General features: G+C 60.9%; 56 protein-coding genes and 2 pseudogenes (2 of these 58 running past the window's edge). 29 read left to right on the plus strand and 29 right to left on the minus strand.

Annotation, left to right across the window (positions count from 1 at the left end):
• On the plus strand, positions 1–415 hold the end of the coding sequence (locus tag ACQ4W6_RS17475) for a hybrid sensor histidine kinase/response regulator (protein ID WP_436568442.1). 683 nt of this gene lie to the left of the window's left edge; only the last 415 of its 1,098 coding nucleotides appear in the window; its start codon lies off the left edge, out of view; it ends in the stop codon at positions 413–415.
• Positions 408–1,421, plus strand: a complete 1,014-nt coding sequence (locus tag ACQ4W6_RS17480; RefSeq protein ID WP_436568443.1) for a response regulator — start codon at positions 408–410, stop codon at positions 1,419–1,421. The genes ACQ4W6_RS17475 and ACQ4W6_RS17480 overlap by 8 nt, the downstream gene beginning before the upstream one ends.
• Positions 1,422–1,487: 66 nt before the next feature.
• Here ACQ4W6_RS17480 and ACQ4W6_RS17485 read toward each other — a convergent pair whose 3' ends face one another.
• Positions 1,488–2,015 (minus strand): SRPBCC family protein, encoded by a 528-nt coding sequence (locus tag ACQ4W6_RS17485; protein WP_436568444.1) that lies wholly within the window; start codon positions 2,013–2,015, stop codon positions 1,488–1,490.
• Positions 2,016–2,220: 205 nt separating this feature from the next.
• Between ACQ4W6_RS17485 and ACQ4W6_RS17490 the strand changes: the two genes are divergently transcribed.
• Both ACQ4W6_RS17490 and ACQ4W6_RS17495 read left to right on the plus strand, forming a co-directional pair.
• A complete protein-coding gene (locus ACQ4W6_RS17490) occupies positions 2,221–3,006 on the plus strand; it encodes a DNA/RNA non-specific endonuclease (protein WP_436568445.1) in 786 nt (261 codons plus the stop codon).
• Positions 3,007–3,027: 21 nt separating this feature from the next.
• A complete protein-coding gene (locus ACQ4W6_RS17495; protein ID WP_436568446.1) occupies positions 3,028–3,282 on the plus strand; it encodes a hypothetical protein in 255 nt (84 codons plus the stop codon).
• A 296-nt stretch (positions 3,283–3,578) separates the two neighbouring features.
• Here the strand turns inward: ACQ4W6_RS17495 and ACQ4W6_RS17500 are convergent, their stop codons facing one another.
• Positions 3,579–4,979, minus strand: coding sequence for an aminotransferase-like domain-containing protein (locus ACQ4W6_RS17500; RefSeq protein ID WP_436568447.1), 1,401 nt, complete (start codon positions 4,977–4,979; stop codon positions 3,579–3,581).
• A gap of 275 nt (positions 4,980–5,254) precedes the next feature.
• Between ACQ4W6_RS17500 and ACQ4W6_RS17505 the strand changes: the two genes are divergently transcribed.
• Together ACQ4W6_RS17505 and ACQ4W6_RS17510 are read left to right on the plus strand one after the other, a co-directional pair.
• Positions 5,255–5,500 carry a hypothetical protein gene (locus tag ACQ4W6_RS17505; RefSeq protein ID WP_436568448.1) on the plus strand — a complete coding sequence of 82 codons (246 nt, stop codon included), beginning with the start codon at positions 5,255–5,257 and terminating at the stop codon, positions 5,498–5,500.
• Between the two features lie 102 nt (positions 5,501–5,602).
• A pseudogene (locus ACQ4W6_RS17510) lies at positions 5,603–5,941 on the plus strand (Na+/H+ antiporter NhaA); the annotation flags it as partial.
• Positions 5,942–6,268: 327 nt separating this feature from the next.
• On the opposite strand, the gene ACQ4W6_RS17515 reads toward ACQ4W6_RS17510, so the two are convergent.
• The 5 genes and pseudogenes from ACQ4W6_RS17515 to ACQ4W6_RS17535 form a co-directional block, all read right to left on the minus strand.
• On the minus strand, positions 6,269–6,439 hold the full coding sequence (locus ACQ4W6_RS17515; RefSeq protein ID WP_436568449.1) for a hypothetical protein: 171 nt from the start codon (positions 6,437–6,439) through the stop codon (positions 6,269–6,271).
• A 116-nt stretch (positions 6,440–6,555) separates the two neighbouring features.
• A complete protein-coding gene (locus ACQ4W6_RS17520) occupies positions 6,556–9,435 on the minus strand; it encodes a M16 family metallopeptidase (RefSeq protein ID WP_436568450.1) in 2,880 nt (959 codons plus the stop codon).
• 117 nt (positions 9,436–9,552) lie between these two features.
• On the minus strand, positions 9,553–9,774 hold the full coding sequence (locus ACQ4W6_RS17525; RefSeq protein ID WP_436568518.1) for a hypothetical protein: 222 nt from the start codon (positions 9,772–9,774) through the stop codon (positions 9,553–9,555).
• Positions 9,775–9,889: 115 nt separating this feature from the next.
• Positions 9,890–10,138: pseudogene (locus ACQ4W6_RS17530) on the minus strand (diguanylate cyclase domain-containing protein); the annotation flags it as partial.
• Positions 10,038–10,916, minus strand: a complete 879-nt coding sequence (locus tag ACQ4W6_RS17535; RefSeq protein WP_436568451.1) for a sensor histidine kinase — start codon at positions 10,914–10,916, stop codon at positions 10,038–10,040. The pseudogene ACQ4W6_RS17530 and the gene ACQ4W6_RS17535, both read right to left, overlap by 101 nt.
• Positions 10,917–11,236: 320 nt before the next feature.
• Here ACQ4W6_RS17535 and queE point away from each other — a divergent pair, with 320 nt between their 5' ends.
• From queE to ACQ4W6_RS17575, 8 genes are all read left to right on the plus strand, one after another.
• The gene (gene queE / locus ACQ4W6_RS17540; RefSeq protein WP_436568452.1) at positions 11,237–11,872 is read left to right on the plus strand and encodes a 7-carboxy-7-deazaguanine synthase; all 636 of its coding nucleotides are present in this window, start codon (positions 11,237–11,239) and stop codon (positions 11,870–11,872) included.
• Between the two features lie 21 nt (positions 11,873–11,893).
• Positions 11,894–12,340: a 6-carboxytetrahydropterin synthase QueD gene (gene queD / locus ACQ4W6_RS17545; protein WP_436568453.1), complete on the plus strand. Its 447-nt coding sequence runs from the start codon at positions 11,894–11,896 to the stop codon at positions 12,338–12,340.
• Positions 12,333–12,860, plus strand: coding sequence for a tRNA adenosine(34) deaminase TadA (gene tadA, locus ACQ4W6_RS17550; protein WP_436568454.1), 528 nt, complete (start codon positions 12,333–12,335; stop codon positions 12,858–12,860). The genes queD and tadA overlap by 8 nt, the downstream gene beginning before the upstream one ends.
• A 236-nt stretch (positions 12,861–13,096) precedes the next feature.
• The gene (locus ACQ4W6_RS17555) at positions 13,097–15,457 is read left to right on the plus strand and encodes a TonB-dependent receptor domain-containing protein (RefSeq protein ID WP_436568455.1); all 2,361 of its coding nucleotides are present in this window, start codon (positions 13,097–13,099) and stop codon (positions 15,455–15,457) included.
• 61 nt (positions 15,458–15,518) lie between these two features.
• Positions 15,519–16,682, plus strand: coding sequence for a hemin-degrading factor (locus tag ACQ4W6_RS17560; protein WP_436568456.1), 1,164 nt, complete (start codon positions 15,519–15,521; stop codon positions 16,680–16,682).
• A 152-nt stretch (positions 16,683–16,834) separates the two neighbouring features.
• Positions 16,835–17,752: an alpha/beta fold hydrolase gene (locus ACQ4W6_RS17565; protein ID WP_436568457.1), complete on the plus strand. Its 918-nt coding sequence runs from the start codon at positions 16,835–16,837 to the stop codon at positions 17,750–17,752.
• A gap of 44 nt (positions 17,753–17,796) precedes the next feature.
• A complete protein-coding gene (gene ldcA, locus ACQ4W6_RS17570) occupies positions 17,797–18,714 on the plus strand; it encodes a muramoyltetrapeptide carboxypeptidase (RefSeq protein WP_436568458.1) in 918 nt (305 codons plus the stop codon).
• A gap of 5 nt (positions 18,715–18,719) precedes the next feature.
• Entirely contained in the window at positions 18,720–19,907 is a 1,188-nt protein-coding gene (locus tag ACQ4W6_RS17575) for a DUF418 domain-containing protein (RefSeq protein WP_436568459.1), read from the plus strand.
• A gap of 15 nt (positions 19,908–19,922) precedes the next feature.
• On the opposite strand, the gene ACQ4W6_RS17580 is transcribed toward ACQ4W6_RS17575, so the two are convergent.
• Positions 19,923–20,636 (minus strand): SOS response-associated peptidase, encoded by a 714-nt coding sequence (locus tag ACQ4W6_RS17580; RefSeq protein ID WP_436568460.1) that lies wholly within the window; start codon positions 20,634–20,636, stop codon positions 19,923–19,925.
• 143 nt (positions 20,637–20,779) lie between these two features.
• Here ACQ4W6_RS17580 and ACQ4W6_RS17585 point away from each other — a divergent pair, with 143 nt between their 5' ends.
• Positions 20,780–21,013: a hypothetical protein gene (locus ACQ4W6_RS17585; protein WP_436568461.1), complete on the plus strand. Its 234-nt coding sequence runs from the start codon at positions 20,780–20,782 to the stop codon at positions 21,011–21,013.
• Here the strand turns inward: ACQ4W6_RS17585 and ACQ4W6_RS17590 are convergent.
• The 5 genes from ACQ4W6_RS17590 to ACQ4W6_RS17610 form a co-directional block, all read right to left on the minus strand.
• A complete protein-coding gene (locus ACQ4W6_RS17590; RefSeq protein ID WP_436568462.1) occupies positions 21,010–21,255 on the minus strand; it encodes a hypothetical protein in 246 nt (81 codons plus the stop codon). The genes ACQ4W6_RS17585 and ACQ4W6_RS17590 overlap by 4 nt on opposite strands.
• 104 nt (positions 21,256–21,359) lie before the next feature.
• Positions 21,360–21,665, minus strand: coding sequence for a hypothetical protein (locus ACQ4W6_RS17595; protein WP_436568463.1), 306 nt, complete (start codon positions 21,663–21,665; stop codon positions 21,360–21,362).
• Positions 21,666–21,853: 188 nt separating this feature from the next.
• The gene (locus ACQ4W6_RS17600; protein WP_436568464.1) at positions 21,854–22,060 is read right to left on the minus strand and encodes a hypothetical protein; all 207 of its coding nucleotides are present in this window, start codon (positions 22,058–22,060) and stop codon (positions 21,854–21,856) included.
• Positions 22,061–22,214: 154 nt separating this feature from the next.
• Positions 22,215–22,787, minus strand: coding sequence for a manganese efflux pump MntP (mntP, locus tag ACQ4W6_RS17605; protein ID WP_436568465.1), 573 nt, complete (start codon positions 22,785–22,787; stop codon positions 22,215–22,217).
• Positions 22,788–22,843: 56 nt separating this feature from the next.
• Positions 22,844–23,698, minus strand: coding sequence for an undecaprenyl-diphosphate phosphatase (locus tag ACQ4W6_RS17610; RefSeq protein ID WP_436568466.1), 855 nt, complete (start codon positions 23,696–23,698; stop codon positions 22,844–22,846).
• Between the two features lie 576 nt (positions 23,699–24,274).
• Here ACQ4W6_RS17610 and ACQ4W6_RS17615 point away from each other — a divergent pair.
• The 3 genes from ACQ4W6_RS17615 (at position 24,275) to ACQ4W6_RS17625 (ending at position 26,718) form a co-directional block, all read left to right on the plus strand.
• A complete protein-coding gene (locus ACQ4W6_RS17615; protein WP_436568467.1) occupies positions 24,275–25,351 on the plus strand; it encodes a sensor histidine kinase in 1,077 nt (358 codons plus the stop codon).
• Between the two features lie 81 nt (positions 25,352–25,432).
• Positions 25,433–25,690: a DUF1488 family protein gene (locus ACQ4W6_RS17620; RefSeq protein WP_436568468.1), complete on the plus strand. Its 258-nt coding sequence runs from the start codon at positions 25,433–25,435 to the stop codon at positions 25,688–25,690.
• A gap of 332 nt (positions 25,691–26,022) precedes the next feature.
• The gene (locus ACQ4W6_RS17625) at positions 26,023–26,718 is read left to right on the plus strand and encodes a DUF3334 family protein (protein ID WP_436568469.1); all 696 of its coding nucleotides are present in this window, start codon (positions 26,023–26,025) and stop codon (positions 26,716–26,718) included.
• Positions 26,719–26,902: 184 nt separating this feature from the next.
• On the opposite strand, the gene ACQ4W6_RS17630 is transcribed toward ACQ4W6_RS17625, so the two are convergent.
• Entirely contained in the window at positions 26,903–27,445 is a 543-nt protein-coding gene (locus ACQ4W6_RS17630; protein ID WP_436568470.1) for a DUF2939 domain-containing protein, read from the minus strand.
• A gap of 247 nt (positions 27,446–27,692) precedes the next feature.
• Here ACQ4W6_RS17630 and ACQ4W6_RS17635 point away from each other — a divergent pair, with 247 nt between their 5' ends.
• From ACQ4W6_RS17635 to ACQ4W6_RS17655, 5 genes are all read left to right on the plus strand, one after another.
• Positions 27,693–29,291 (plus strand): ABC-F family ATPase, encoded by a 1,599-nt coding sequence (locus ACQ4W6_RS17635; protein ID WP_436568471.1) that lies wholly within the window; start codon positions 27,693–27,695, stop codon positions 29,289–29,291.
• A 129-nt stretch (positions 29,292–29,420) separates the two neighbouring features.
• The gene (gene nadA / locus ACQ4W6_RS17640; RefSeq protein ID WP_436568472.1) at positions 29,421–30,554 is read left to right on the plus strand and encodes a quinolinate synthase NadA; all 1,134 of its coding nucleotides are present in this window, start codon (positions 29,421–29,423) and stop codon (positions 30,552–30,554) included.
• Positions 30,551–31,417 carry a carboxylating nicotinate-nucleotide diphosphorylase gene (gene nadC, locus ACQ4W6_RS17645; protein ID WP_436568473.1) on the plus strand — a complete coding sequence of 289 codons (867 nt, stop codon included), beginning with the start codon at positions 30,551–30,553 and terminating at the stop codon, positions 31,415–31,417. Before nadA ends, nadC begins: the two co-directional genes overlap by 4 nt.
• A gap of 20 nt (positions 31,418–31,437) precedes the next feature.
• Positions 31,438–32,181, plus strand: coding sequence for a substrate-binding periplasmic protein (locus ACQ4W6_RS17650; RefSeq protein ID WP_436568474.1), 744 nt, complete (start codon positions 31,438–31,440; stop codon positions 32,179–32,181).
• A gap of 116 nt (positions 32,182–32,297) precedes the next feature.
• On the plus strand, positions 32,298–33,389 hold the full coding sequence (locus tag ACQ4W6_RS17655) for a TIGR03118 family protein (protein WP_436568475.1): 1,092 nt from the start codon (positions 32,298–32,300) through the stop codon (positions 33,387–33,389).
• A 63-nt stretch (positions 33,390–33,452) separates the two neighbouring features.
• Here ACQ4W6_RS17655 and ypfJ read toward each other — a convergent pair whose 3' ends face one another.
• Positions 33,453–34,343, minus strand: a complete 891-nt coding sequence (ypfJ, locus tag ACQ4W6_RS17660; protein ID WP_436568476.1) for a KPN_02809 family neutral zinc metallopeptidase — start codon at positions 34,341–34,343, stop codon at positions 33,453–33,455.
• Between the two features lie 147 nt (positions 34,344–34,490).
• On the opposite strand from ypfJ, the gene ACQ4W6_RS17665 reads away from it, so the two are divergent.
• Positions 34,491–34,874, plus strand: a complete 384-nt coding sequence (locus tag ACQ4W6_RS17665) for a nuclear transport factor 2 family protein (RefSeq protein ID WP_436568477.1) — start codon at positions 34,491–34,493, stop codon at positions 34,872–34,874.
• 84 nt (positions 34,875–34,958) lie between these two features.
• Here ACQ4W6_RS17665 and ACQ4W6_RS17670 read toward each other — a convergent pair whose 3' ends face one another.
• The 6 genes from ACQ4W6_RS17670 to ACQ4W6_RS17695 form a co-directional block, all read right to left on the minus strand.
• The gene (locus ACQ4W6_RS17670) at positions 34,959–35,735 is read right to left on the minus strand and encodes a peptidylprolyl isomerase (protein ID WP_436568478.1); all 777 of its coding nucleotides are present in this window, start codon (positions 35,733–35,735) and stop codon (positions 34,959–34,961) included.
• A gap of 115 nt (positions 35,736–35,850) precedes the next feature.
• Positions 35,851–36,630 carry a peptidylprolyl isomerase gene (locus tag ACQ4W6_RS17675; protein ID WP_436568479.1) on the minus strand — a complete coding sequence of 260 codons (780 nt, stop codon included), beginning with the start codon at positions 36,628–36,630 and terminating at the stop codon, positions 35,851–35,853.
• Positions 36,631–36,741: 111 nt separating this feature from the next.
• Entirely contained in the window at positions 36,742–37,041 is a 300-nt protein-coding gene (locus tag ACQ4W6_RS17680; protein ID WP_436568480.1) for a BolA family protein, read from the minus strand.
• A complete protein-coding gene (locus ACQ4W6_RS17685) occupies positions 37,038–37,667 on the minus strand; it encodes a septation protein A (RefSeq protein WP_436568481.1) in 630 nt (209 codons plus the stop codon). Before ACQ4W6_RS17685 ends, ACQ4W6_RS17680 begins: the two co-directional genes overlap by 4 nt.
• Positions 37,668–37,751: 84 nt before the next feature.
• Entirely contained in the window at positions 37,752–38,153 is a 402-nt protein-coding gene (gene msrB, locus ACQ4W6_RS17690) for a peptide-methionine (R)-S-oxide reductase MsrB (protein WP_436568482.1), read from the minus strand.
• 9 nt (positions 38,154–38,162) lie between these two features.
• The gene (locus ACQ4W6_RS17695) at positions 38,163–39,641 is read right to left on the minus strand and encodes a protein adenylyltransferase SelO (protein ID WP_436568483.1); all 1,479 of its coding nucleotides are present in this window, start codon (positions 39,639–39,641) and stop codon (positions 38,163–38,165) included.
• Between the two features lie 281 nt (positions 39,642–39,922).
• Here ACQ4W6_RS17695 and ACQ4W6_RS17700 point away from each other — a divergent pair, with 281 nt between their 5' ends.
• Positions 39,923–41,572, plus strand: a complete 1,650-nt coding sequence (locus ACQ4W6_RS17700; protein ID WP_436568484.1) for a 3-(methylthio)propionyl-CoA ligase — start codon at positions 39,923–39,925, stop codon at positions 41,570–41,572.
• A 17-nt stretch (positions 41,573–41,589) separates the two neighbouring features.
• Here ACQ4W6_RS17700 and ACQ4W6_RS17705 read toward each other — a convergent pair whose 3' ends face one another.
• Genes ACQ4W6_RS17705 through ACQ4W6_RS17720 form a run of 4 tightly spaced genes read right to left on the minus strand, consistent with a single transcriptional unit; the run spans position 41,590 to position 46,161 of the window.
• Positions 41,590–43,113 (minus strand): chemotaxis protein CheW, encoded by a 1,524-nt coding sequence (locus ACQ4W6_RS17705; protein ID WP_436568485.1) that lies wholly within the window; start codon positions 43,111–43,113, stop codon positions 41,590–41,592.
• Entirely contained in the window at positions 43,100–43,639 is a 540-nt protein-coding gene (locus ACQ4W6_RS17710; RefSeq protein ID WP_436568486.1) for a chemotaxis protein CheD, read from the minus strand. Before ACQ4W6_RS17710 ends, ACQ4W6_RS17705 begins: the two co-directional genes overlap by 14 nt.
• A complete protein-coding gene (locus ACQ4W6_RS17715; RefSeq protein ID WP_436568487.1) occupies positions 43,636–44,460 on the minus strand; it encodes a CheR family methyltransferase in 825 nt (274 codons plus the stop codon). Before ACQ4W6_RS17715 ends, ACQ4W6_RS17710 begins: the two co-directional genes overlap by 4 nt.
• Before the next feature lie 3 nt (positions 44,461–44,463).
• Entirely contained in the window at positions 44,464–46,161 is a 1,698-nt protein-coding gene (locus tag ACQ4W6_RS17720) for a methyl-accepting chemotaxis protein (RefSeq protein ID WP_436568488.1), read from the minus strand.
• A 561-nt stretch (positions 46,162–46,722) separates the two neighbouring features.
• Between ACQ4W6_RS17720 and ACQ4W6_RS17725 the strand changes: the two genes are divergently transcribed.
• A complete protein-coding gene (locus ACQ4W6_RS17725; protein WP_436568489.1) occupies positions 46,723–48,810 on the plus strand; it encodes a 3-hydroxyacyl-CoA dehydrogenase NAD-binding domain-containing protein in 2,088 nt (695 codons plus the stop codon).
• A 48-nt stretch (positions 48,811–48,858) separates the two neighbouring features.
• Here ACQ4W6_RS17725 and ACQ4W6_RS17730 read toward each other — a convergent pair whose 3' ends face one another.
• The 3 genes from ACQ4W6_RS17730 to ACQ4W6_RS17740 all read right to left on the minus strand — a co-directional run bounded on the left by ACQ4W6_RS17730 (position 48,859) and on the right by ACQ4W6_RS17740 (position 50,639).
• Complete coding sequence (locus tag ACQ4W6_RS17730; protein WP_436568490.1) at positions 48,859–49,686, minus strand: alpha/beta fold hydrolase; 828 nt, start codon at positions 49,684–49,686, stop codon at positions 48,859–48,861.
• Between the two features lie 97 nt (positions 49,687–49,783).
• Positions 49,784–50,182 carry a VOC family protein gene (locus ACQ4W6_RS17735; protein WP_436568491.1) on the minus strand — a complete coding sequence of 133 codons (399 nt, stop codon included), beginning with the start codon at positions 50,180–50,182 and terminating at the stop codon, positions 49,784–49,786.
• A 130-nt stretch (positions 50,183–50,312) separates the two neighbouring features.
• Complete coding sequence (locus tag ACQ4W6_RS17740; protein ID WP_436568492.1) at positions 50,313–50,639, minus strand: DUF2798 domain-containing protein; 327 nt, start codon at positions 50,637–50,639, stop codon at positions 50,313–50,315.
• A 111-nt stretch (positions 50,640–50,750) separates the two neighbouring features.
• On the opposite strand from ACQ4W6_RS17740, the gene ACQ4W6_RS17745 reads away from it, so the two are divergent.
• Together ACQ4W6_RS17745 and ACQ4W6_RS17750 are read left to right on the plus strand one after the other, a co-directional pair.
• A complete protein-coding gene (locus ACQ4W6_RS17745; protein ID WP_436568493.1) occupies positions 50,751–51,701 on the plus strand; it encodes a LysR family transcriptional regulator in 951 nt (316 codons plus the stop codon).
• Positions 51,702–51,813: 112 nt separating this feature from the next.
• Complete coding sequence (locus ACQ4W6_RS17750) at positions 51,814–52,017, plus strand: hypothetical protein (RefSeq protein WP_436568494.1); 204 nt, start codon at positions 51,814–51,816, stop codon at positions 52,015–52,017.
• 106 nt (positions 52,018–52,123) lie between these two features.
• Here ACQ4W6_RS17750 and ACQ4W6_RS17755 read toward each other — a convergent pair whose 3' ends face one another.
• Positions 52,124–53,824 (minus strand): MFS transporter, encoded by a 1,701-nt coding sequence (locus tag ACQ4W6_RS17755; RefSeq protein WP_436568495.1) that lies wholly within the window; start codon positions 53,822–53,824, stop codon positions 52,124–52,126.
• A 252-nt stretch (positions 53,825–54,076) separates the two neighbouring features.
• Between ACQ4W6_RS17755 and ACQ4W6_RS17760 the strand changes: the two genes are divergently transcribed.
• Positions 54,077–55,146 carry the 5' portion of an acetyl-CoA C-acyltransferase gene (locus tag ACQ4W6_RS17760; RefSeq protein ID WP_436568496.1) on the plus strand. Its footprint extends 109 nt past the window's final position, so the window shows 1,070 of its 1,179 coding nt (coding positions 1–1,070); the start codon lies at positions 54,077–54,079; its stop codon lies beyond the right edge, outside the window.

The raw sequence follows: 55,146 nt of genomic DNA on the forward strand, positions 1-55,146 counted from the left end.
CTTGCTCGACAGCTACCCTCTGAGCGCGGCCCAGCGCGCCGCCATCACGGTGGAAAGCGGTGCAGATTTTGCGATTGCCGAGTCGCTTAATTGCGTCGCGCTGATCCTGTCGTCGGTGCTAAGAAATGCCTTGCGCTCGGCCGGCGAGCAGGCCCATCCGGCCATCAGCATTTGCCTCGGCGCCGGCCACATCAAGGTGCGCGACAATGGTGCCGGCATCGCTGCCGACATTGTCGAGCGACTGTTGATCGACCCCGTCAGTGCCGCTAGCGGCGAAGGCAAGGGCTGGAGCATGGTATTTTGCCAGCGCATGATGCAATCGTTCGGCGGCAATCTCGATATCGCCACCGAGTTGGGCAGTTCCACCACAGTGACCCTGAATTTTCCAGTACATATAAGGAACGAGCATGATTGACGCCAATCTGCGTTTGCCGGCTCAGCGTGAGCCGGCGCAAGGCTTGCCGACGATACTCTATGTCGATGACGAGGCCAACGCCCTCAAATACTTCCAGCGCGCCCTCGCGCCGCTGGCCGACGTGCTGACGGCCACTTCGGTCGAGGAGGGCAAGCGCATCCTCGACGAGCAGTCCGAGCGCATCGCGGTGCTGGTGTCGGACCAGCGCATGCCTGGCGCCTACGGCAACGAGCTGCTGTCGTACGCCTGGGACCGCTATCCGCACATCGTGCGTATCCTGACCACCGCGTATTCCGAACTCGAACACACGGTGGAAGCCGTCAACCTGGGGCAGATCCACCGCTACATCCAGAAACCGTGGGATATCGCGGCACTGCGCATGGAACTGAAACAGGCTTTGGCGCTGGCGCAACTGCGCAAGGAACATGCGCAATTGCTGCGCGAAAAGCTGATGGTGCGCCAGCGGCAAGCCATCGCCAACCGCATCGGCAGCCTGTACACCTTGTGCGCCAGCCTGGCTGGCCCGCAGCAGCAATTGCCGGTAGAAGCGTATCTGTCGTCCGCCCTCACGGCCGGGGTCACGCCGCCCGAGCCGGACTGGCTGCTGATGGACTATGCCGACCTGATCAGCTCGGAAGCCTTCCGCAGCACGGCTTTTGGCGCCGCCGTGCGCCTGCAGCTCGAAGCGCTGGAACGCGAGCATCCGGGGCGCGGCGTGGAGCAAGCTATCGACATGCTCGCGCCCGTGTTTGGCGCGGCGCTGCAAAAGCAGGGCAGCACGGCGCTATTTCTCGATGGCCGCCTGCTGACGGAGTTCCTGGAAACGCCGACCACGACGCCCGTGTCGGCCGTTCATGCGTTCTGGCTAGCCAGCTTGCTGTGGCTGGCGCGGCGCGGCTGGTCCTTGCAGTTGAGCAAGGTAGAGCAGGGCTTGCAAGGCAAGCTGGTGCAGGCCGAAGCGGCCCTCACGCCGGATCACCTGGCGGCCTGGATCGAGCAGTTTTAAGCCAGGCGTGGGCGTGTCAAGAAAACAGGGCCGCGCGGGCCCTGTTGACGCTGGAGAAGCGAGGCGTTAGCGTTCCGCCGCCGCTTTCAGCTGATTCAAACCCTTTTCAAAATCCTTGCCGATCATCCGGTCCATGCTGACGAAGACCGTCATGACTTTGCTGACGTAAGGGCTGGGGCCCGTCATGGTCCAGTTGACCTTCGTGTTCCCGCCATCGGGCGCCATGGTAAAGGTCGTGGTGTTGCGGCTTTCGAACGGTTTCAGGAAATTGAGCTTGATGACGGTGCGCTCGGGCTGGGCCGCCTCGGTGATTTCCATGTTGCCGGCGCCCACCTTGTCGTTGCCTTGCCACGCATATTGCGCACCCACGCCGTTGGCGGGACCGGCATACGTACGGCGCATGGCCGGATCGAGCTTTTCCCACGGCGACCAGGCCGACCAGTAGTGGAAGTCCGTGATCAGGTGGGCGATTTTCTCAGGCGGGGCATTGATGGTGATTTCGCGCTGGACACTGAAGGTGTCAGGCTTGGTGGTGGCATAGCCGAGGATGGCGGCGACGACGACAACGATCAGCAGCAGGGTTTTTTTGATCATATGCTCTCCAAATCTTGAATGGTCATGCGAACAAATCAAGGCAATCTTAGCAGATATGAATGCCAATGCGCGACCTGTTGGCCTTTATTTGCGCCAGCGCGCCGCCGGCCCGCTGACAGCCTCGCACGGCAGCGCACGCCAGGTTTGTGATGCGGGGCCTTCGTCCGCTAGAATGCTGGCCTGCAAAGATTTCAATTAGGGAAATATGATTCAACGATTGATCGCCAGGCTGACCCTGGCGTGCGGCGTGCTGGCCACCGCCTTTGCCGCAAACCTGGCGCATGCCGATGCCTGTCCTGCCCATTATGTCGATGGGCGCAAGCCGGAAATCACCAACCCCAAGCTGGAGGCGGCGACGCAGGAGCTGTGCTACAGCGTATTTGGCGTGATGCATTCGGGCATCACCCGCACGCCGTTGTGGTCGGCCGAGCACTTGACGGCGAACAAGCTGGAAGCGGCGCAGGACCTGTCGCGCGAAAACTCATTCCATGCGGAACGCAAGCTGCCCGCCGCCCAGCGCGCCGAACTGGCCGATTATGCGCGCAGCGGCTTCGACCGTGGCCACATGGCACCCAACGGCGACATGCCGGACCGCCAGAGCCAGCGCGACAGCTTTACCCTGGCCAATATGGTGCCGCAAGATGCACGCAACAACCGCTACGTGTGGGCCGGCATCGAAGGCGCCGTGCGTAAGATGGCCAAGAAAGAGGGCGACCTGTACGTGATCACGGGGCCGGCCTTCATTGGCGGCAACCTGCGCAAGGTGGGCCGCGTGATCGTGCCCAGCCACCTGTATAAAGTCGTCTACAGCCCGCGCCAGCGCGCCGGCGCCGCCTACTTCATTGAAAATGTCGATACCAAAGATTACGCAGTGCTGAGCATTGCGCAACTGGAAGACAGGATCGGCATCAATCTGTTACCGTCGCTGACACGGCAGCAAAAGCTGCGCATGCTGAGTTTGCCGAAGATCAATAGCAAGTCCAGAAAATAAGATCATTGAAAAGGAAATCCCATGTGCGCAAAGAAATTCGTCCCCTACGCCAATGAAAGCGATGTGCTGGAGATTGGCGGCCTGAGCATCGAAAACCGCATCGACCGCATCAGCATCAGCGGCGACATCGACTTGACGCGGGACAAGCCGGGCCTGGCGCTGGCCAAACAGCTGCAAAAACTGCTGGGCGACGTGGTGGCGCAGCTGGAACAGCAGGCGCTGCCCGATGCATTGCCGCCGCCGATGGTGACGTCGGTGGACAATCCGTTCGAATAAGACCTGCGTCAACGCAAGGGGAAAACCTGGCAGGATGCGCGTCGCTGACGCGTTTCCCGCATGCAAAGGGATTGTCTCCGATAAAATAATGAGGGTTCTGGCGAAACGGGAAGTTGGCGTCAGATGAGTGGCGGCTTGCGCCCCAAAGCGGACGTTGTGTTGCACGGCTAACGTAGCTTTCTTCCAGTCTGTTCACTTTCGCGCGTGATCTCACGATAAATAAACACTGAGGCAGCAAACCAATGTGCGACCGCATTGAGAGAACTCCCGGATGAAGCACAGTGTTTCCTGGACAGTTAAACCACAGCAGCGCTGAACGACTCGGGCCGCCGCGCAAGCAGACGAGACAGCCGTTGAAGACCCGCCTGTAAGCGTCCACGGTCCCTGATGCTACCCAAAGAGATCCGAATTGCATTCACGGATCCGCTGCCAGTTGCGAATGCCTCTGCCGGCGTGACTGCGATGCCCTCGCTGCCGGCTGCACGCGCAAGCTGTGAGGAGTTCCAATACGCTGGCAACTCGATCCATACATGCAGGCCGTCTTCCGCGCCGCTGTACCGCCCCGCCAGAATATCCCGAGCCATCCGGTGGCGCAGGCGCGCCTCTTTGCGTACGCCTTCCATCAATTTGTCAGCCGAACCGTCGAAGATCCACTGAGTGGCCAGTGCGGCCGTCAGAGGAGCGACCATCAGCGCAAATGATCTTAGCGCGACCAGGAAACGTTCGCGTTCGTGCGGGTCGCGTATTAGCACGAAGGCGACACGCAAGCCGGGCGTCAGGCATTTCGACAGGGTTGAAATGTAGACCACCTGTTCCGGGGCAAACGTGGCAATAGGTGGTGGTGGGGCATCGGCAAGGAGCCAGTAGGGATCGTCCTCGACGATGCGTACATTGCAGCGCTTCGCGATGCTGGCGAGCTCCTTGCGCCGGCGTTCCGGAATGGTGATGGCGGTCGGGTTCTGTAAAGTCGGATTGAGGTAGACCAGCCCAGGCTTGTGCTGGCGGCACGCTTCCTCAAGCATCTCAGGCACCATCCCGTGCTTGTCCGCTTCCACCGCAATGATGTGCCGGCCGAATTGGGTCGCTGCGGCACGCAAGCCGGGATAACTCGTTGGCTCTGCCAGGATAACATCGCCAGGCTCCGTCAGCGCAAGGATCAATGCGGCGATCGCCGCTTGCGCACCCGGACAGACAACAACCTGCCTGGAATCCAGATGTCCAAACATCGGTGCTAGCCATTTGGCTCCAGCCTTACGGTCGGAGTCGCTTCCCCCGCCCAAGTGGTAAGTCATCAGCAATTCATTATCTGCCCTCATCAGTACTTGAGACAAACCTTGTTTCAACATGTCGTCGAAGTCCACGCCATCCGGCGGTGGTGGGGTATTCATGCTCAGATCGAGGATAGCGGTCAATTCGACTTTCGGCGCCGCGACATAAGTGCCTCGAGCGCCGCGGCCCTCCAACAAGTTGCGGCGTCTGGCTTCGTCGTATGCGCGCGTGATCGTCGTCAGGTCAACGTCCAGCTGTGCTGCCAACTGGCGCTGCGGTGGTAGACGGTCACCCGGGGTCAAAGACCCGTCTACCACCGCCGCCTGCAACGCATCCGCAATCTGCAAAAAACGTGGCCCTTTGTTCCCGGTCAACCGCGGCAACCAGATAGTCAAATTTTCATCTTGTATGGTTTTCAACTGGGACATTTTGTCTCAATGTATGGAAATTGTTTTAAAGTAGTATGCATCAGAACGTGCAGCAACACCATCCTTGCATGGCAGTCGCTGACGTTTTCTCCTATCTCATCTGCATTCGGCAAATCACTGCGCTTGATGCCATCGTTATTTCATAGGTAGATATAATGAAAGATTCAAACAGGATGCCTGGGGGGATGGTTTGAACAGAAATCTGCTGAAGCAGCATTTTGAGGTAGTGCTCCTCACGATAGATAGCGTCAAGTAATAGACTGGAAATACTCAAAATGATAGATTGGACCCCTATAGTCTTCGTTACGTTCAAGGCTCTCGTGCTCGGCACGGGCATGTTCTTCGCCATCAAGTGGCATTACGATCAAGGGAAGAAGGATAAGGATAAGGCGAAGCAGAATCGCGCGGTGCTACGCGCGGGCGGCAAGGTGGCCGCAGCCTTCGTGCTATTGCTGCTGGGCCTGGGGCTCGTCACCTTCGTCCTTGTCAGGATGGTCGGTTTGGACTTGACCTTCCCATGATGGCAAAGAATAGTCGGCCGATATCCAGTGATACGGCAGCAATTCCCCGATGCGGCTCGGGCAGCATCGGCAGGCGGGTCATAGCTCGCTTCGGCAAATAGCACCGGCATCGCTGGGGGACTATTAATCGGCAAGCCATTAGGCATTACATTGATGTGCTTCATAGCCGTTGCTCTAGGCATTTGCAAATTGCCGCTGGATTTGAGTTAGCGTCATATTTTCGGAGCGGGTCTGTTCGGTGGCATTGGATTTACGATGTCTATCTTCACTACGAACCTTGCGTTCGTCGGACAACCCGAACTTGTCACTTCATCGAAGATGGCAATCTTCCTCGCGTCGCTGACAGCAGGTGTTGCAGGCTACCTGTGGCTCCAGGCATTCGGGAAACCACTTGCTTCAGATGACGATGTCGAAACCATGGATTTCGAACAGCAACCTTGACGTGGGGTCGCTGTCCGCTTTTGGCCGACAACTGCCTGTCAATTCGGAAGCCGTCGAATCGTTACCAACACGCCGAGTCAGCCTTTGCTGGATCGTAAGAATCGTCCTTCACTTCCAAAACAAGTTCGTAAGGTGAAAGCGGTGCGAACTCGGCGCGAAGATAAATGCAATCACCTACTGGCACAGCATCAAGTCGAGAAATTACAGTAAGTGCGAGCCTTTGAATGTCCTTCAGCGGACCGGCGATCCAATGGTCGGTGATCTCCGAGGTTGTCCAAATGCCGACCTCAAGGTAACTGTAGGGGCCAAAGTGTTCGTGTTCCGAAATTAAATCGTTGCAGGTTTCGCTGCATATTTTTGCATTGTATGTGCGAACTGTCGAAGCCCTGCCTTGGACCCAATCAATCGCCATTCCTTGGCGTCATCGTCGCGGTCATAGAAGAAGCCAAGCTCGCGCCACTCACGCTGAGTCATTTCATTGATTTCGGTACTCGGCATGTCTTTTCCCATCGTGTTCTAAACGTCCGCTTCTGGCCGATAGCTGACCTCATCACGAAACTCAACCTCATCCGACAGCCTGTGTCAGATGAGGTTTGAGGCAGTCCAACTAATTATTACTTCGCAAATGCCTGCACCGCTGGCGTCACCGTCACCGCTGCCGGCGCGATGCCCAGCTTCATCGCGCCGATGACCTTGTCTTCATCAAGCAGGGCTTGCGGCTTGTTGCCGTCGTACTTGATGGGCGAGAAAGCATCGCTGACCAGCTTTTCCTTCAGGCCGGACGCATCCTTGGCGACGATCACCACAGACAGGTTCTTTGCCGACAAATGCTGCTTGATGGCGCGGTTGACGTCCGCCAGCGTCAGTTTCGACAAGCCGTCACGCATCAGCTTGGTGAACTCGGGCGTGCCATACCATTGCGAATCGAGCGCGTAACCGAGTTGCTGGTCTTGCGTCGAGGTCATCACGAAGACGTTTTTCATCAGGTAGTCGCGCGTGGTGGCGAAATCGTCCTGCGTCAGGCCATTGTCGACCAGCTTGCCCAGTTCCGTCAGGGCCACGCGCAGGGCGAAATGGGCGTTTTCCGGTGCCACGGGGCGTATCCAGATCTCGAACAGCTGCGCCTTGCGGCCCAGGTTCGGGTTCGGGAAGAACTGGTACATGCCGCGCGGAAACGCCTCGATGTAGGCGTAATCGCCATAGTTCATGCCGCGAATTTCGCGGATGCGCTGGTACAGGTAGGAATTCGAGGCACGGTGCTCGCCGAGCCAGGTTTTCGCCAGCCACAGGGCGGGGAAGTCCGGGTGCGTGCGCGTCACGTCGAGCGGCAAGCCAAACGAGATGGCGGTGGCGCGCGTGTTTTTCTCGATGATTTCCACTTCCAGGCCCTTCGCCTTGCGGCCCACGGGCTTGAGCGTGGCCGGCAAGCCGGTGCCGGCCGGCAATGCGGCCAGCGCCTGCGTCAGCGAGGCCGTCATGGCGTCGCTGACGTCGCCGGAAATACCCACCTTGACGGCGCCTTGCGCGTACGCGCTCTTCCAGAACTGTTTCACGTCGTCAAGCGTGATGGCGTCGATGCCGGCCACCGTACCCAGCACAGGGTGGCCGTAGGGCGTGCCCGCATACACATTCGTCTGCAGGCGCTCCTTGGCGAACTCTTCTTCGTTATTGTCCTTCAGGTCCAGCAGCAGCGCGTTCTTTTGCGCATCCTTCAGGCGGCGGAAATCGTCTTCGCGAAAACCGGGCGAAAGCAGCAGCGGCAGGGCGATGGCGTTGAACTGGCCCCAGTTATCCTTGTGGATGGAGCCGGTAAAGGTGGTCATTTCCTTGTCCGTCTGCTGGCTGAAACTACCAGCGAGCGGGAACAGGGCCTGGTTGACTTCATCGATCTTGCGCTCGGAAGAGCCGCCCGACGCCACCATAGCGGCCGTCAGCGCGGCCAGGCCTTCCTTGCCTTGCGGATCTTGCGCGGAGCCGGCGGTAAACAGCAGCTTGTAGCGGATTTGCGGCAGCGCAGATTTTTGCACCAGCACGTCGAACTTTGCCGTCGAGGCAGCCGGCAGCAGGCTGGCCAGCTTCGGCGTGCTTGCAATCGCTTCAGGCATGGCCTGGTGCGACAGGGTGGTCACCACCATGCCCGCGTCCGTCAGGTATTTGCGCGCTGCCGCTTGCAGGTCGGCCGGCGTGAGCGTGTCGATCAGGCGGTAATACTGGTTGATGGTGGCGTACGAGCGGTCGAAATGCACGAACGAGGCCAGGGTGCCGGCGATTTGCTCGGTGTTGTCCAGCGAGCGGATCAGGCCGTATTTTTCCGCCGACTTGGCGTCCGCCAGGTCCTTGTCGCTGACGGGCGTGTCGCGCAGTTGCGCCACGGTTTTCAGGATGGCATCGCGCACATACACGGCGTCGTCGATGTTTTTCACGCGCGCGCCGATCACGGCCAGGGTCGGGTCGACCCGGTCCGGCGTCATGTCAAACAATTGATCGACCTTTTGCTCGTTTTGCACCAGGCGCTTGTACAGCGGTGAAGTGCGGCCGAACGACAGCGACAGCAAGGTGGCCAGCGCCGCCTGGTCCTTGTCCTTCACGGAAAAGGCGGGCGCATGGAAGCCAACGGCCACCCATGGCAGGGTCGGCGTGGGCCAGGCCACGTGCTGGTAGACGGGGCCGTGTGGTGCGGGTTCCACCGGCACGGCCGCCTGCTGCTTGCCGCGCTGCCAGCCACTCCAGTATTTCTCCACCAGCGCGATGGCTTTTTGCGGTTCGACGTCGCCGGCGATGATGATGGTAGTGCGTTCCGGACGGTACCAGCGGTCAAAGAAGATCTTTGAATACGCGTACTGGTTCGGCATGTCTTCGATGTCCTGGATGAAGCCCATCGTCGTATGCTTGTAGGTATGCGTGGTATAGGCGCTGTCGCGCATCACTTCGAACAGTTTCGAGACGGGATTGGCGCTGTTCTTGTTGTATTCGCCCAGCACCGCCCGCGATTCGGTCTTGAACGCATCTTGCGCATAGTCCAGGTGCTGGAAGCGGTCTGCTTCCACCTTCAGCACGGTTTCCAGGTCATCCTTGGCGAACGTGGTGTGGTAATTGGTCAAATCGTCGCTGGTGTAGGCATTCTGGCGCGCGCCAGCCTTGGTGATGACTGTCTGGTATTTCTCGGGCGGATAGGCCTTGGTGCCACGGAACATCATGTGCTCGAAGAAATGCGCGAAACCGGACTTGCCCGGCTCGACTTCATTGCGCGAACCCGTCTGCACGGGAATCTGCAGCGAGACGATATTCGGGAAACCCGTCGGCACGATGATGATTTTCAAGCCATTGGCCAGGGTTTTTTCCGTCGCCTTGAACGGCAGCAGGTCAGCCTTGCTGGCGGCGGCGCTGTTGGCGACGGCTGGCTTGGCCGGCACGGTGCTGGCCGTTTGCTGGGCCAGGCTGGACGAGGCCATGGCCGACAGGGCCAGGGCGAAAGCGGGTAGTAATGTGGGCATGATTCTTGACACGAAGGCTCCTTCTTTTTTTGGGAATGTGGAAAGTGCAACGCCGCAGCATAGAATATTCGCGCCGCCGTGCATAGGGGGGCACGCCGGTACAGTGAATCTGGCGATTTAGAAATCGGGCCGCAGGATGCGTGCAGTCAGGTGGCTGAGGAAGTCGCGCCGGGTCGGCAGGAACATGCGGATATACACGATGTCGATGTCGTGCGCTTTGTCATGGTGATACACGGCGCGGATCTCTTCGCACAGGCGTTGCCGCACATCCATGCCGACTTTGCGGGCCGCCTCGATAGGCGCGCCGCTGTCGGGATAGCTTTTGAGATCGGCAAGCAATTGCCGGAACGAAGAGGTGAAATGCGCGCAGGCGGCCGCCGTATGGCGCGCCTTGTCGTCGCTGCGCAGTTCTTCGCGTCAGCGTCTTTTCCGGCAGGCTGATGCGGTTGCGGCGCAGGTGCTTGGCGCGGTACAGCGCACAGTCGGCCGTATGGATCAATTGCCCCAGTTGCGTGCCCGTTCCAGGCAGGGCAGTGGCGGCGCCAATGCTGACGGTGACGGTGACGCAGGTGGCGCCTGCGCGCTGGCTATTGAGTAATATTTCAGCGATGCTCAGGCAAGGGCAGGCGTACGCGCAAGGTGGTGCCGGCGCCGCTGTGGCTGTCGATGTGCAGGCTGCCGCCGGCCGCTGCCACGCGCTCATGCATGCCGGACAAGCCGCAGCCGAGGCGCGGCGGCGAGCCGGCCAGGCCGATGCCGTCGTCACTGATGCTGCATTCGAGCGTGGCGCCGCTCTGTTGCAGGTGCAGCTGAACGCGCGTGGCGTGCGCATGGCGGGCGATGTTCGCCAGCGCTTCTTGCAGCACGTGGTACAGCAGGGCGCCGTGCGCGCCGCCAGCAGCGGCGTCGAGCCGGTAGTGGCAACCGCAGGCGGTGCCGGTGCTGCGGCTAAAGTCCGCCAGCAAGGCGTCGCATGCCGCCTGCAGGCCGGCGTCGAGGGCGGGCGGGCGCAGGTCGTGGATGACGCAGCGCAGCGCCGCGATGCTGAGGTCCACATTGCGCACGATCAAGGCCAGTTTCTGTGCCAGCAGGGGCGCCGTACCGGACGAGCTGGTCTGCAGCATCGACAGGTCGATCTTCAGGGTCAGCAGATGCTGCCCCAGGTCGTCGTGGATGTCGCGCCCGATGCGCAGGCGTTCCTGCAGGCGCGCCTTGTGCTGCTCGCCGGCCAGGTGCCCTTGTTCGGCGTGCGCGCGCAGCTGCTCTTGCACGTGCAGGCGATGTGCCAGGCCGTGCTCGCGCCACAGCAGCAGCAGGGCCAGCGTACCCAGCAGGACGGAGCAGGCCGCCACCAGGTCGCATGGCATGCCGACCGGGCCCAGCGGTTCAGCGGCATAACCGGCATGCAGGGAAATGGCGGCGCAAGCACCGAGGCAAGTCAGAATTGCCAGGCTTAGCGGCAGCCGTGTGGTGCTTTGCATGATCTCCTTGCTCCCCAAAATATTTTCCAACAGGCAATGTCTGTACTGAAAATATATTAGCTTGAAAGTATTTATATTGTCTAAACGCAAAAGCTGAGCGGATAGCGTGATGCTGTTGCGCAACTGTCACTTTCTGCCAGGCGCGCGATGGGAACAGGTGGGGGCCAGGCGCGGCATTTTGCACGGGAAGTGGCGCGGCGGCATATAATAGAGGGTTGTCAATCGGCTTTTGCGGTCCCGGCGTTGCCTTATGCGCCGTGTGCGTCCGCATCGATGCGCCCGCCATACGCGGTGGCGCTGGCCAGCTCTGAGGAAATACTGTGACTTATAGCATCAAAGAGATTTTTTACACCCTGCAAGGCGAAGGTGCGCATGCAGGCCGTCCGGCCGTGTTTTGCCGCTTTTCCGGCTGCAATCTGTGGACGGGCCGTGAAAGCGACCGCGCCACGGCCGTGTGCCAGTTCTGCGACACGGATTTCGTCGGCACCGATGGCGAACTGGGCGGCAAGTTCAAGACGCCGCGGGAACTGGCCGCGCTGATCGACAGCCTGTGGCCGGCCACCTACGCGCCCAGCAAATACGTGGTATTTACGGGCGGCGAGCCGCTGCTGCAACTGGACACGGCCCTCATCGAGGCCATGCACGCGGTTGGCTTTACCATCGCCATCGAAACCAATGGCACCTTGCCCGTGCCGCCAGGCGTGGACTGGATCTGTGTCAGCCCGAAGATGGGCTCTACCTTGGTGGTGCACAAGGGCAATGAAATCAAGGTGGTCATTCCCCAGTTCCAGCAAGACCTGGCCGCCTACGAACAACTCGATTTCGAAAACTTCTTCGTGCAGGCGATGGACGGCCCGCTGGCCGCGCAGAACCTGAAGCTGGCCATCGAGACATGCAAAAGCATGCCGAAGTGGAAGCTGAGCCTGCAAACCCATAAACTCCTGCAAATTCCTTAATTAGGTAATATTCACAATAACATGCTGACTATCACACGCAAGCTTGAATTCGACGCGGGCCACCGCATTCCCGACCACAAAAGCCAGTGCCGCAACCTGCACGGCCATCGCTACACGGTGGAAATTACCCTGGTGGGCAAGGTCATCGAAGCGGAAGGCAATTCCGACAATGGCATGATCATGGATTTTTCCGACGTGAAGACCCTGGCCAAGCAGCACCTGGTCGATGTCTGGGACCACGCTTTCCTCGTCTACGAGAAAGACGCGGCCGTGCGCGACTTCCTGGCCAGCCTGCCGGACCATAAAACCGTCGTCATCGACCGCATCCCGACGGTGGAAAACCTGGCCCGCATCGCCTTCGAGATCCTGAAAGCGGCGTTTACCGACCATTTCGGCACGGGGCTGCACCTGCACAAGCTGGTGCTGCACGAAACGCCAAACTGCTGGGCAGAAGTGACCGATGACTGAAACGCCGGACAGCGCCGTGCCTGCCGTGCATGCGGCTGACGAGCGCTACATGCAGCTGGCCTTGGAGCAGGCCCAGCACGCGTGGAATCTGGGCGAAGTGCCCGTGGGCGCCGTCGTTGTCAAGGATGGTGTAGTCATTGCCGTGGGTTACAACCAGCCCATCGGCCGTCACGATCCAACGGCGCACGCCGAAGTGATGGCCTTGCGTGCTGCCGCCGAAAAGCTGGGCAACTATCGCTTGCCCGGCTGCGAACTGTACGTGACGCTGGAGCCATGCGTGATGTGCTCGGGCGCCATGCTGCATGCGCGCCTGGCGCGCGTGGTGTACGGCGCGGGCGACCCGAAGACGGGCGCTTGCGGTTCCGTGCTGAACCTGTTCGAGCAGCCGGCATTGAACCACCAGACGGTGGTTGCCGGTGGCGTGCTGGCCGACGCGTGCGGCGCCTTCCTCAAGCGCTTCTTTGCCGAGCGCCGCCGCGCGCAGGCAGACGCGCGCAAGCTGGCCAATCCCCCCGCCTGAAGCCAGTCAAGGCGGGCAGGGCAGCCTTTGCCCAGCCTTCGCCTTGGCGGTCCATGCCAGCCGTCCCGTCTGGCATTTTTATATCTGTTGTGAAATAACATCTTGCCGTCATTCCGTTATTCTCAAATGAGAATGATTCGTGTTACAGTAATGTTTCTTTTCGCCAGCAAACTTCCCTTGCGTATCGTTATCGATCCGAGTTCAAGAGCCAGCCTTCACTCTTCTACCGGATCATCATGACTACAGTGCTTCTGCAGCGCTCCGCTGCGCCCGCCGTATCGCCACGCATTCCCGCCCGCCGGCACAAGCTGGTGCTGCGCGCCGCCTTGCTGGGCCTGTTTGCTGCGCCCTTGCTGTCCGCGCAGGCGCAAACGGCTGCCGTCAACGCGGACACGGCGGCCCAGGAACCGGCCAGGCTGCCAGTCTTCCCGGAAATCGTCGTGAACGCCAAGCAAGACTACGCGCGCCGCGCCGGCACCAGGAACGTGATCAGCAGCGAAGACCTGGAGCGTCGCGGCGTGACGGAAATGGGCGGCATCGTGCGCTACCTGCCTTTGATTGCCGCGCCAGCGGCGGCTTCGGGCAGCGGCAGCGTGTGGGATGGCGCGGGCAACACGGGCTACAACATCCGTGGCCTGGAAGGCAACCGCGTCAGCCTGGAACTCGATGGCATTTCCCTGCCGGATGCCGCGCCGAAACCGGATGGCAATACCCTCAACGCCTTCGGTACGGGCCGTGATTATTTTGATCCGGAAACCTTCCGCGAAGTGCGCATCGATTCGGGTAGCACGGCCGTCAGCGGTGCCAGCCCTGGCCTGGGCGGCGGCGTCGCTTTCATCACCAAGTCGCCCGAGGATTACCTGGGCGAAGGGCAAGACCGTTACGCTGCCTATAAATATGGCCGTGCCACGGCCGACCGCAGCAATGCGCATACCCTGACGGGCGCCGCCAGGATCGGCGGCACATTACAGGGCCTGGCCGTCTACGTGCACCGCGATGGCGAACAGACGGAGAGCCGCGGCACCACCACGCCGAATCCGGATGACTGGCATTCGAACGCCTTGCTATCCAAGCTGGTGTGGGCCTTGCCGGGCGAACAAAAGCTGGACTTGACGGTCGACATGTTCGAACGCAAGAACGAGCGCGATCTGCGCAGCAAGGTCAGCAGGTACTATCCGACCGGCGTGCAGCAGGATTCCATCACCAGGCGCTCGCGCGTCAGCCTGGGCCACGATGTGGCACTGAAAGATTTCACCCTGTTCGACCGCCTGACGTCGAAAGTGTATCTGCAGAATGCGAAAACCGATGACAAGACGCAAGGCCGCTACACCTTCGGCAGCCCGGCCCAGCGCTCCATCGACACCAGCTTCAAGAATGACAGCATCGGCCTGACGTCGGAAGCGTTCAAGCAGCTCAATGCCGACAACGCGCTGCTGTACGGCGTACAGCTGGAGCAGCTGAAAACGCGCCGTCCGTGGCGTGAGGAGCGTGTCATCATCGCCACGGGCCAGCATCAGGTCACCAACAAGAACCGCATGGCTGACATGGATACCACCAAGCTGGCCCTGTACGTGCGCGACGACGTCAGTTTTGACCTGGCCGGCAAGAAGGCCGTGCTGACGCCAGGCTTGCGTGCCGACTACCGCAGGAATGCGCCGAAAAACCTGCAAACCTACGTCATCGCCGTACCGGGCGCGGCCAAGGAGGTGCGCGAAGAGAGCGACACCTATTTCACGCCAAGCCTGAGCCTGTCCGTGGAAGTGCTGCCGCAAATCAATGCCTATGCCACCTTCACGCGCGGCACGCGCCTGCCGACGGCGGCCGAACGCACGGGTACGTATGACTCCTTCAGCTATACGGGCACGGGGCAGGGCTATGCCGTGCTGGGCAATGCCGGCCTGCGCAAGGAAACCAGCCAGGCCTACGAACTGGGCTTGAAGGGCGATCTCAGCAAGGGCGTCAATCTGCACGCCTCCGTGTACCAGACGCAATATACGGATATGGTCGATTACGTGCTGCAGAAGGATGACCCGGTGAATTATCCGACCATCACGCGCGGCTTGTTTCGTCCGGAAAATATCGGCAATGCCCGTACCTGGGGCGCCGAACTGGCCCTGCGCGTGGAACTGGGCGCCTGGGTGCCAGCCCTGCAGGGTTACCACGTTGACATGGCCAATGGCGTGGCCAAGGGCCGTGCCTTCAATATCCAGACGGGCGAGAGCGGTGGCTTAAACTCGGTGGCACCGGCCAAGTCGGCATTGACACTTGGCTACGATCAGGAAAACCAACTGTTCGGCCTGGCGCTGACGGCCGTGCATGCGGGTGCCAGGCAGGCGCCGGAAAACCTGCTCGTCGGCGATGCCGGCACGCTCTTCACCGTGCCGTCGTACACCATCTTTGACTTGTCGACTTACTGGAATGTGCACCAGAACGCCAGGATCGTCGTCGGCGTGTACAACTTGACGGATCGCAAGTACTGGGATTATGCCTCGGCGCGCAGCCTCGCCAGCGGCATCACGGCTGCCAACCGCGCCGAAATCGAGCGCTATGCCAAGCCGGGCCGCAATGTGGCAGCCAGCGTGAGCGTGAGTTTCTGAATTTTCACCGGGGAGGCGCGCCCGCGCCTTTTTTTTCCATGTTTGATTGAATGGCCACACTATGAAGTTATCCAAACTTGTTCTATCCCTGGTAGGCAGCCTGCTGATTGTCAACGCCACTGCGGCCCCAGCCACTTTGGCGCAACGCTGGGCCACCTTGCGCACCGAACAGCCGAAGCTGCAGATTCGCGACGCGGCGCGCGCGCTGGGCGTGTCGGAAGCGCAATTGCTGGCAACGAACATCGGCAATGGCGTCACGCGCCTGCAGGCTGACGGCAACCAAGCGCGGGAAATCATGCGCGCCGCGCTGGATCTGGGCGTGGTGCAAGCGATCACGCGCAATGAAAACGGCGTCATCGAGACGACGGGCATGGCCAGCAAATTCAAGCAGGCGGGCGACAAGTCCGAACCGGCGGACGCCAGACAGGAGCAGGACCCGGAGCAGGAAGCGCGCCAGCGCAATATCGCTGGCGGCTACCTGGGCGGCCAGATCGACCTGCGTTTCCACTTTGAACACTGGAAATACGCATTTGCCGTGCTCCAGCCCGGCCGCGATGGCAAACCGACGCGCAGCCTGCAGTTCTTTGACGCCAACGGCACGGCCGTGCACAAGATTTACCTGCGCAACGAAGCTGGCGGGGCCGTCTACGACAAGCTGGTGGCAACGTTCCGCCTGCCCCAGCAAAGCGCGGCACTGGCCGTGCTGGCCGCAGCGCCGAAGGCGGCCGAAAAACCGGATGCCGAGATCGATGTCAATCAATTCCAGCTGGCCTGGAAAGACATGACGGACGTGCACCAGTTTGCGCAAATCATGCGCGAATTTCACCTGTCGCGTGAGCAAGCCTTGCGCCTGGCGCCAAGCGGCATGGTCGAGCGCGTGACGCCCGAGGCGCTGCGCACCTTGCTGGACAACGCGGCGAAGAACAAGGTCGCCATCATGGTGTTCCTGGGCAACGACGGCTTGACGCAGATCTATAGCGGCACGATCGAGAAAACCATGGCCGCCGGCGGCTTCTATAATGTGCTGGACCCGGACTTCAACTTGCACATCCGCGACACGGCCCTGCGCAGCGGCTGGGTCGTCAGGCGCGGCGGCGTCACCTCGGTCGAGTTCTTCGACAGCGAGGGCAGGCAAGTGGTGTCCTTCTTCGGCGTGCGCGAGCGGGGCAAGCCGCAGCCGCAAGCGTGGCTCGACCTGGCCGATTCCCTGCCGAAAGCCAAGTAAGTAAGCAGTAGTGTTGCCGCCCGGCGTACCGGCGCGGCAACACTTCAGATTGTTTTTATGCGCGGCGTGATGGCAAGATCACAATAGTGGTATGCTGACTTCAAGGCCGCAGCGATCGTGCCTGCGTGCTGGTTCCTGGAAAAGAGGCAATCATGGCAACCATCATGGCGAACGGCCTCAACATAGCTTATGAATGCCACGGCGACCCCGATGATCCGTGCGTGCTGCTGGTCATGGGCCTGGGCATGCAATTGATAGCCTGGCCCGCCGACTTTGTCGAAGGGATCGTCGAGCAAGGCTTTCGCGTCTTGCGTTTCGACAACCGCGACAGCGGCCTGTCGAGCAAGATGGCGCTGGCAGGCAAGCCGTATTTGCCGCTGGCCTATGTGAAAAACCTGCTCGGCTGGCCCCTGAAAACCTCCTACACCATCGATGACATGGCCGCTGACGCGCTGGGCCTGCTGACGGCCTTGCGCATCGCCCAGGCGCACGTGATCGGCGTGTCGATGGGCGGCATGATTGCGCAAGTGATGGCGGCGCGCGCGCCGCAGCAGGTGCTCAGCCTGACCTCCATCATGTCGAGCAGCGGCCGGCGCGGCTTGCCCGGCCCGACGCGGGCGGCGCGCAATGCCTTGCTGCAACGTCCGAAACGCAATGCCAGCCGCGCCGAACTGATGGCGCACATGGCCGCTACCGTGCGCGTCATTGGCAGCCCCGCCTATCCCGTCTCGGAAAAACTGCTGTACCAGCGCATCGAAGCGGCGCTGGAGCGGGGCAGTTGCCCGGAAGGCGTGGCGCGGCAGATGGTCGCCATCGCCGCCTCGGGCGAACGCACGGCGCTGCTGCCTAGCATCATGTGCCCCGCGCTGGTGATCCATGGCGCGGCCGACCCCTTGATTCCTGTCGCTTGCGGCATCGATACGGCGGCGCTGATCCCGGGCGCCCAGCTGGAAGTGATCGAAGGCATGGGGCACGACATGCCGCCCCAGCTGATCGAGCGCCTGCTCGCCTTGATCGATGTGCATCTGCAAGGTAAGATGGCGCCCCAGATGCGCTCCCAGCCAGCCTAGGCGCGCCCACCCTTACTTCCCCTTTACTGACGTGCGGGCATATTTTGAAGACACCAGAGATTGGCATCGCCATCGTTGCGCCGGGCGGTAACGCGCCCGACGAAGCGGCGCTGGCGCGCGGCATCGCCCGCTTGCAGGCGCAAGGCGCCACCGTCCACAATTACTACGACCCCGAGCACACATTCCAGCGCTTCGGCGGCACGGATGCTGGCCGCTTGGCGCAGCTCAACGCGGCAGCTGCCGACCCGGCCGTGCAAGTGGTCATCGCCTTGCGCGGCAGCTACGGCATCAGCCGCATCCTGCCCGATATCGACTTTACCGCCATGGCCGACAGCGGCAAGCTGTTTGTCGGCTATAGCGACTTCACGGCCTTCCACATGGGCCTGATGGCAAAGACAGGCCGCGCCAGTTTCGCCGGCCCCATGATGTGCGATGATTTCATTCGCGACGAGCCAGAACAATTTACGCTCGATCAAATGTGGTCGTGCCTGGCGGGCCCAACGCACACGGTAACCGGCGTGGCCGAGGGCAATCCGCAGGTCGAGCTGGCGGGGGCATTGTGGGGCGGCAACCTGGCCATGCTGGTGCATTTGCTGGGCACGCCGTATTTTCCTGACATCGATGGCGGCATTTTGTTCCTGGAAGACGTCAACGAGCATCCGTACCGGGTCGAGCGCATGCTATTGCAACTGCTGCACGCGGGCGTGGTCCAACGCCAGCAAGCGGTGGTGCTGGGCGATTTTTCCGGCTATAAATTGAGTCCCATGGACAAGGGCTACGATTTCGATGCCATGCTGGCCTATGTGCGCCAGCGCTTGCCCGTGCCCGTGCTGACGGGGCTCGAATTTGGCCATATCCGCCGCCGCGTCACCTTGCCGTTTGGCGGCCAGGGGCAGCTGCGCTCGGATGCGTCCGGCTTTACCCTGCAGGTGGGCGACTACCCCACCTTGGCGCAGCCCTGAACGCCGTGTCCGCCAAACCCGGCAGATTGCTGCAGCTCGACGTGCTGCGCGGCATCGCCGTGTTTGGTATCTTGCTGGTGAATATCTGGGGCTTTGCCTGGGGCACCATCTCCTTGCGCTACGGCACCTTGCCGGCGCAGCCGCCCGCGCTGGACCAGCTCGCCATTTTCCTTGTGGCGGCGCTGGCGCAGTTCAAGTTCTATCCCATCTTTGCCTTTTTGTTTGGCGCCGGTTTTGCCCTGCAGACGCGCTCGCTCAAGCGCCAGCTTGGCAGCTGGGAGCTGGCGCAGGCGGCGTACCGGCGCCGCCTGCGCTGGCTGCTCGTGTTCGGCCTGCTGCACGGCTTTCTCATCTGGAGCGGCGACGTGCTGACCTCGTACGCGATCAGCGGCATGCTGATCCTGCCGCTGGCGTCTGCCCGCCTGAGCCGCGTGCGCAACCGCGCCTGGCTGGTGGCGGGCGGCTTTTTGCTGTTCCTGTGCCTGCTGATTCCCGTGGGCCAGCAGGGCGGGGCGCCCGACATCGCGCGCGATCTGCAGAGTTTTGCCGCCCGTTACGCCATCTATACGCAAGGCAGTGCGTGGGCGGTGGCGGCGCTGCGCGCCAACGACTTCCTGCTCTCCCTGCTGTACGCCATCGTCATGCTGCCGCACATCATCGTGCTATTCCTGCTGGGCATACTTTGCGTGCGCTTCGGCTGGTTGACGCAGCCGCAACGCCACCAGCGCCTGTGGCGCTGGGTCTGCGCCGTGGGACTGGGCGTGGGACTGCCATTGAACCTGCTGGCAGCATGGGCCATCACCTGGCAAGTCGTTGATCCGTATCAAAAAGTGCTCGATGCAGCATTGTTCGAGGTGGGCCTGTTTGCCGGCGGCCCCTTGCTGGCGGCCGGCTATGTGGCGGCGCTGATGCTGGCCGGACCGTTCATGCTGCGCTGGCTTGGCGCCTGGCTGGCGCCCGTGGGACGCATGGCGCTGAGCAATTATCTGCTGCAATCGCTGATCGGTACCTGGCTGCTGCAGGGGCAGGGCTTGGGCTGGGGCGCAAAGCTGCGTCCCGCCGAGATGCTGGGACTGGCCGTGTTGATCATGGCGGGGCAAGTCATGCTCAGCCGCTATTGGCTGCTGCTCTTTCGCCAGGGGCCGATGGAATCGCTGTGGCGCCGCCTGGCGCGCCTGCCTTCATCCTCTTGATCGTCCTGGCTCTCTTTACCAGTCGAACGATGCCTGGCTGGGCGCTGCGGCTGGCGGTTTTGCTTTCGCCTTGGGCACCAGCGGATTGTCGACCGCGTGCCAGGCGAACAGTTGCGTATCGAGCATGCAAGTGCGCGCCAGGTGCAGCGCCGCCTCGGGCGTCAACGCGGGATCGAGCCAGCGGTGGGCATCTTCCTGGCTGACGGCGACGGGGCGGCGGTCGTGGATATCGACCATGCCCCCCAGGCTGTCGGCCGTCACCAGCACGAAACCCGCTTCTTCGCGGTTGAGCTTGTACGGCCCGAACTGGGCCAGCGCCAGCAAAAACAGGGGCGCGCAATCCTTGCGGTGGATATGCCACGGTTGTTTCGCGCCTTTTTCAACCGTCCATTCATACCAGCCATCGACGCAGATGATGCCGCGCCCCGCGCGCAGCAAGGGTTTCCAGTAGGCGCCGGCAAGTTTTTCCAGGCGGGCATTGATGGCGATGGGAATTTTTTTCTTGCCCGAGGCGGGTGACGGGGGCATGGCAGCGGCCCAAGCGGGGCGGTAGCCCCAGAATACGTCGTCGACCCTGCGCACGCCATCCTGGACATGCAGCACGGGCCGGTAAGTGCCGGGTGCAACATTCAGGTGCGGCTCGGCCTCGCTGTCGAACACCGCGTCAGTCCAGCCGAAAGACGACGCCATCACGCGCGCCGTGTCATTTTGATCGAATCGTCCACACATGGCGAAATCATACCCGATCGGTCTGCCGGGCGAGGGGTGGCGCGCGCCTTGTCTGAGTGTGGTCAAACGTACAGACCGCGTGTGGTGCACGGCGTACACTGTCAGTCAGTCAGATCCCTGACGCTTTTTGCATCGGAGGAAACATGTCCTTGGAAAACCCCACCATCCATAAAGGTTTTACCATCAGCGCCACGGCTTGCCAGCGCCGCGATGGCCGCTGGGTAGGCTCCTTTGTCAGCCAGAACCAGGCTTGCGGCGCGTATGCCGACACCTGCGACTACGACGATTGCAGCAATGAAACAGAAGCGCAGCAAGTGGCACTGTCGGTCGGCTGGCGCCTGGCCGATGGAGGCACCGGCACGCTGAAACAGCGTTAGCGCTTGCGCCGCAAGGCCAGCAGCAGGCCGGCCAGCGGAAAGAGCAGGGCGGCACCCAGGCGTACGGAGGTCAGCGAGGCGATCTCCACGCCTAGCACACGTGGCAAGGTCAGCAGTAACAGCGGTGTGGGCACGGCAATGGCAAAGAAAAACAGATACCACGAGTAGCCATTCTTCTTGGCCAGCAAGGCAATCAGCGCGCAACCGACCAGGAAGACCAGCGGCAAATTCACATGTTCCATTCGTTCATAGGTTTCGTCAGGAAAGCGCGTGATTATACGCGTGCCCCTGTAGTGCCCCTGTATACGAGTGCCCCTGGCGGACAGGCTGGCGCGCCGCTGTGGTTCTAATTGCCAACCATATCAGGCGGCTGCGGCGCCTGCTTGCCGGCGATGGGGACGTCGGCCAGCAGCAGCGCCTTGATGGCGCCGTTATAGATGAGTTCCTGGGCGTATGCCGAGGCCTCGATCAGGGCCGCATGCACGGACTTGAAACTGCTGGCCGTCTCGATCAGCACGGGCTCGGCATACACCTGCTGCGTGTCGCCGCGCTTGCTCACTAGAATCATGCCCCGGTAGCGCCCATCCTTCTCCAGCGCCCCCGTCACATGAAATTCATAACCCCTGATCTGCTGTTTTTGTTGCTGATCCATGTTTGCCGCCTCCAGACCCGATTGTCGCGGTACAGGACGATCGTTACGGTTGAAACAAAAGAATGTTTGATCTGCATCAATACCTAATTTCTCAATTACGCTCCAACGAGCGTCGCGACGGCTACTGCAAGCGTAGCGAGCGGCCCCGGCCGCAAAGCGCCCCGCGCAGTAGCTTGCGGCAGCCGTGATCACCCAGCGCGAATGGCGCGGAGCTGCTGGGCCGTTTCTTCGATCTCGCGATACGCCTCCTGGATATACCCATTGATCGGGTGCCCATCCATCCATTCGAAATAGGCGCGTTCATCGTGCTTGATGGCAAATGGGACGTGGTGGTCGCGGATCGATTCAGCCGTGTCGCGTACCAGCGAGGCAAAAAGCAGCTCCAGAGTTTCCATGATGGGCACCTAGCGAGACATGAATGCGGAGCGTTTAATGTAGCATAAAGCGTTAGCACAAAGCGCGCGTCCATCCACGCCGCTCGGCGTACCGTGCGCGTCTGCCTGGCAGGCTCCCCTGCGGCTATCATGATGGCAGGCACGCTCCTGCGCCTTAGCCCGCCGGGTGGCCGATATGCTCGTATAAAATCACGCAGCCGATGATGATCAGCACCAGGCCGCCCACCAGTTCGGCGCGCCGGCCCGCCACCGCACCGAGCACGCGGCCCAGCATCACGCCCAGGGTCACCATGACGAAGGTGGAAAAGCCGATGGCGGCGGCCGTGACGACGATATTGGCGCCCAGCAAGGCCAGGCCCGCGCCCACCACCATGGCGTCGATGCTGGTGGCCAGGCCCGTTGCGGCCAGCACCCAGAACGAGTGCGACTGCGCCGGCGCTTCTTCTTCGTCGGCATCGGAAAGGGCATTACGTATCATCAACAGGCCGATGATGCCCAGCAGGCTGAAGGCGATCCAGTGGTCCCACGCTTCCACGTAGGGCGCGGCCACGCTGCCCAGCGCCCAGCCGATGATGGGCGTGGTGGCTTCGATGACGCCGAAGATCAAGCCCGTGCGCAGCGCTTCGCGCCATTTTGGTTTGTGCAGGGCGGCGCCCTTGCCCACGGCTGCCGCGAAGGCGTCGGTGGACATGGCAAGCGAGAGGGCGGCGGTGGCGGCGAAATTCATCGTTGGCTTTCAGTGGAGCTTGGCTGGGATGGCAGGACACTACAAACCCGGCGATTTTACCCCAGCCACAGCACGACCAAGGAGGCAAGCAGGCAATAGGCGCCAAAGAAATGCCAGCGCCCCTGCTCCAGCCAGCGCGACAGCCAGCGCAGGGCCAGCAAGCCAGCCAGGAACGACAGCAGCATGCCAAGCAGGCTGGGGCCGATCAAGTGCAGCAGGCTGTTGCCGTGCTGTAAGTGGTCCAGGCTGCCGTTGGCGACGGCCTGGTAAAAGCGCCAGCCTTCCTTGACCAGCACGGCTGGCGTGAGCACCACGGCCAAGGCAAAACTGAACTCTTCGGCGCGGCGCTGCGGCACGCCCATGGCGATGCCCGCCGAAATGGTGGCGCCGGAGCGGGAAAAGCCGCGGAATGGCAGGCACAGGCCTTGTACTGCGCCTATCACCATCGCCTTGCCGAGGGACAAGGTGCCGCCTTCGCGCACTTTCAGGCGCGACGATGCGATGATCAGCACGCCAGCGGCAGCCAGCGCGCCCGCCATCAGTTTCGCGTTGCCGAACAGGTGCTCGATTTCAAAGCCGGGCGCATCCTTGCTCATGATGTGGGTAATGCCTTTCAGCAAGCCGAAGCCGACGATGCCCGTCAAGGCCGTCGCGGCAACGAGCAGCAATACATTGCTGCGAAAGGCGGCGGCTGAACTGAAATAGGTGGCGCGCCAGGATTTCCAGAAGTACACGATCACGGCGAACATTGTGCCTGTGTGCAACATCACCAGCAGCATGGTCAGCTCGGGGGACGTCGGGTCCAGGCCCATCAGTTTTTCCGCCATGATGACGTGGGCGGAGCTGGAGACGGGCAGCAGCTCGGCGAAACCCTGGACGATGGAGAGGATGAGTAGTTGTAGAAAGTTCATTGATGTGGGCTCAGGTGTGGCAAAAAGGCTGCCGAAACAGGGTTGCCGATTTTACTAGCCAGTTTCCCTGCCGAGTCCCACACACGATTACAGTTTGTCCATGTTTTATTAATTCGCCGGCGCCTGCGGCTTGACCACGGCGCGGAAAGCCTTCAAGGCGGCCGGATGGTCAATCGTGCCATGGCTTTCGTCCGGCATCTTTTCTATATGCCATTGCAAGCCTGGCGCAGCGCCTTGGCTTCCTGCTTGTTCGGGATATGCGGACGCGTGGCCAGCCAAAATTCAATGTCAGGCGCCAGAAAATGCTCTAAAGCAATTCCAGCGGAGCGCATTGTCTATGGTTAAAGTAATACCGTTGCGCACTTTAGGCGGCATCCCTGCTGTCACAGCACGCGTGTGCATGTTTGCGCATATTGTATGTGCGGTAACAGACAGCACTTTGCAGGAAATTTCGCTAGGCTGCGCTGGTTGCTACCCATAAAAGATCGCAGGTAAAACGTCATGATGCATATATTCCTATCGGAAAATCGCGCTGAGCTTGAGCGCCGGTGCCGTGAAAAAGTCGCCAAGAGGCCCTTGCGTTTGCCGACCGAGTCTCAGTTGCAGCAAGGCATCCCCATCTTCCTGGACCAGTTGATACGCACCCTGAAGGCGGAAGAGGCGGGCCAGATGGTGAAAAGCCTGGCTATTTCCGGCCCCGCCGATGGCAGTACACTGGCCACATCGGAACTGGCCGACAGCGCTACCTTGCATGGTGGACAGTTGCTGGCGCTGGGCTATTCCGTCAGCCAGGTGGTGCACGACTATGGCGACTTGTGCCAGGCCGTCAGCGATCTTGCCCTGGTCCTGGACGTACCGTTCGCCGTGGAAGAATTCAGAACCCTGAACCGCTGCCTCGACAATGGCATTGCCGAAGCCGTCTCCGAATTTACCCAGCAGCGCGATGTGCTGATCGCCAACGAACAGGCACGCGAACTCAGTGTGCGCATCGGTTTCCTCGCCCATGAGTTGCGCAATCACCTGGGTACGGCCGGACTCGCCGTCGCTGCGCTCAAGCAGGGCGGTATGGGCATGTCGGGCGCGACGGGTGCCGTGCTCGATCGTAGCCTCGTCAGTTTGCGTACCCTGATCGACCGTTCATTGGCCGAAGTGCGGGTGGAGGCGGGCTTGACATTGCAGCGCTCTGTTTTTTTTGTGAGTAATTTCATCGCTGATTTGGGCTATTCGGCAAGCCTGGAAGCGGCGCTGTTGCGCTGCATCCTGGTCGTGGAAGATGTCGCGCCCTTGTTGCAGCTCAATGCCGACAAGGATTTGCTGCTGTCTGCCGTGGGCAACCTGCTGCAAAATGCCTTCAAGTTTGGCGCGCCGAATGGCTCGGTGGTGCTGCGCGCGTATGCCAGTGGCGAGCGGATCAGGATCGAAGTGGAGGACGACGGTAGCGGCCTGTCACCGCAGGCCGCAGGTGAAATGTTTCTGCCCTTCACCCAAGGCGGCGCCAACAAGACGGGGCTGGGATTGGGCCTGTCGATCGCCAAGCGCAGCGTTGAAGCGAATGGCGGGGCATTAAGCGTGGAAAGCGCACCTGGCCATGGCTGCGTCTTCATCATCGACTTGCCGCGCCATGCTGGCTCTTCGGCAACATCCGCTGCATGAACGTTCACCAGGCGCCTGGGCTTGCGGCTCCCACGTGGCGGCCCGGGCAATTGCGCAGCGTACGCAGCGAGGAGCCCTGCCATGCCCTATGACATCATCACGGACAGTGTCGGGCTCGACCAGGCCGAAGGTGCCATTACCTTCCATTTGAGCGCCTTCGGGAAGGAAAAGACGTGCCGCATCACCGTGACTGCACTGCATCACCTGAACCAAGGGCAGGACGGCGACTTGCTGGCCATTTTTGACGCCCACCGCCTGCGCATCGGGCAACGCGCATTCGCTTACCTGAGCCGGGATAGCTTGATCAGCGGCGTTGTCTTGCGCGCGCTTGATTTTTAGTCACTTTTTCCTGCGGCGAGGCCGCTGTCCTGGCCAGGTATGGCATTTCCGCACAGATCATCAAGTAAATGCAGGTATGGCTGGACGGAAATGTGACATCTGGGTATTCTGCGCATCTGATACTTATTTCTCTACAGAAAAAAGTAAGAATGTGGAGCAATAACCGCGGAGCAATAACGCGGCCAACGCCAGCGGCAACGAAGCTGGCGCGGCCAGGCACGATTAGGCAGGCAAAGATGAAGTCGTCCGGCTGCTGAGCGAAACCGTCGTGTTGCGGCTCGCGGCGGACAGGGAAACTGTGCTGTCATCTTAAAAAGCAAGAGAGGTTGTTCATGAATCCAGAAAAGGCAGTTGTGTACGGTACAGAAGATTTGTTGATGAGTTTGTGCAACTCGGTGGTTCGGGTGCTCAACGTGGCAACGCAAAGCAAGGTCAATTACTCCGGCATGGTGCAGCGCATCACCAAGACCGGCTTGAAACCGGACATCGGCTGCTTCGTGATGTTCGACGGCGGCTTCACGGGCCTGGTGGTGCTCAATTTCGCCGCCGATACGGCGATGGAAATCTACGAGCGCTACATGTTGCACATGGGCATGCCGAAGTCGGAGCTGGCCAGCTTCTACACCTCGGACGAAGTGTCGAACATCATGGGCGAACTGATGAACCAGATCGTCGGCGACTTCACCGGCAAGGTCCGGCGCGAGCTGCAAACCAATATCACGCAAAACCAGCCGAAGATGCTGGTGCTGAACAAACAAGTGATGCTCAGCGTCGATACGCCGCTGGACCGCCCGGAAATGCGCCGCGTGACGTTCTACACGGAAAAGAACAATATTTTCTACCTGGAACTGGCCATCGACCGCACCGAATTCATCAAGCTGCACGACTTCGATTCGAAGGAATACGACGCCGACGCCCTGATGGCGACCGAGCACGCCAACCAGGCCAGCCAGGCCGCCGCCGCAGCAGCACCTGCCGCGCCGGACGACGACGACAATTCCGACCTGCTCAAGTCGCTGGGCATGTAAGCCGGACCTCTGCCAGCGGTGCCCGCGCCATGCCGCTACCGCTGCGGGCAGCCCTGCAGCGTCTTGCGCATGAAAATCTGGATCGACCCCTCACCAGGCCTTTCACGTAGAGGACGGTCCGAAGCAAGGGTGTGACTCGGCAGCGTGATGGCACCGCGCCTGGCGAAACGCCACACCGGTCGTCTTATCTTCCCGCCACCGCCGGTGCAATCTCGATACCACTCAGTTTCCAGCCCCACACGCCGTGGCGCTGCAGCACCAGTGCGCCTTCCTTGCCGCCGCCGTCCTTGGCGCGTACGACGAATTTGTTCAGGCCGGCGTAACCTGCCGCATAGCCGGTTTTTTTCTGTGCGCCGTCGGCTGGCGCGCCCGCGTCCGCTGCCGGTTGCGGGCTGATGGCGCTCTTGTTGATCAGCGCGACGACGCCGGCGGGCGAGACCATGGCGTCGACCATTTTGCCCAGCATGGCGCTGGCGATCGACTGGCCCAGCGCGGCGATGGGGTTGTCGCTGCCGGTGGCTGCCTGGATGCTGTTGGCCATTGCCGCTTCCAGCTGGCTCTTGACGTTGCTGCGCAGGGCCGGGAAGTCCACGTGCGTGGCCAGGGCATCGGCATTGCGTTCGGCCAGGGCGGTCTTGATCTGGTGCAAGGCGTAGTAGGGCGATGCATAGGCGCTGGCGGCGATGGCAATGGCGGCCACAGAGGCAGCGGCGGTGATTTTTTTCAAGTGATGCCTGTAAAGTGATTAAAGTGACAAGACGGATGAACGGAGCCAGCGCAGCGTCTCTGTTCAATGGAAAGGCTGCAATCATATTTGCTTGCCATTTTTCTTGCCATTATATTGCTTCCTGTATTTTTCCTCAGTTGCTCCAGATGTCTTTCCCCCGCCACTATAGAGTGGATGATGGTGGGTGCTGTATAATGGGAGAAAAGTACCTAACTACCTGTTTTCACTGGATAAAGACCTAATACTAATGCTTTCTACAGCTAACATTACGATGCAGTTTGGCGCCAAGCCATTGTTTGAGAATATCTCCGTCAAGTTCGGCGACGGCAACCGCTATGGTTTGATCGGCGCGAACGGCTGCGGCAAGTCGACGTTCATGAAGATCCTGGGCGGCGACCTGGACTCGTCGGGCGGCAATGTCATGCTCGATACCAACGAGCGCCTGGGCAAACTGCGCCAGGACCAGTTTGCCTTTGAAGACATGCGCGTCCTCGACGTGGTCATGATGGGCCACACGGAAATGTGGGCTGCCATCCAGCAGCGCGACGCGATCTACGCGAACCCGGAAGCGACCGACGACGACTACATGCAGGCGGCCGAACTGGAAGGCAAAGTTTCCGAATACGACGGCTACACGGCCGAATCGCGCGCCGGCGAACTGCTGCTGGGCGCCGGTGTCGCCATTGAGCTGCATCAAGGCCCGATGAGCAATGTCTCGCCAGGCTGGAAGCTGCGCGTGCTGCTGGCGCAGGCGCTGTTCTCGAATCCGGACATCCTGCTGCTCGACGAACCGACGAATAACCTCGATATCAACACGATTCGCTGGCTGGAAGACGTGCTCAATGAGCGCAACTCCACCATGATCATCATTTCCCATGATCGCCACTTCCTGAACCAGGTGTGCACCCACGTGGCCGACATGGACTACGGCACGCTGAAGATTTATCCGGGCAACTACGACGAATACATGTTCGCCTCGACCCAGGCGCGCAACCAGCAACTGGCCAATAACGCCAAGGCAAAAGATAAAGTGGCCGAGCTGCAGGAATTCGTGCGCCGCTTTGCCGCGAACAAGTCCAAGGCCCGCCAGGCGACGTCGCGCGCCAAGCAGATCGAAAAGATCAAGGTCGATGACATCAAGCCATCGTCGCGCGCCTATCCGTTCGTGCGCTTTGATGGCGAGAAGAAGTTGCACCGCCTGGCCGTGGAAGTGGACAATATCTCGAAAGGTTTCGACCGCCAGCTGTTCAAGAATTTCTCCATCATGGTCGAAGCGGGCGAGCGTATCGCCATCATCGGTGCCAATGGCGCCGGCAAGACCACCATGCTGCGCTGCATCGCTGGTGATATTACCGGTTTGCAAGTCGACCAGGGCCGCGTGAAATGGGCGGAAAACGCCAACGTGGGCTACATGCCGCAAGACCCGACGGAAGATTTCGCCAAAGACACGAACCTGACCGACTGGATCGGCCAGTGGACGAAAGAGGGCGACGACGACCAGGCCGTGCGTTCCATCCTGGGCCGCTTGCTGTTTGGCGGCGATGATGTGAAAAAGGCCGTCAAGGTGCTGTCCGGTGGTGAAAAGGGCCGCATGATGTACGGCAAGCTGATGCTGGGCCGCCACAACGTGCTGATGCTCGATGAGCCGACCAACCACATGGACATGGAATCGATCGAATCGTTGAACATTGCGCTGGAGAAATACGCCGGCACCTTGATCTTCGTCTCGCATGACCGCGAGTTCGTTTCCTCGCTGGCCAACCGCATCATCGAGATCAAGGAAAATGAAGTGGTCGATTACCGTGGCAATTATGAGGATTACCTCAAGAGCCAGGGTATCGATTAAAGTCAGGCGTTTGGAAAATGGGTGGTGCCATTGGCACCACTGAAACCGAAGCGCCGCGGTCATTTCGTTCCGGCGCAACTTGCTTCTATGCGATAGTGCCGGTCTATCCCGTTTTTGTTTGACACAGCCATGCAAACTTTAGCAATCAAATCCGTCGAGTATGAACATCCACAAGACGGAGCCAGCTGCACTGCCCACGCCTGGGCACGCACGCCAGCGACGCCTTCCCCGGCCGAAAAAGCCGAACTGATCACGCGCATCAAGCGCCTGCTGATCGAGCGCGAAGCCGTGCTCGTCGCCCACTACTACGTTGATGCCGACCTGCAAGACCTGGCCGAAGCCACGGGCGGCTGCGTCTCCGATTCCCTGGAAATGGCCCGCTTCGGGCGCGACCATCCGGCCAAGACCCTGGTCGTGGCCGGCGTGCGTTTCATGGGCGAGACGGCAAAAATCCTCAGTCCTGAAAAAACCGTGCTGATGCCCGACCTCGACGCGACCTGTTCGCTCGACCTCGGTTGCCCGGTCGATGAATTCACGGCCTTCTGCGACGCCCATCCGGACCGCACCGTGGTGGTGTACGCCAATACCAGCGCGGCCGTCAAGGCACGCGCCGACTGGATGGTGACCTCGTCCATCGGCCTCGATATCGTCGCCCACCTGCATGCGCAGGGCAAGAAAATCCTGTGGGCGCCAGATAAACACCTGGGTTCGTATATCCAGAAGGAAACGGGCGCCGACATGCTGCTGTGGCAGGGCAGCTGCCTGGTGCACGACGAATTCAAGGGCATCGAACTCGATTTGCTCAAGGCAGAGTATCCGCAAGCGAAGGTGCTGGTGCACCCGGAGTCGCCCGCCAACGTGGTGGCGCTGGCCGACATGGTCGGTTCGACTTCGCAAATGATTGCGGCAGCGCAAAGCATGGACACGGATACTTTCATCGTCGCCACCGACAACGGCATCCTGCACAAGATGCGCGCGGCCGCACCGGGCAAGCGTTTCATCGAAGCGCCCACGGCTGGCAACAGCGCCACCTGCAAGAGCTGCGCGCATTGCCCGTGGATGGCCATGAACGGCTTGCTGAACCTGGCAGAGACGTTGGAAAACATGCATAACGAAATTCACGTCGATCCCGCCGTCGGCCAGCTGGCCGTACGCTCGATCAAGCGCATGCTCGATTTTGCCGCCGCCAGGAAGGCGGGCCTGCAGCCGGGTGCAGATCTGGCAAAAGAAACTACATTGTTCCAAGGAATCGGTCCAGCATGAGTACCCTCGTTAATTCTTTCGCTCCTTTCGATGCGGCCCTGGCGCGTGCCTTTGAAGCCAATTTGCTCGCCGCCTTGATGGAAGACGTGGGCCAGTGCGACCTGACGGGCGAACTGGTGCCGCCAGACGACATCGTCACGGCGCGCGTCATCGTGCGCGAAGCGGCCGTGCTGTGCGGCGCGCCGTGGTTCGAAGGCATCATGAAAAGCCTGGACCGCAGCATCGACATTGCATGGCATTACGCCGAAGGCGACATGATGACGGCCGACAGCGTCGTCTGCACCATTCAAGCACCGGCGCGCGCCTTGCTCACGGCCGAGCGCAGCGCCCTCAATTTCCTGCAACTGCTGTCTGCCGTGGCCACGGCCACGCGCCGCTACGTGGACGTGATCGCCGGCACCAAGGCTTCCATCCTGGATACGCGCAAAACCTTACCTGGGCTACGCCTGGCACAGAAATACGCGGTGCGCGTGGGCGGCGGCAAGAACCAGCGCCTGGCCCTGTACGACGGCATATTGATCAAGGAAAACCACATCGCTGCGGCGGGCGGCATCAGCCAGGCCCTGGAAAATGCGCGCAACCTGGACGCGGGCGTGCCCGTGCAAGTCGAGGTGGAAAACCTGGCGCAACTGCAGGAAGCGCTGGAGGCGGGCGCCATGTCGGTGCTGCTGGATAACTTCAGCACCGACATGATGCGCGGCGCCGTGGCCCTGACGGCCGGCCGCGCCTTGCTCGAAGCGTCGGGCGGCATCAACTTCGATACCGTGCGCACTATCGCCGAGACGGGCGTGGACCGCATCTCGATCGGTAGCCTGACCAAGGATGTGCGGGCCACCGATTATTCCTTGCGCATCGTCGGCTGATGAACAGGGCAGGGCGGCGCATGCTGGCCACGGCACTGCTGTGGCCGGTGCTGGCCCTGCCCCTGCAGGCGCAAGCGCGGGAGTTGCTCGCCGTGGGCGCGCAGTTCGAGCGCGTGTTCGAATACCAAGACAGTGGCGAGTATGGCGGCTTGGGTGCAGAACTGCTGCGCCTGATGGCTGCGCGCACGGGCAATACCGTGCGTTTTCGCATGGTGCCGTGGGCCCGTGCGCAAGCGATGCTGGTGCAGGGGCAGGCCGATATCCTGATCGGCCCCTACAAGACGCCGGAGCGCATCGCCAGCATGGCGTTTTCCGACAAGCCGTTCTACCAGGACCAGATCGTCTTTTATACGCGCCAGGATGCCAGTTTCAGCTGGGATGGCGATTACACGGTGCTGAAGAACCGCCGCGTGGTGTTGCTCAATGGCTGGGCCTACGGTGCGCAATGGGAGAGTGCGCGCGCCGGCATGCAGGTCAGCGTGGCCAATAATGTGGAAAATGGGCTGAAGATGCTGGTGCACAACCATGTCGACGTGTTCGTCAGCAACCGCCGCAATACCGACCCCGTCATCGCCCGTCTCGGCTATGGCCGCCAAGTCAAGCCGCTGCCCAAGGTCATCGAAGTGCAGAATGGCTACTTCGCCTTTCCCCGTTCGCCCGCCTTCGACACGCTGCGCCTGCAGTTTGACCAGGAACTCACTACCCTGATCGAGACGGGCGAGCTGAAAAAGCTGGGCAAGCGCTTCGACGTCAGCGTGCCCTGAGCTCCAGGTGATTGTTATTGTCGTTGCACTTGATGCACCTCAAACATCGGACGTGGCTTGCTTATACCCTGAGAACAGGCAGCGCAATGCTGCCCACCATGCCGAAGGGGAACGCCATGAAACCGAACAACGTCAGCCAGATTGTGTGCGCCGGCCTCGCCGCCGCGCTGGCCGCAGCGCTGTTTGCCTGCGGCGGCGGCCATCACCATGATCAGGGCCAGCCGCCGTCCACCGTGAGCGCCTATGCCGCGACCAGCCTGGTGTCCGATGTGGCCCAGGTGCCGGCCGCGCATACCGATCCCAAGCTGCTCAATGCCTGGGGCCTGGCCTTCAATCCGCGCGGCTTCGTCTGGGTGGCGGCCAATGGCACGGCGAAATCCACGCTATACGATGGCAACGGCGTGCCGCAAGCGCTGGTGGTCGACACGCCTGCGGGGCCGACCGGCATCGTTTTTAACGGCACGCAGGATTTCAAGCTCAGCCAGAATGGCGTGACGGCGGCTAGCCCCTTCATCTTCGCCAGCGAAAGTGGCAGCATTTCCGCCTGGTCGCCCTCGGTCAGCCCGACCACCGCCTTGCCGGTGTTCGATGGCAGCGCCGGCGGCAGCGTCTACAAGGGCCTGGCGATAGGCAGCTACGCGGGTGCCAACTACCTGTATGCGGCCGATTTCCACAATCAGCGTGTCGACGTCTTCGATGCCAGCTTCGCCAGGGTGGCCTTGCCCGGTGCATTCAACGATCCCGGCTTGCCGGCCGGCTATGCGCCGTTCGGCATCCAGGCAATTGGCGAACGCATCTATGTCGCCTATGCCAAACGGGCTGCCAGCGGCGAGGATGAACAGGCGGGAGCCGGACTGGGCATCGTCAATGTGTATGACGGCGGCGGCACCCTGATCAAGCGGCTGGTGAGCGGCGGGGCCCTGAATGCGCCATGGGGCATGGCGCTGGCGCCGGCCGATTTTGGCAGTGCCAGCAATATGCTTCTGGTTGGCAACTTTGGCGATGGCAAGATCAATGCCTACGATCCGACCACCGGCGCCGCTGTTGGCACGCTGGCACAGGCTGACGGTGCGCCGCTGGTGATCGATGGCTTGTGGGGCATCGGCTTCGGCAATGGGCTCAACAGCCAGCCGGTCAATACGCTGTTCTATGCGGCCGGGCCGAACGCCGAGACGCATGGCCTGTATGGGCGCATCGACTTGAAGTAAGGCGTCTTTCCACGTCCATGCTGCCCGTGCTGCCAGCCAGGCGGCACGGGCGCAGGCGCCGCGCTACAGCTGGCGCGCCTCGAAGGTGTTGCACTGGGCAATCTGGCCGCTCTCAATGCCCTTGCTGAACCAGCGCACGCGCTGTTCCGAAGTGCCGTGGGTAAACGAATCGGGCACCACATGGCCTTGCGCCTGTCGTTGCAGCGCGTCGTCGCCGATGGCCGTGGCCGCTTTCAGCGCCGCTTCCACGTCGCCTTGTTCGAGGATTTTGCGATCCTGGTTCGCGTGAAAGGCCCATACGCCGGCAAAGCAGTCGGCTTGCAACTCCAGGCGCACGGACATGGCGTTGGCTTGCCGCTCCGATTGCGTGCGGCGCGCCTTGTCCACCTTTTCGGACAGGCCCATCAGGTTTTGCACGTGGTGGCCCACTTCATGCGCGATCACGTAAGCTTCGGCAAACTCACCCGAGACCTTGAAGCGCTGCTGCATCAGCTTGAAGAAATCGAGGTCCAGATAGACTTTCTGGTCGCCGGGGCAATAGAAGGGGCCGCTGGCGCTCTGGCCCGTGCCGCAAGCCGTCGGAATGCTGCCCGAGTACAGCGCCAGCTTGGGTTTCACGTAGGTGCCGCCTTCGGCCTTGAACAGGGCGCTCCAGGTGTCTTCCGTATCGGCCAGCACGGTCCTCACGAAACGCGCCATCTCGTCCGATTCGGGCGGTTGGCGCGCGGGCGCCTGGCTTTGCTGGGTGCTGATTTGCCCGCCGCCTCCGCTGAGCAGATTGAGCAAGGTCAAGGGGCTGACGCCAAAGATGTAGGAGCCGACCAGGGCGATGACGATGGTACCGATGCCGATCGAGCGCCCGCCGAACCCAAAGCCGCCCCCGCCGCCGCCACCGCCGCCTTCGCCACGGTGGTCTTCCACATTGTCGCTTTCGCGATTGCCGTCCCATTTCATGATATTTGCTCCTGCAGCGTTGATTGGTGATGTCGATAGACGCATCTTGTCATGTATCTTGCCATTATCGCAGCAAACTGCGCCGCGACAAGAGTGACAGTGTTACCCTTTGCAACTTCTCAGCTACTTCTCAGCAACTTTCAATCAATGACCACAACAGCTACTAGCATGGCGTTTGCCGACGATACACCCATTTCCCCCACTGCGGTGGTCCAGGCCCAGCTGGATGCCTACAATGCCCACGACGTGGCCGCCTTGCTAGCCATCTACGCCGATGACGCGCAGCAATTCCAGCATCCGGACACCTTGCTGGCCACGGGCGGCGCGCAGATCGGCCCTCGTTTCGCAGCCCGTTTCGCCGCCAGCTTGCCGCAGGCGCGCCTGCTCAACCGCATCGCCTGCGGCAAGCTGGTGATCGACCATGAGATCGTCACCAGCGTGACGCCTGCAGGCAGCAGCACGCAAGAGCTGGTGGCGACATATGAGGTTGAGCACGGCCGCATCGCGCGTGCCTGGTTCAGTTTTGCCTGAGGCGGCGGGCGTGGTGACCGCCTAGCCGGCCGCGACAGGCGTAAAAAAAGCGCTCCGTGGAGCGCTTCTTGCTACAAATCCCAATTACTGGACTTTTGCTTTTTTCATCAATTCGTCGCGGTAGGCGGCGAGTTTCTTCTGTTGCAGCGATTCAGCCACTTGACCCTTGACTTCTTCCAGCGACGGCAATTTCGTTGGGCGGGTTTCTTCCAGCTTGATCACGTGGAAGCCGAATTGCGACTGCACTGGCGTTTGCGTGACCTGGCCTGGTTTCAGGGCGACCATGGCGTCGGCGAATGGCTTCACGTACGACGCTGGGCTGGCCCAGTCGAGGTCGCCGCCATTGGCTGCGGAACCGTCTTTCGATACTTTCGCCAGCTCTTCGAACTTGGCGCCGCCTTTCAGCTTGGCGATGATGTCTTTCGCTTCGGCTTCGGTGGCTACCAGGATGTGGCGTGCATGGTATTCCTTGTCGCCGGCTTGTGCCTTGAACTTGTCGTACTCAGCCTTGATTTCAGCATCCTTCACAGGATTTTTCTTGACGTAGTCGGCCAGCAGGGCATTGATGATGATGCTTTGACGGGCATTGTCGATCTGCGACTTGACTTCCGCGCGCGTGCCGTAGCCTTGCTTGTCGGCTTCCTGGATCAGCACTTCGCGGCCGATCAGGTCTTTCTTGATGGCTTCGCGCAGTTGCGGCGAATCGGCTTGCTTGCCCTGGGCGACGACTTGCTTGACGACCTGGTCGACACGCGACGAGGGGATGGCCTTGCCATTGACGGTGGCCACGTTTTGCGCGAACGCAGGGATTGCTACAACGGCGACCAAGGCTAAGATCAGACGGGCTGGCTTCAAAATCATGTTCATTCCTAATAGATATACAAAAGTTCGATACAAAAGATCGCGCGTGTGGACAAGCGCATTCAGGGGCAGAATACACGACCGGCGCCGAAAAGGGCGCCGGGCAGGTCAGTTCTTATTGAACTTTCGCTTTTTTGATCATTTCTTCCTGATACGCTTGCAGTTTCTTTTGCTGCAGCGCTTCAGCGATCTGTGGCTTGACTTCTTCCAGGGTCGGCAGTTTTGCCGCGCGGGTGTCGTCCAGCTTGATCACGTGGAAACCGTTAGGCGTTTGCACCGGGGTTTCCGTGATCTGGCCTTTTTGCAGTTTCACGAAGGCGTCGGAGAACACTGGCGGGAAGGACGATGGGGCTGCCCAGTCCAGGTCGCCGCCATTGTCGGCCGAACCGGCATCTTTCGATTGCTTGGCCAGGTCTTCAAACTTGGCGCCGCCTTTCAGCTTGGCGATAATGTCTTTCGCTTCGGCTTCGGTGGCTACCAGGATGTGGCGTACATGGTATTCCTTGTCGCCCGACTGTGCCACGAACTTGTCGTATTCAGCCTTGATTTCAGCGTCGGTGACGGGGGTCTTTTTCAGGTAGTCGCCGACCAGGGCGTTGATGACGATAGCCTGGCGTGCGTTCTCGATTTGCTGCTTGACGGCTGCATCTTTACCGAAACCTTTGTTTTCCGCTTCTTGCATCAGCACTTCACGGCCGATCAAGTCCTTCTTGATCATTTCGCGCAATTGCGGCGAATCCGGTTGCTGGCCTTGGGCGACGACTTGCTTGACGACTGCATCAACGCGCGACGATGGGATAGGCTTGCCATTAACAACGGCAACATTTTGCGCAAAAACAGGTACCGCGACAACGGCGAGTAGTGCAATCAGCAAGCGGGCTGGCTTAAAAGTCATTATTAAATCCTGTTAGGGAAAGTTTCGTAAAAAACGCATGGAAAGAAAACGCGGCCATGGCGCTGCCGTGCAGCGTACCCAAGTCATTCGTGTACGCCAAAAGCGCCATCCTTAAGCTACCTCGGACGGCGCCAATGCAACAATCGCCAATGCATGTATCTCATTATGCATCATATCGTGCACGGAATCATACACCAGTCGATGGCGCATGACGAGCCTGAGCCCTTCAAATTGACTAGAAATAATGCGTAGATTGTAATGGCCTCCACCCGAGGCGGCGCCCGCGTGTCCCCGGTGGCGTGCCGAGTCGTCTTCCAACACGCATTCCACTGGGGAAAGTGCAGTTTCCAGGCGCGAACGAATGCGCTCCATGCGCGTTTCCGGAGCAGCCGTATTGTCGGTATTCATCATGCGTCTTCCTTGATATGTTTGGACAGGAACAGGGTTTGCGCGACGATGAAGGCAAAGAAGATGCCCGTCGCGCCAAATGCCTTGAAGCTGACCCAGGCAGCCATGTCGCCCTTGTACAGTACGAAGGCAACGAACAGGTTCAGTGCGCCGATGGCGCCAAAGAAGATGATCCACGCTGCCAGCAACTGATTCCATACGGCATCAGGCAATTGCACTTGCGCTTCCATGGTCTTGCGGATCAGGTTTTTCTTGAAGCCTACATAGGCGATCAAGAGGGCCAGGCCGGACAGCCAGTAGATCAGGGTCGGCTTCCATTTCAGGAAGAAATCGTCATGTAGGTAGATGCTGGCGCCGCCAAACACGACAAAGATGAACAGCGACAGCCACAGCATGCCGTCTACCTTGCGCCCGCGCAGCAGCAGATAGCTGACCTGGCAGGCGGTGGCGACGATGCCGACCGCAGTGGCGAGTATCCATGGCGCCTGGTCGGCCTTGATCAGGCCGCCCGAGACAAAGCCGGACAGGTATTGCTGCACGAACTCGTGTGTGGCTGCTTCATACATGCCGCCCAGCTTGAAGGCGGCAAAGAAGGCGATCAGGGGGAATAGGTCGAATAGAAATTTCATGGCGAGACTTTACACTGGTCTTATTAAAATCATCTTAGGAATGGCTTAGGAGTAACTACGGCGCGGCGCAGCCATTTCCCGGCATCACGGCTGCGGATCGAAGCGCAAGGAGGCCGAATTGATGCAATAGCGTAATCCGGTCGGCGGCGGGCCGTCCGGGAAGACGTGGCCCAGGTGGGCGTCGCAGACGGCGCAGACGATTTCCGTGCGCACCATGGCGTGGCTGCGGTCGACGATCTCCGTCACGTTGGCTGGATCGAGGGCCTGGAAATAGCTGGGCCAGCCGCAGCCCGAATCGAACTTCGTATCCGAGGCGAATAATGGCGTGTTGCAGCAGACGCAGGTGTAGATGCCGTGTTCATGGTGGTCCCAGAACTTGCCCGTGAAGGCCCGCTCCGTGGCAGCGTGGCGCGTGACGTCGTATTGGATCGAGTCGAGCATGGCGCGCCATTCGGCGTCGGTTTTTTTGACTTTACTGGTGGTCATAATGGCTCCTTAGGATGAGCAGCTTACTTCAAGGTGGCTAGCCCAGTCGGGCGGCAGGGCCGCATAGTGCTGGTGTTCGGGCTGTTCGTCAAATGGCTTTTGCAATATTTCCAGCAATTTCGCCACTTCCGTGTAATCGTGCTGCTGGGCTTTCTCGATGGCCACTTGCGCCAGGTAGTTGCGCAGCACGTATTTCGGGTTGACACGGTTCATGGCCGCCTGGCGTTCCGCATCGACGCTGTGCTCTTGCAACAGGCGCGCGCGGTAGGTACTCGCCCAGGCGTCGAACGCCGGGCGGTCGATGAACAGGTCGCGCAAGGCGGTATCCATCTCCGGCGCCGCCACTTGCAGTGTCGCCAGGGCGCGAAAGAAGTTCGTGAAATCCACGTGATTGGCTTGCATTAGCGCAAACATGCTGTCGAACAGTTGCGTGTCGTCGTCCTGCTGCGTACGCAAGCCCAGCTTGGCGCGCAGCAAGGCGTTCATCTTCGCGGCAAACGCCGGTTGATAACTGTCCAGCGCCGCTTGCGCCAGTGCGACTTCGCCGATCAGCGGCAGCAACGCCTGGCCCAGCGCATAGCAGTTCCAGTGGCCCACCTGCGGCTGGTTGGCATAGGAATAGCGGCCCTGCTGGTCCGTGTGATTGCAGATGTGCTCGGCATCGAACGCTTCCATGAAACCGAACGGGCCGTAATCGAGGGTCAATCCCAGGATGGACATATTGTCCGTATTCATCACGCCATGCATGAAACCGACGGCTTGCCACTGCGCCATCAGCTCGGCCGTGCGCAGGCACACTTCGGCCAGCAAGGCCTGATACGGATTGGATGCAGCGCGCAAATGGGGATAGAAGCCGTCAATGATGTAATCGGCGAGGATTTTCAGCTCTTCCGGCTTCTTGCGGTAAAACCAGTGCTCGAAGGAGCCGAAACGCACGAAAGTGGGCGCCATGCGCGTGACGACGGCTGCCGTTTCCACCGTTTCGCGCACAATGCCTTGCTGCGAGCCCATGATGGACAGTGCGCGCGAGGTGGGAATGCCCAGCGCGGCCATGGCTTCCGAGCAGAGGAATTCGCGGATCGACGAGCGCAGCACGGCGCGCCCGTCGCCCATGCGCGAGTACGGCGTGGCGCCGGCGCCTTTCAGTTGCAGCTCCATCGGGCCATGCTCTGTCGCAATATCTCCCAGCAAGATGGCGCGGCCGTCACCGAGCTGACCGGCCCAGACGCCGAACTGGTGGCCCGAATACACGGCCGACAGGGGCAGGGAGCGCTCGGCGACGGTATTGCCGCTCAATAATTCCACATAGTCAGGCTCGGCCAGGCGCGCCGGATCGAGGCCGATGAGGACCGCCGCTGGCGCGCTGGCAGCAACAAAGTAGGGCGAGGGCAGGGGCGTGGGCATCAAACGCGTGTAGAACGCGGGCGGCAAGGCCGCAAATGCATTGCCCAGTGCTAAGGTTTGAGCGGTGATGGCAGTTCCATTCAATAATAGTCGATACGCTTAGTCAACGCGAGATGCGCGCCGGCAGTGTATGCCAGCCTGAAACACGATTTTACCGCACGGCAGCCAGGCGTGGGCGCTCGCCTAACAGGGCCGCCGTGGCGGGGGCCGGCACGGCAGGAAACGGCATCAAAAGTGACGTGCTGCGCCGCAATATCGAAATGCGTTGACGATTTCCGCACGACCGTACGAAACTAGGGGGGAATCTTTAAAGTCCAGCAATAAAGTCTAGCAATAACGTTCAGCATTCACTTCCAGGAGACACGATGGCATTTCCCATGAGCCCAGTGATGGGCCAGATGATGAACCAGCCCCTGCTGATTTCCAGCATTATCGAATTTGCAGCGCGTCATTATGGCGGCAGCGACATCATTTCGCGGCGCGTGGAGGGCGATATGCACCGCTATACCTACCGCGACTGCCACCAGCGTGCGCGGCGCCTGGCCAATGCCTTGCACGGTTTGAAAGTGGGCATGGGCGACCGGGTCGCCACCCTGGCCTGGAATGGCTATCGCCACCTGGAAGCATACTATGCCGTGTCCGGCTCGGGCTTTGTCCTGCACACCATCAACCCGCGCCTGTTCCCCGACCAGATCGCCTACATCTCGAACCATGCAGAAGACCAGGTGCTGCTGTTTGACCTCACTTTCCTGCCCATGGTGGAAAAAATCGCCGCCGATTGCACCTTCGTGCGCCACTTCGTGCTGATGTGCGAGCGCGACCGCATGCCCACCAGCAGCACGATTCCCGACCTGCTGTGCTATGAAGACTTGATCGCCAGCCATTCGGACGACTATGCGTGGCCCGTGTTCGATGAAAATTCGGCCGCCACCCTGTGCTATACCTCGGGCACCACGGGCAACCCCAAGGGCGCGCTGTATTCGCACCGCTCGACCGTGCTGCATGCCTACGCCTCGGCCATGCCCAGCGCCCTGAATGTGCGCGCATCCGACACGGTCTTGCCCGTGGTGCCCATGTTCCACGTGAATGCCTGGGGCTTGCCGTATTCCGTGCCCCTGTCCGGCGCGCGCATGGTGTTTCCCGGCGCCGCGCTGGACGGCAAGTCGCTGTACGATTTATTCGAAGCGGAAAAAGTGACGTTCTCGGCCGGTGTGCCCACCGTCTGGCTGGGCTTGCTGAACCATGCCTTGCAGAATAATCTGCAATTTTCCACCTTCCGCCGCACCGTCATCGGCGGCGCCGCCTGTCCGCCCGCCATGATGGATACCCTGATCGACAAGTTTGGCGTGGAAGTCATCCACGCCTGGGGCATGACGGAAATGTCGCCGCTGGGCACGGCGGGCGGCTTGCAGACCAAGCACCTCGACTTGCCGAAGGACGAGCAGCGCAAGATCCTGCAAAAGCAGGGGCATGCCATTTATGGCGTGGACATGAAGATCGTCGACGACGATGGCGAGGAGTTGCCGTGGGATGGCGTCAGTTACGGCCACTTGCTGGTGAAAGGGCCGTGGATCATTTCCGCGTACTACAAGAACGAGGGCGGCGAAGTGCTGCAGGATGGCTGGTTCCCTACGGGCGACGTGGCCACCATCGACCTTGACGGCTACATGCAGATCACCGACCGCAGCAAGGACGTGATCAAATCGGGCGGCGAGTGGATCGGCACCATCGACCTGGAAAACCTGGCCATGGCGCACCCGGCTGTGCTACAGGCGGCCTGCATCGGCGTGTTCCACCCGAAATGGGATGAGCGGCCCGTGCTGGTGGTGGTGTTGCGCCCGGGCATGGAGGTCACGCGTGACGCCTTGCTGCAGTTCTTCGATGGCAAGATCGCCAAGTGGTGGACGCCTGACGACGTGCTCTTCATCGACGCCTTGCCCATGGGCGCGACGGGCAAGATCCAGAAGAACAAGTTAAGGGAGCAGTTCAAGGGGCATCAACTGCCCGGCATGTAGGCATGTAGGCACGGGCGCTACGCCGCTTGCGGCAGCGCCTGCCCCAGCTTTTCCAGCAAATGATCGCACTGGAACACGGATAAGGTCTGGCGCTGGTCGCCGGTGCCGATGTCGATCATTTCATCCATTTCGCTGCGCAGGTCGTCGTGTGCCCCGGTGCGTATCATTTGCGGCGCCGTAAAGCGCGCGCTGTCCGAAATGGTCATGATGTTATCGACGTGGTCGACGAGGAAGCCGTAGCGCTCCTCGCCCCGTTCCACGATCATGATCTTGCCGGCGCTGGCGTCTGCCAGGGGCGCCATCGCGTACAGCTGGCGCAAGTCGATGATGCTGATCATTTGCTGGCGCAAATTGAGCATGCCGCGCATGCAGGCCGGCATGCCGGGCGGCGTGGTGATGGCGCCGCCGAAGTCGATGATCTCGCGCACCTGCCCGATTTCCACGGCAAACTGCGTGTCGACCGTGAATGTGATGTAGACGCGGCGCCGGGCCTTCTGCGTGGCGGCGGCCGTTTCCTTGTCGGCAGGGAACAGGCGCGCGTGGCCATCGCGCATCTCGACGATCTCCGCTTGCGACAGGATTTCCCGGTGGTCAAGAAAAATGATGTCGCCCAGGCCCTCTTTGCTGATGCAGCCGGCAAACATGGCCGCGCGCGCCTTGCTCAGCAAGGGGATCGGCAGCACTTCATCACTGAAGAAATGCACGATGCTGTCGACGGAGTCGACCAGGAAGCCCACGGTCGACTCTTCCAGGCGCACGACGATGATGCGCTGCTCCGGCGCGGCTTGCTTGCCAGGTGCGGCCGCATGCAGCAGGGCGCTGAAATCGACGACAGCCACCTGGCTGCCGCGAAAATGCATGCGCCCCAGGCATAGTTCGCTATTCAGTATCGAACTGTGCAGCTCCGGCACGCGGATGATTTCCTGGATGGCGCACATCTCGAAGGCAAACGTGGCGCCGGCCGCATGGAAGCTGACGCACTGGCGCCGCTCGCTTTGCGCGTGGTAGCGGGCCGTGCTGAGCTTGGCGCCGCTGGCTTGCAGGGCCAGCACGTGCGGCACGTTTTCGATGCGCAGCATGGCTTGCGGGTCGAGAATTTGCAGCAGGCGCGCGCCGCCCCCGAGCATGATGGTACCGGCGATGACCGCATGCGCGTCGCCGGCCGCGTAGTGCAGGGCGCTGCGCTCGCTGGCGGGCACGCGCAAGATCTCGCCCGTATCCTGGAACACGATGCCGATCAGCACCTGTTGAAAATCGAGGATGGCGATCTTGTCGCTGGGCATGGCGCGCGGCGCGTCGGCGCGGAACAAACGGCCCAGGTTGACGATGGGAATGACGCTGCCGCGCAAGGTGAACATGCCTTCCAGGTACGCCGGCGACAGGGGCAGGGCCGTGACCTTCGCCGGATAATTGACCACTTCGCGGATGCAGCTGGCGGGCAGGGCAAATTCATCGCTGCCGAGCAGGAAAGAGCCGAACAGTTCCGTGACGGCGTCGCCGTCTGCCAGGGTTTGCAGGCCCGTCGTTTCATGCATGTTCATATGCGCTTTCCTTGCGTTGGGTCAAGCCGGTTTGCGCCACCACGTCGGTGACGGCATAGCTGTGGTGGGCGCAGTCGATCAGCAACTGGCGCCCGTGGCGTCCGCCCAGCGCGCAAAAGCTGACGTGCAAGCCGCACTGGTCGAGGTATTTCTGTGCCGCCTGCGCGTTCTGCCTGCCCACCTGCAGGCGGCCATGGCCATTATCAGGCCCAAACATGCTGGCGCCACCGGCCAGCACCACGTCGATGTCGGCGTAATCGGCCTGGCGCGCGCCCATCAGGCGCAGCAGCGACGGCACGGCCTGGCTCACATAGCGTGCGCCAGGCGAGCCCAGGCCGGACTCCATGCCTGGCGCTTCCGGCAGCAGGCAATGGGCCAGGCCGCAGCAATGGCCTTTCTTCCAGATAAAACCGATGCCGATGCAGGAACCGAGCAAGGCTTGCAGCTGCTCGTCGTGCGTGCCCACGCTCAGTTGTCCCATGCCAACACGGTGCAATGCCGTGCCAGTGTCGTTGATAAAGCTCATGCTGGTCCTGCTGTATAGATCATGGGAAACTCGAATTGGTAGCCGGTGCCCAGGCGGGCGATCGTTTCCGATTCGCCCAGGATCAGGCGGCCATCGTCCTTCAGGCTCAGTCGCGCCTGGCGCAGCACCGTTTCCTGGTGCTCGGCATCGAAATAAATCAGCACATTGCGCAGGAAAACGATGTCGAACTGCTGGGCCGGGCGCAGAGGATCAAGCAAGTTGTGCCGGGCAAAGCTGACGTGCTGCCTGAGCTCGTCGTTGATTTTTACACCATACGGCGAGGGCGTGAAATACTTGCGCAGCAAGTCCGGGTGCGACAGGCCGATGCGCTCGACCGAGCGGCCGCTGTACTGCCCGGCCCGCGCCGCAGCCAGGATTTGCTGTGAAATGTCGCTGGCCAGGATCTGGTAGCGAAAAGCGGGCACTTGCAGCTTGAATTGCTCGCACAGCATGGCGATCGAATACAGTTCCTCGCCGCTGGCCGCGGCCGCCGACCATACTTTCAGGCAGCCGCCCGGATGGGCCAGTGCCCAGGCGGGCAGGTAGCGCTCGCGAAAATAGTCCCAGACTTGCGGCGTGCGGAAAAACAGGGTGTCGTTGGTGGTCACCAGGTCGATGAAATGGGCCACTTCCTCGCGGTCGCTGGCCACCCGCTCCAGGTAGGCCTGATACGTGTGCAGGGATAGCGCCTGCAGCCGGGGCTGCAAACGCCGTTCCAGCAACACGCTCTTGCGCGCCGTCATGGCGATGCCCGTGTGCTCGCGCACCAGCGCAATCAAGGTCGTCAAGACCTCGGGCGTCAGGCTGGCCGCGTGGCTCATGGCCTACACCACGAAGCGGGAGACAGTCTGGTTCAGGCTGCCCGCGCGCTCGTTCAGGCCATCCGTGGAGCGGGCGATACTGTCGCAGTTGGCGGCCGACTTTTCTGTCTCCTCGGCAATGTACTGGATGGCCGTGGACACTTCGCGCGCCGTCAGCAGCTGCTCGTTGGCCGCTTTCGAGATATCCGAGATGGCCAGCGTGGTTTTCGCCACGCCCGAGACGATCTTGTCGAAGGCGTCGCTGGCCTGGCGCGAAATCTCGCTGCCCGTCGAGACGCGCTTGACGGACTCGTTGATCAGCTTGGAAATTTCCTTGGTGGCCTGGGAGGAACGCTCGGCCAGCTTGCGCACCTCGTCGGCGACGACGGAAAAGCCCAGGCCGTGTTCGCCTGCGCGTGCCGCCTCGATGGCCGCGTTGAAGGCCAGCATGTTCGTCTGGTTGGCGATTTCACTGATCACCTTGACGATTTCGCCGATGTCTTCCGACGAGCGGTTGATCAAGTCCATCGCCTCGATCGACTTGGCGACGGCGCGCGCGCCCGCTTCGGCTTCCTGCTGGGTGGCTTTGGCCAGGCTGTCCGCGTGCGAGGTGTTTTCCGCGATGGAATTGATGGAGAACGTCAGGCCGTCGATGGAGGCGTTCATTTCTTCCACCGTGGCGCCCAGCGCCTGCGTGCCCACCGCCACGCCCGTGGCGCGCTCGGCAATCGCGTGCGAAGCGTCGGCAAAGCCGTTCGCTGCCGTCACGACGTTGCCGATCACGCCGCGCAAGTCGACGATCATCTTGCTGATGCCGCCAGCGAGCAGGTCAATCGGTTCCTCGCCTTCGGGCACGATATTGCAGGTCAAGTCGCCTTGCGCGGCGCGCGCCACCGATTCGAGCAGGGCATTCACCTTGCGGCTGTCATTGGCAGCCTTGGCCTGGATGCTGTTTTCCAGGTTCACCTGCTCGGTGACGTCGCTGGCGAACTTGACCACTTTATACGGCTTGCCGTTGAGGTCGAGAATGGGGTTGTAGGTGGCCTGTATCCACACCACCTTGCCATTGTTGCCCAGGCGCTTGTAGCGGCCGCTGTCGAATTCGCCGCGGTTAAGCTTTTGCCAGAACTTCTTGTAGTCGGCGCTGCTGGCATAGTCGGCTTCGCAGAACAGGCGGTGGTGTTCACCCTTGATATCGCGCAAGTCGTAACCCATGACGGCCAGGAAATTGTCGTTCGCGTCGAGCACATTGCCCTGCATGTCGAATTCGACCACGGCCTGCGCCTTGCCGATGGCGCTGACCTTGCCCTCGTATTCGGCATTGCGCATTTTCAGGGCCGTGATGTCGGTGGCAAACTTGATGACTTTATAGGGCTTGCCATCGGCGTCGAGGATGGGGTTGTAGGACGCATTGATCCACACTTCGCGTCCATCCTTGGCCAGGCGCTTGTATTCGCCCTGGTCGAATTCGCCGCGTCCCAGTTCGGTCCAGAAACGGCGGTATTGCTCTGTTTTCACATGGTCGGGGTCGCAGAAGATGGCATGATGCTTGCCCTGTACGTCCGCCAAGGTATAGCCCAGCACGTTCAAAAAGTTGTCGTTCGCATGCAGGATGGTGCCATCGAGTTCAAATTCGATCACGGCCTGGACACGGTTCAATGCAGTATTTATCGCTTGTAAGTCCAGATCCTGGGAGTGGCTGACATGGCTGGCTGCATCCATAATATTTCCTTCTGTGCGGGTCGAAGTGAATGGGGACAATAAGACTGATCTGTTAATGGCAGCATGAAAAAATAGATGGCAGCAATATGCGCGGTGATAATTGGTGAGAATGTGCGCAACACACGGCCGCTAACTTTTTCAATTGCACTGTCTCTGATATTAAATCACGCAAAATATTGATTTGAATCAATATTTTTATTATTCTCCAGCGCCTGGCGAAAAACAAGGGGCAGGAATAAATAATGCACAGTGTCGCAACGGGCCAGCACTCCATGGCCAGCAAGCCCCTATATCGATCTATATAAAACCAATTTTCATGTAATAAAACGATGTATTTACTTTTATCATTTTATTATTTAAATGAATATTCAAGTGATAGCTGCTGGCATTGACCATCGCTGACGCTGCCATGCGCCAGCGGGCGATGTTGTAGCATGGCGGATAACGGCGGCGCGGGACGGGCTGCGACAAAAATAATACGAGCGTTCTTTTATGCGGTATAGTGAAGCATCATCCCTTGCAACCACCTCATACGTTGAGTAAAACCAATAAGGAAGAGACATGAGTGCTGAATATCAAGTGAACGGCGCCGTTGCCGTCATTACCCTTGCCAATCCCCCCGTCAATGGCCTGGGCCTGGCGACCCGCACGGCCGCCGTGGCCGGCATCAGACAGGCGCTGGCCGACACCGCCATCGAAGCCATCGTCATCACGGGCGCCGGCAAGGCGTTCTCGGGCGGCGCGGATATCAAGGAATTCAATTCACCCAAGGCGCTCACGGAACCGACGCTGCACACCCTGATCAACGTGGTCGAAAGCGCGAGCAAACCCGTGGTGGCGGCCATCCACAGCGTGTGCATGGGCGGCGGCCTGGAGCTTGCGCTGGGCTGCAACTACCGCGTGGCCGCGCCGGGTGCGCAAATGGCCTTGCCGGAAGTCAAACTGGGCATCTTGCCGGGCGCGGGCGGCACGCAGCGCCTGCCGCGCGTACTGGGCCTGGAAATGGCGCTCAACATGATCGTCTCGGGCACGCCCGTCACGTCGGAAAAACTGGCCGGTACGGCCCTGTTTGACGAAGTCATCGCCCCCGGCGCCGATTTGCTGGCTGCCGCCGTGGCGTTTGCGACGAAGGTAGCCAATGTGCGCCCGCTGCCGAAAGTGCGCGAGCGCAAGGTTGACTATCCGAACCACGAAGCGTTTTTGCAGTTTTCGCGCAATACCGTGAAAGCCATGTCCGGCCCGTTCCCCGCGCCGTTGAAATGCGTGGACGCCGTGGCGGCCGCCGTGACGATGAAGTTCGACGATGGCTTGAAGTTCGAGCGCGAACTGTTCATGCAACTGGTGCAGTCGCCCGAGTCGAAAGCCCTGCGCCACGCCTTTTTTGCCGAGCGCGTCGCCAGCAAGGTGCCGGACGTGCCGGCTGACACGCCCGTGCGCGCCATTGGGCAAGCGGCGATTGTCGGCGCCGGCACCATGGGCGGCGGCATCGCCATGAATTTCGCCAACGCGGGCATCCCCGTGATCTTGCTGGAAACGCAGCAGGAAGCGCTGGACAAGGGCCTGGCCACGATCCGCAAGAATTACGAGAACACGGTGAAGAAGGGCAAGCTGACGCAGGAGAAGGCCGAGCAGCGCATCGCGCTGGTGTCCGGCACGCTGGCCTACGACGATATCGCCCAGGCCGACATCGTCATCGAAGCCGTCTTCGAGGAGCTGGGCGTGAAGCAAGCCGTGTTCAAAAAGCTCGATGAAGTCATGAAGCCGGGCGCCATCCTTGCCTCGAACACCTCGACGCTGGACCTCGACAAGATCGCCGCCTTCACCAAACGGCCGCAAGACGTGGTCGGCACACACTTTTTCAGCCCGGCGAACGTCATGAAACTGCTGGAAATCGTCCGTGGCAAGGAAACGGCCAAGGACGTGCTGGCGACGGCGCTGGCGCTGTCGAAAAAGCTGAAAAAGACGGGCGTCGTGTCGGGCGTGTGCGACGGTTTCATCGGCAACCGCATGATCGAGCAGTACAGCCGGCAAGCCGGTTTCCTGCTGGAAGAAGGTTGCTTGCCGGAACAGGTGGACAAGGCGGTCGAGAAATTCGGCTTTGCCATGGGCCCGTTCCGCATGGGCGACCTGGCCGGCAACGACATTGGCTGGGCCATCCGCAAGCGCCGCACTGTAGAAAAACCGGAAGTCACCTATTCGAAGACGGCCGACCTGCTGTGCGAACTGGGCCGTTTTGGCCAGAAGACGGGCGCCGGCTGGTATGACTACAAGGCGGGCGACCGCAAGGCGTATGCCTCGGAGCTGGTGAACGCCATGGTCAATCAGCACTCCTCCGACATCGGCGTGGCGCGGCGCAAGATCAGCGACAAGGAAATCATCGAACGCCTGGTGTATGCGCTGGTCAATGAAGGCGCGCGCATCCTGGAAGAGGGCATCGCCCTGCGCGCCTCGGACATTGACATGGTCTACCTGACGGGCTACGGCTTCCCCCTGTTCCGTGGCGGCCCCATGTTCTATGCCGATACGGTGGGCTTGCCAAACGTGGTGGACAGCATCGCCGGCTACGCCAAAGGCCGCCACGGCGAGGCGTGGACGCCGGCGCCGCTGCTGCTCAGGCTGGCCGCAGAAGGCAAGGGTTTTAACAACTGATGTGCGATTGTTGAATAGAAAAAGGGGCAGAGAAATCTGCCCTTTTTTCTATTTCTGCCTGGCCACCATCTTGATCGCCTCGTTGACGATGACGGGGTTGTCTTTCTGTATGTAGTGGCCGGCACCGGCGATGCGCTCGACCACGGGCGCGCCGGACAGGCGCAGCCAGTCGATTTCCTGCGCCCGCACCACGCTTTCAAACGCGCCCATCTCGTCGATGCCGAACTTGCCGCGCACCAGTAGCATGGTGGGCACGCGCAACGGCTTTTGCAGGTCGATGCGTTGCAGGCATTGCGCCTGGGCATCGAACTCCGCCGTCGCCGTGGACGTAAACATCATCTTGCGCATGGCTTTCTGGGCCATGGCCGAAGCCGGTGCGTCGGCCTGCATGCGGCGCCAGTAATCGGGATGCGTGGGATCGAGCAAGACCAGGCCAGCCACGTCTTGCGGATACAGCTTCGCATACACATATTGGTACAGGCCACCCAGCGAGTGGCCCACCAGCACGTACGGCGGTTTCAAGCCCGTCTGCGCCAGCAATTGATGCTGCTGGTCAGCCACCGTGCACGGGTCGCGCGGGGCGGCCGTTTTCGGACTGGCGCCATAGCCGGGGCGGTCATACGCCAGCACCGTGTGCTGTTTGGCTACTTCGGGCAGCACGCCGGCCCACACCTCCTTGCCGTCGCCCAGGCCCGACTGGAATACCACGGGCAGCTTGCCATGGCCCGTCAGGGTGTAGGCGATGTGCGCCTCTGGCAGGGCGGCACTGGCGGTGGTGCCCAGCTTGCCGCCGGATGAGGCACAAGCGGACAGCAAGATGCCGATAGTGCCGAGGGCGATGGCCTGCGCGGGGCGCGCTGCGATGAAAGACTGCATGGAGGTCCTTATGGATGCTGATTCATGGGGGCTTGCCCCATTATAGGCATATCGTGTTGAAGTGGAAACGTTATTAAACGGGGCAATGCCAGTTCAGTTATGCGCCATGGACCGTGTGGCAGACAGCTTCGATGCGGTTGCCGTCAGGATCGAACAGGAAGGCCGCGTAATAGCTGGCGTGATAGTGGCGCAGGCCGGGCGCGCCCAGGTCGAGGCCGCCATTGGCCAGTCCCGCTTGCCAGAAGGCGTCCACGGCCGTGCGCGATGCTGCCTTGAAGCAACAGTGGCGGCGCGGCGCATCGTCCGGCGCCGGCCCCAGGCGCACGGAAAAATAGCTCAGTGCAGAGTGCTGCGCATCGCTGCGTTGGCCATAACCGATCCACGCGTTGGCATGGTCGCTGCCCACCTTGGGCACGCCCAGCGCGGCGAAGATGGCGTCGTAGAAGCGCTCGGCGCGTGCCAGGTCGGCAACGGTAAGCGAGACGTGATCGAGCATGGACACTCCACTGTGAACAAGAACGGCCATAGCATAGCCCGGATCGGGGCGGCTGTGGGTGTTCCAGGCGCTGGAGTGACCGAGTGAAACTGTGTGCGGCAAACTGCTGGTTAAGGCCAGCCTGCGGCTGTCAGCTGGCGCATGAACAGCTTGCAGCCGATGCTGGCGTGCCAGCCTGCGCATCGGGCGCACAGACGGGGCAGGCAGATGCCGGGCGTGCGCGTCTGGACATGCGCGCGGCCACGATGCCACGGCTGAGCGACTGCACGCGCGGCGCGAACAGCATCACGGCGCAGAACGCCACGGGCCAGGCGGCAAGGAAGGCATGGCGCCAGCGCGGCAGGAAGTCCGTTTGCCCGCCGATATTGAGCCAGGTGACCCAGGCGCTCATCAGCAAGGTCATCACCAGCGACATCAGTACGGCAAACACGAAACGCAGGCGCAGGGCATCGGACATGGGGGCTTTCAAATACGTTGGAAAGATGACAGCGTAACGACTTGCAACAACCTATACTAGAGGCATATTTTTAATTTCAAATTCCATAAATGAAATCATGTTCGACGACTCATGCTTGATGACTTAGCCCTGTTTGTCGCCATCGTGGAGGCGGGCAGCCTGCACGCGGCCGCCGTCAAGGAAGACTTGCCGGCCGCCACCGTCACGCGCCGGCTGCAAAAGCTGGAAAGCCAGCTGGGCTACCGCTTGCTGAACCGCAGTGCGCGCCGCTTGCAGCCGACGGCCGAAGGCTGGCAATACTATGAGCAGTGCCGGCCGCTCGTGCATGCCTTGCGGCAAGCCACGCAGCAGCTCGACGCCAGCCTGTCGGCCGTGTCGGGCACCATCCGCGTGCTGGCGCCCGTCAACTTTGCCAGCGGCTTGCTGACGCCCGCCTGGGTCAGCTTCATGCAGCAGTATCCGGACATCCGCCTGGAGCTGGAACTGTCGAACCTGCTGCAAGACCTGGTGGGCAGCGGCGCCGACCTGGCCATCCGCGTGGGCGCGCTCGACGATTCCTCGCTGATGCAGCGCCGCCTGGGCAGCGCCGCGCTGGTGATGGTGGCCGCGCCGGGTTATTTGGCGCGCGCCGGCGTGCCGCAGGACTTGCAGGAACTCGAACGGCACGAGCTGATCGTGGCCGAACCGCTGCGCAGCTGGCGTTTGCGCCGGCCTGGCGATGGCGCCGAGATGGTGATCGCGCCGCAGGCGCGCCTGCGCGTCAATGAAATGCGCCTGGCCGTGGAGATGGCGGACGCCGGCATCGGCATCTTGCTGTGTCCGTTGCTGCAATGCCGCGACGAAGTAGCCCGAGGCAGCCTGGTGCGCGTGCTGCCCGACTGGATGCCGCTGCCGCGCCACGTGTATGCCGTATGGACGCAGCGGCGCCACCTGCCGGCGCGCGTGCGCGTGCTGCTCGAGCACCTGGCGGCGTTTGCGCAGCAACATCCCATGTTGAACGGCGACATGGACGCAGCGGACGCCGTTGCGGCCCGTTCCCCCTCAATTCTTTCTATTCAGTAATACCGAGCGCTTGTACTTCGCGCCGGGATCGCGTTAAGATAAGCCGCTCGCTTATCCAGCGGGCAATCTGGTGTTTTTTTCGCGCAATCTATCCCTATACATGAGAAATGCAATGAAATATCTGATCGTTCCCTTCTTGTTGGCCATTACCGGCTGCGAGGTACTGTATGACGCGAACCGGGACAAGATCGGCGAGTATTGCGATAGCCTCAATAACTTCGACGACCGTAATGCCTGCCGCAAGCGCAACCAGACCAGCTACCAGGAGTATGTGCAGCAGCGCGACAAGCTGAAAAAGGGCGTCAGCGAAAAGTAGAGCCACCGCCATCGTTTCACCACCGCATGAAAAAAAACGCCGCTGACACAAGTCAGCGGCGTTTTGCTTTGCAGGCCCCGGCGCGGTGGCCGGGGGTTGCGCTACATCAATCGTCAGCGTAGATATTGTTGTCCTTGGTTTCCTTGACAAACAGTGTGCCGATCACGACAGTGGCCAGCGCAACGATGATCGGGTACCACAGGCCATAGTAGATGTCGCCTTTGAAGGCTACCAGCGCGAAGGCCGTAGTCGGCAGCAAGCCGCCAAACCAGCCGTTACCAATATGGTAAGGCAGCGACATCGAGGTGTAGCGTATGCGGGTCGGGAACATTTCCACCAGCATGGCGGCGATCGGGCCGTACACCATGGTCACGTACAGCACCAGGATGAACAGCAGCAAGACGACCATTGGCTTGTTGATTTGCTCTGGATCAGCTTTCGCAGGGTAGCCCGCTTCCTTGACGCCGGCGCCGATTTCTTTCTTGAACGCCGTTTCGTGGGCCTTGCTTTCGGCATCGAAGTTCAAGCCGTCGGCCGTCATGACGGCGTTAAACGAGGTGAATTCCTTCGCACCGATGCGGACCTTGGCCACGCTGCCTGCCGGTGCATCTTCCTTCGTGTAGTTCACCGAGCTGTTCGACAGGAAGCTGGTAGCAATGTCGCACGACGAAGGGAACTTTTTCGTACCGGTCAAGTTGAACTGGAAGTGGCAGGAGGCGGGATCGGCCACCACGACCACTGGCGAGTTCTTCAGCGCCGCTTCCAGTTGCGGATTGGCGAAGTGGGTCAGGCCGTTGAAGATCGGGAAGTAGGTCAGGGCGGCGATCAGGCAGCCACCGAGGATGATGTACTTGCGGCCGATGCGGTCGGACAGGCTGCCGAAGAACAGGAAGAAAGGCGTCGCCAGCAACAGGGCGATGGCAACGAGCACGTTGGCCGTTGCCAGGTCCACTTTCAGGGTCTGGATCATGAAGAACAGGGCGTAGAACTGGCCCGTGTACCAGACGACTGCCTGGCCGGCTGTCAGGCCGATCAGGGCCAGGATGACGATCTTCAGGTTTTTCCACTTGCCGAACGCTTCCGTCAGCGGCGCTTTCGAGGTCTTGCCTTCGGCTTTCATCTTGGCAAACGCCGGCGATTCACTCATGGCCATGCGGATCCAGACGGAAATACCCAGCAGCACCACCGACAGCAGGAACGGCACGCGCCAGCCCCACGCTTCGAAGGCCGCTTCGCCAGTTGCCAGGCGGGTGCCCAGGATGACCATCAGCGACAGGAAAAAGCCCAGCGTGGCCGTGGTTTGTATCCACGCCGTGAATGCGCCGCGCTTGCCTTCAGGCGCATGCTCGGCCACATAGGTGGCTGCGCCGCCGTACTCGCCGCCCAGCGCCAGGCCTTGCAGGATGCGCAGGATGACGAGGATGATCGGCGCGGCAATGCCGATCGAGGCATGGCCCGGCAGCAGGCCGACGATGAAGGTGGAGCCGCCCATGATGATGATGGTGATCAGGAAGGTGTACTTGCGCCCGATCATGTCGCCCAAGCGGCCGAAGACCAGCGCGCCGAATGGACGCACGATGAAACCGGCAGCAAACGCCAGCAGCGCGAAAATGAAAGTGGTGGTGGGGTCGCCGATGAAGAATTGCTTGGCGATGATGGAAGCGAGCGAACCGTACAGGTAAAAATCGTACCATTCAAAGACGGTGCCTAGCGATGACGCAAAGATGACCTTGCGCTCTTCGGGCGTAATCGGCGTTCCTTTGGTAGAAATTTTCCGTACGTCGGCCGAGCCGGATGGTGTTGCCATGGTTTGTCTCCCTATATTTATAGTGAACTGTTGCCGTAGTCTTTAAGGCCATTCTTGCAACAACTGGAGGCGAGTGTGTTCTCCGAACCTTACGTCATGCTTGCTTGAAACTTACGCCAAGCTTACAATGCGCGGCTTTTGTGCATGATTCAGGTGGCGAGTAATTTTGCGAACGACCGTACTTAAATGTGCTATTCTGATTCCACGCAGTTCTTCACCTAATTCACCCCATGATTCCACAGGAGACACAGCATGAATGAAGCCGTCATCGTATCGACCGCCCGCACGGGCCTGGCCAAGTCCTGGAAGGGCGCGTTCAACATGACGCATGGCGCCACCATGGGCGGCCATGTGCTGGCGGCCGCCATCGAGCGCGCCCGCATCGAGCCGGGCGAGGTGGAAGACGTGCTGGCCGGCTGCGCTTTTCCCGAAGGCGCGGACGGCAGCAACATCGCCCGCCAGATCGCCTTGCGCGGTGGCTGCCCCGTCACCACGGCCGGCATGACCATCAACCGTTTTTGCTCGTCCGGCCTGCAGGCCATCGCCCTGGCGGCGCAGCGCATCATCGCCGGTGAAGGCGATATCTATGCGGCAGGCGGCGTGGAATCGATTTCCTGCGTGCAAAACGAGATGAACACGCATATGCTGCGCGAAGTATGGCTGCAGCAGAATAAACCGGAACTGTACTGGCCCATGCTGCAGACGGCCGAAACGGTGGCCAAGCGCTACCAGATTTCGCGCGAACGCCAGGACGCCTACGGCGCGCAAAGCCAGCAGCGCGCAGCAAGCGCCCAGGCAGCCGGCCTGTTCGAGGCGGAAATCGTGCCGATGACCACTACCATGGGCGTGGCCGACAAGGCCAGCGGCATGCTGGTCTCGCGTGAAGTGACGATCGCCGCCGATGAAGGCATCCGCTTTGATACCGCCTATGACGCCGTGGCGAAGATCCGTTCGGCCATGCCAGGCGGCGTTATCAGCGCCGGCAATGCCAGCCAGTTTTCCGATGGCGCCTCGATGGCCATCGTCATGAACGCGAAAGTGGCTGAAGCGAAAGGCTTGCAGCCGCTGGGCATCTTCCGTGGTTTTGCCGTGGCCGGCTGCGAGCCCGATGAAATGGGCATCGGCCCCGTCTTCGCCATCCCGAAACTGCTGAAAAAGGCGGGTTTGACGGTCGCCGACATCGGCTTGTGGGAACTCAATGAAGCGTTCGCCGTGCAAGTGCTGTACTGCGCCGACACCCTGGGCATTCCCATGGAGCGCCTGAACGTGAACGGCGGCGCGATTGCCGTCGGCCACCCGTACGGGGTCTCGGGCGCCCGTCT

The sequence above is a fragment of the Janthinobacterium woesei genome (assembly GCF_051380875.1).
In the GTDB taxonomy this organism is placed as follows: domain Bacteria; phylum Pseudomonadota; class Gammaproteobacteria; order Burkholderiales; family Burkholderiaceae_D; genus Janthinobacterium.

Excerpts from the sequence above, each read along its gene's own strand:
- ACQ4W6_RS17480 (WP_436568443.1), top strand. The coding sequence starts at position 408 with ATGATTGACGCCAATCTGCGTTTGCCGGCTCAGCGTGAGCCGGCGCAA.
- ACQ4W6_RS17485 (WP_436568444.1), bottom strand. The coding sequence starts at position 2,015 with ATGATCAAAAAAACCCTGCTGCTGATCGTTGTCGTCGTCGCCGCCATC.
- ACQ4W6_RS17490 (WP_436568445.1), top strand. The coding sequence starts at position 2,221 with ATGATTCAACGATTGATCGCCAGGCTGACCCTGGCGTGCGGCGTGCTG.
- ACQ4W6_RS17495 (WP_436568446.1), top strand. The coding sequence starts at position 3,028 with ATGTGCGCAAAGAAATTCGTCCCCTACGCCAATGAAAGCGATGTGCTG.
- ACQ4W6_RS17500 (WP_436568447.1), bottom strand. The coding sequence starts at position 4,979 with ATGTCCCAGTTGAAAACCATACAAGATGAAAATTTGACTATCTGGTTG.
- ACQ4W6_RS17505 (WP_436568448.1), top strand. The coding sequence starts at position 5,255 with ATGATAGATTGGACCCCTATAGTCTTCGTTACGTTCAAGGCTCTCGTG.
- ACQ4W6_RS17515 (WP_436568449.1), bottom strand. The coding sequence starts at position 6,439 with ATGCCGAGTACCGAAATCAATGAAATGACTCAGCGTGAGTGGCGCGAG.
- ACQ4W6_RS17520 (WP_436568450.1), bottom strand. The coding sequence starts at position 9,435 with ATGCCCACATTACTACCCGCTTTCGCCCTGGCCCTGTCGGCCATGGCC.
- ACQ4W6_RS17535 (WP_436568451.1), bottom strand. The coding sequence starts at position 10,916 with ATGCAAAGCACCACACGGCTGCCGCTAAGCCTGGCAATTCTGACTTGC.
- queD (WP_436568453.1), top strand. The coding sequence starts at position 11,894 with ATGCTGACTATCACACGCAAGCTTGAATTCGACGCGGGCCACCGCATT.
- tadA (WP_436568454.1), top strand. The coding sequence starts at position 12,333 with ATGACTGAAACGCCGGACAGCGCCGTGCCTGCCGTGCATGCGGCTGAC.
- ACQ4W6_RS17555 (WP_436568455.1), top strand. The coding sequence starts at position 13,097 with ATGACTACAGTGCTTCTGCAGCGCTCCGCTGCGCCCGCCGTATCGCCA.
- ACQ4W6_RS17560 (WP_436568456.1), top strand. The coding sequence starts at position 15,519 with ATGAAGTTATCCAAACTTGTTCTATCCCTGGTAGGCAGCCTGCTGATT.
- ACQ4W6_RS17565 (WP_436568457.1), top strand. The coding sequence starts at position 16,835 with ATGGCAACCATCATGGCGAACGGCCTCAACATAGCTTATGAATGCCAC.
- ACQ4W6_RS17580 (WP_436568460.1), bottom strand. The coding sequence starts at position 20,636 with ATGTGTGGACGATTCGATCAAAATGACACGGCGCGCGTGATGGCGTCG.
- ACQ4W6_RS17585 (WP_436568461.1), top strand. The coding sequence starts at position 20,780 with ATGTCCTTGGAAAACCCCACCATCCATAAAGGTTTTACCATCAGCGCC.
- ACQ4W6_RS17590 (WP_436568462.1), bottom strand. The coding sequence starts at position 21,255 with ATGGAACATGTGAATTTGCCGCTGGTCTTCCTGGTCGGTTGCGCGCTG.
- ACQ4W6_RS17595 (WP_436568463.1), bottom strand. The coding sequence starts at position 21,665 with ATGGATCAGCAACAAAAACAGCAGATCAGGGGTTATGAATTTCATGTG.
- ACQ4W6_RS17600 (WP_436568464.1), bottom strand. The coding sequence starts at position 22,060 with ATGGAAACTCTGGAGCTGCTTTTTGCCTCGCTGGTACGCGACACGGCT.
- mntP (WP_436568465.1), bottom strand. The coding sequence starts at position 22,787 with ATGAATTTCGCCGCCACCGCCGCCCTCTCGCTTGCCATGTCCACCGAC.
- ACQ4W6_RS17610 (WP_436568466.1), bottom strand. The coding sequence starts at position 23,698 with ATGAACTTTCTACAACTACTCATCCTCTCCATCGTCCAGGGTTTCGCC.
- ACQ4W6_RS17620 (WP_436568468.1), top strand. The coding sequence starts at position 25,433 with ATGCCCTATGACATCATCACGGACAGTGTCGGGCTCGACCAGGCCGAA.
- ACQ4W6_RS17625 (WP_436568469.1), top strand. The coding sequence starts at position 26,023 with ATGAATCCAGAAAAGGCAGTTGTGTACGGTACAGAAGATTTGTTGATG.
- ACQ4W6_RS17635 (WP_436568471.1), top strand. The coding sequence starts at position 27,693 with ATGCTTTCTACAGCTAACATTACGATGCAGTTTGGCGCCAAGCCATTG.
- nadA (WP_436568472.1), top strand. The coding sequence starts at position 29,421 with ATGCAAACTTTAGCAATCAAATCCGTCGAGTATGAACATCCACAAGAC.
- nadC (WP_436568473.1), top strand. The coding sequence starts at position 30,551 with ATGAGTACCCTCGTTAATTCTTTCGCTCCTTTCGATGCGGCCCTGGCG.
- ACQ4W6_RS17650 (WP_436568474.1), top strand. The coding sequence starts at position 31,438 with ATGCTGGCCACGGCACTGCTGTGGCCGGTGCTGGCCCTGCCCCTGCAG.
- ACQ4W6_RS17655 (WP_436568475.1), top strand. The coding sequence starts at position 32,298 with ATGAAACCGAACAACGTCAGCCAGATTGTGTGCGCCGGCCTCGCCGCC.
- ypfJ (WP_436568476.1), bottom strand. The coding sequence starts at position 34,343 with ATGAAATGGGACGGCAATCGCGAAAGCGACAATGTGGAAGACCACCGT.
- ACQ4W6_RS17665 (WP_436568477.1), top strand. The coding sequence starts at position 34,491 with ATGACCACAACAGCTACTAGCATGGCGTTTGCCGACGATACACCCATT.
- ACQ4W6_RS17670 (WP_436568478.1), bottom strand. The coding sequence starts at position 35,735 with ATGATTTTGAAGCCAGCCCGTCTGATCTTAGCCTTGGTCGCCGTTGTA.
- ACQ4W6_RS17675 (WP_436568479.1), bottom strand. The coding sequence starts at position 36,630 with ATGACTTTTAAGCCAGCCCGCTTGCTGATTGCACTACTCGCCGTTGTC.
- ACQ4W6_RS17680 (WP_436568480.1), bottom strand. The coding sequence starts at position 37,041 with ATGATGAATACCGACAATACGGCTGCTCCGGAAACGCGCATGGAGCGC.
- ACQ4W6_RS17685 (WP_436568481.1), bottom strand. The coding sequence starts at position 37,667 with ATGAAATTTCTATTCGACCTATTCCCCCTGATCGCCTTCTTTGCCGCC.
- msrB (WP_436568482.1), bottom strand. The coding sequence starts at position 38,153 with ATGACCACCAGTAAAGTCAAAAAAACCGACGCCGAATGGCGCGCCATG.
- ACQ4W6_RS17700 (WP_436568484.1), top strand. The coding sequence starts at position 39,923 with ATGGCATTTCCCATGAGCCCAGTGATGGGCCAGATGATGAACCAGCCC.
- ACQ4W6_RS17705 (WP_436568485.1), bottom strand. The coding sequence starts at position 43,113 with ATGAACATGCATGAAACGACGGGCCTGCAAACCCTGGCAGACGGCGAC.
- ACQ4W6_RS17710 (WP_436568486.1), bottom strand. The coding sequence starts at position 43,639 with ATGAGCTTTATCAACGACACTGGCACGGCATTGCACCGTGTTGGCATG.
- ACQ4W6_RS17715 (WP_436568487.1), bottom strand. The coding sequence starts at position 44,460 with ATGAGCCACGCGGCCAGCCTGACGCCCGAGGTCTTGACGACCTTGATT.
- ACQ4W6_RS17720 (WP_436568488.1), bottom strand. The coding sequence starts at position 46,161 with ATGGATGCAGCCAGCCATGTCAGCCACTCCCAGGATCTGGACTTACAA.
- ACQ4W6_RS17725 (WP_436568489.1), top strand. The coding sequence starts at position 46,723 with ATGAGTGCTGAATATCAAGTGAACGGCGCCGTTGCCGTCATTACCCTT.
- ACQ4W6_RS17730 (WP_436568490.1), bottom strand. The coding sequence starts at position 49,686 with ATGCAGTCTTTCATCGCAGCGCGCCCCGCGCAGGCCATCGCCCTCGGC.
- ACQ4W6_RS17735 (WP_436568491.1), bottom strand. The coding sequence starts at position 50,182 with ATGCTCGATCACGTCTCGCTTACCGTTGCCGACCTGGCACGCGCCGAG.
- ACQ4W6_RS17740 (WP_436568492.1), bottom strand. The coding sequence starts at position 50,639 with ATGTCCGATGCCCTGCGCCTGCGTTTCGTGTTTGCCGTACTGATGTCG.
- ACQ4W6_RS17745 (WP_436568493.1), top strand. The coding sequence starts at position 50,751 with ATGCTTGATGACTTAGCCCTGTTTGTCGCCATCGTGGAGGCGGGCAGC.
- ACQ4W6_RS17750 (WP_436568494.1), top strand. The coding sequence starts at position 51,814 with ATGAAATATCTGATCGTTCCCTTCTTGTTGGCCATTACCGGCTGCGAG.
- ACQ4W6_RS17755 (WP_436568495.1), bottom strand. The coding sequence starts at position 53,824 with ATGGCAACACCATCCGGCTCGGCCGACGTACGGAAAATTTCTACCAAA.